This window comes from Streptomyces albus subsp. albus (genome assembly GCF_000719865.1).
In the GTDB taxonomy this organism is placed as follows: domain Bacteria; phylum Actinomycetota; class Actinomycetes; order Streptomycetales; family Streptomycetaceae; genus Streptomyces; species Streptomyces albus_E.
On record NZ_JOID01000029.1, the window covers coordinates 1 to 56,587 of the forward strand.

The window sequence follows — 56,587 nt, forward strand, 5'->3', positions numbered from 1 at the left end:
TCGCACGCCTTGCCCTTGTGGCATGACCTGATCAGCCGGTTTGCGTATTCCCCAACGGAGTCGTGAACGCCCGGGGTTCCTCGCAAGAACCGGCTGAACTCTCCTCTGCTGCGATGTCTTGGCGCCTCCAGCGCCCCTGCCGACCCTCTCCTTGGGATGCGGTGCGATCGGCGTGGCAGCGTTGAGGGTGCGCTGAGCTGCGACGTGGCGCTCTTCGCGGGTTGAGGGCATCCCGCGACGGGGCTGCGCTGCCTCGGGCAACCGTCGGATGCGGCGGCCCCTCCCCCCTGCTCGTTTCTCAACTTGTCTGATGGGCTCGGGAATTGCGGTGCGATCGTGGACTGGGCGCGGGTGGAGGCCGCGGCACCCGGCGACCGGGACGACCTCCTGAGCGACGCCGCCTTCGACGAGGACTGGGACAACGACCGCGTCGGGCACCGCTGGTCCCGGCCCGCGCGGCCGGGCTAGGACTGGTACGGCGGGTACGCCTTCCGAAGAGCGGCTCGTACAAACCCCGCTTCCGGTCCGGTCAGTGCTTGCTGGGAAGCCATGCGCGAGGCCGTCGAGGTGCGCGCCCCGGAGGCTCGATGTCCTTCGGGGCGCGCAGGGGTTCGGGTTCAGGCGTTGTAGCCGCCGTGGGCGTCCAGCACCGCGCCCGTGATGTACGACGCGGCGGGGCTCGCCAGGAAGGCGATCGCCGCGGCGATCTCGTCGGGGTGCCCCATGCGTTGCAGGGACAGCGAGCTGACCAGAACTTCGAGGGTCTCGGGGTCCGGCGGTTCCATCCCGCCCTCCATCAGGCCGGCCTCCACGACGTTGGCCGTGATGTTCCGGGGCCCGAGGTCCCGTGCGACGCCCATGGTGTACCTCTCGATCCCGGACTTGGTCGCCGAGTAGTCGGCAAGGCCGGGGGTGCCGACCCGGGAGCCCAGCCCGGAACTCACCGTGATGATGCGGCCGCCCGTGCGCAGCACTCGGGAGGCGGCCCGGATGACGGCGATCACGCCGAGGTAGTTGGTGGCGTGCATCCGGTCCAGGGCGGCGGTGTCGGCGTCCGGGTCGTCCACCGTGCCGGCCACGGAGATCGCCGCGTTGTTGACGAGGATGTCCAGGCCGCCGAAGTGTGCCACCACGTCGTCGATCAGCGCCGGCGCCCGGCTCGTGTCCGCCTGGTCGGACTGGAAGGCGACGGCCTTGACTCCCTTGCCGTGCACCTCGTCGACGACGGCTCGCGCCTGCTTCTCGGAGTTGACGTAGGTGAAGGCGACGTCGGCGCCCTGCTCGGCCAGCAGTCGTACGGTCGCGGCTCCCAGGCCGCGCGATCCCCCGGTGACCAGGGCGACCTTGCCCATGAGTGGCTTGCTCATTCTTCTCACCTCGTTGATTGACCTTCCCAGCAGTCGCAACTTTAATTGTTACGACAACCCGTTGCAACCGTCCTTGTTACGACTGCGCTGTCGTAACATGAAGCGTTGCGGCCGGGAGGAGGGGTTCATGAGTGCCAACAGCAGGTTGACCATTGCCGCCCACGCGCTCGCCTGGATCGGTCTCTACCAGCGCCAGGGCCATGAGGTCGCCACCTCCGAGCAGATCGCGACCAGCGCGAACACCAATCCCGTGGTGATCAGGCGACTGCTCGGCGAGCTGCGCAGGGCCGGGCTCGTGGAGTCCCGGCGGGGCGTGGGCGCGGGCTGGTCGCTGGCGCGCGAGTTGGAGTCGATGACCCTGCTCGACGTGTACGAGGCAGTGGAACCCGGCCCGCTGTTCGCGATGCACCGCACCCCCCCGGACCAGGAATGCGTGGTGGGTCACGGCATCCAGCCGGTGATGCAGGGCATCTACGAGGGCATCGAGGAGACCCTGAGGCACGAGTTGGCCCGCGTCACGCTCGAGAACGTACTCCGGGACGTCCTCGCGGCACCGCGCTAGCCTCCCCGTTGCGCCCTGACATCACCAAGATCCCCATCGATGCCGAAGGGCGTTACGGGGTCAGACCGACAGCCCTCGCGTCGCCCGCAGCTCAGGAGCATAAGAATGATCAAGGTGGAGACGCCGGAACGGATCACCTCGGGGGACGAACGCGGACGCTACGTGTTCGTCCGAGGCTCCCGGACGACCCTCCGAGCTATCTGGTCCTGACTGCTGCGGACGCGGATGTGAAAGTCGCCGGTGGTGACGAGTGGGTGGAGGATTTCGCCTCTCCGGAGGCCTTCTTCGAGGAGGGCCGTTGGGTGGTCGAGTGGCTGAGTTGAGCCGGGAGTACCGACGCCAAGCAGGCCGGGGAGGTGGGACCCGTGAAGGACTGGCACGACGACGAGTACTGCCTCTACGTCAATGGCCGTGAGTGCTCGGATCTCTGGAGTCTGCTCCCGGACTGGTCCGGCAGTGAGGACGAGCCGGAGTGGGCGAAACACATTCCGCGCTTCGCCCGTCTCATCGCCTGCTGGAACCGGCTCGGGTTCATCAAGGTGTTCCGGTCCGCGGAGTGGCCGGCGCACCGCGCCGGCGAGGAGGTCACCGGGCAGGCACTGGACAAGCTGCTCGCCGACCCCGGGAGCTGGGAGTACACCGAGGAGCCGACCCGCTGGATCTGCGTGGCCTCCGGCGACCGGGACATCCGGGAGCTGGAGGAAGGAATGTGCGAGCAGGAGCGGTGAGCACAGCACGTGACGCGTTGGGACCCGGCCGACCTCGCCCTCTGCCGGCCGGGGCCACGTGCGTCCGGGAACCTCAGCCGCCGGCCACCCGGACTAGCTCTCGGGCCAGATGAGGCCCTGGTCGGTCCACACGACACCCTTGTTGCGGCAGAGGCAGAAGGGGTGGCCAATGGGGTCGGTGTAGACGCGGAAGCCGTAGCCGTCGGGGTCGACGCAGTCCCGCTGCAGGGTCGCGCCGAGGGCCAGGACGCGGCGCTGTTCGGCCTCGATGTCGTCGACTTCGAAGTCGAGGTGGAACTGCTTGGGGTGCTCGCTGTCGGGCCACTGCGGGGCGCGGTAGTCCTCCACCTGAATGAAGGCCAGTTCGATCTCGCCGAACCGGATACCGGCCCAGTTCTCGTTACTGCCCTCCTTGACCGGTAACCCCGTTACCTCGGAGTAGAAGGCTGCCAGCTTCATCGTGTCCGGGCAATCGATGATGAAGTCGGTTAGTCGTAGCATCCCGCGATCCTGCCACAAGATCAAATGAGCTGCAGCACCCAGCAGTCTTCGCAGCTCAGAAGCATGAGGAACACAGGCGAGTCGGCAGAGCAGCACGACGAGCACGGCCGACGGCTCATGGTCCGCAACGGCTACCACCAGCCCCGGAAGATCACCACCGCGGCCGGGGCAATCGAGGTGAAGGCCCGTTCGGCTACCTCACCCGGCCCGACCCACAAGTCGGGCAATACTCCATCTCTCCCTTAACCGGGTCAAGGGCGGCAGTGCCGCCGCCCGTACCCGATCGAAGCAGGGAGAGCGGGTCCCGGGGTCGGTCGACAACGCTCGCCTCGACCTGGCCGTACCCGTGGTCGGACCGCTGCCTGATCGACCTGGCGCCGGGCGGGAAGCAGTTCATGACCGTCGACCACGGGCAGGCGGATGTCGCCTTCCACCGCCATCCCACTGGCGACGTTCTCTTCACTCTTCCCGTTGAGGCCTTCGGGTACGACCCGGAGGACACCTTCGTGGAATGGATGGGCGGCTATCTGACCCCGGAGACGGCTGTGGTCGCCCTCGGCAGCGAGTCCGAGGACGGGGAGGAGTGGTTCCGTTTCCACCTGATCGACGTACGCACGGGCACGATCAGCGGGGACATGGCCGTTGAGGCGGCCCACGCTGACGAGATGGAGCCCCTGGGTGACGGCTCATGGCTCACCGACGGCCCCGTCCGCTGGTTCCGGACTCCGCTGCCGACTGCACCACCGCACGCGGCGAGCCGACTGCGCCACGGGATCAAGGACCGGACAACTGGGCCCGCTCAGGCGATACGGTCCCGTATCCACACCCCGGCCTCCTTCAACGCTCCGGGGTCGGCCCACGCCCCACCGGAACACGTCCCCGGCTCGAAGACCGCGCCGCTGCGAACGTCGTCGGAGTAGTTCCAGTTGGTCCAGCTGATGTTCTTCTCCGCCATCACATCGAGATAGCGCTGCGCCATCGCGAAATCGTCCGGACCGTCACCGCTGTAGTCCTGGGTGCCGAACTCCGTCACGAACACGGGAAGTTCATCGGCAGCCCGGGCCAGGGTCCGCAGGTACTCCTCCCCGTGCGAGGCGGCGTAGAAGTGGAAGGTGTACATGATGTTCCCCGCGTTCACCGGGTCCGCCAGGATCTCCGATTCCTCCGCCCCCTCCGAGACGCCCAGCGAGGACCAGGCGCGGGTGCCCACCAGTACGACGGCGTCGGGATCCCCAGCCCGCACCACGGGAATGACGTCCTGGGCATAACTCCTGATGGTTTGCCAGCTCACGCCGTTCGGTTCGTTGGCGATCTCGTAGAGCACGTTGTCCTGGTGGCCGTGGCGCTCGGTGATCTCGGTGAAGAAGCGGGTGGCCAACTCCTTGTTGACGTGGGGATCCCCCGGGTCCAGCATGTGCCAGTCCACGATCACGTACATCCCGCGTTCCGTCGCCTGGTCGATGACGCGGCTTGCCAGATCGGTGAAACGTTCCGGGTCCGTCTCGTATCCGTCCTCCTGGACGTAGGTGGAGACCCGCAGGACGTCCGCGCCCCAGTCGCGGGCCAGGACGTCCAGGGAAGCCCCGGTCAGACAGTGTTCGAACCACTGAGTACCGTGGGAACTCATCCCGCGCAGCTGAACCGGCTTCCCGTCCTGCCCGCACAGCGCGGTACCGCACACCTCCAGCCGCCCGTGCGCCTGGACCGGCGTGAGCGCGCCCGCGCCGGCCGAAGCCGTGCCGGGCACCGCCACCCCGGCACTCACCGCCAGCAGACCGGCGGCCCAGAAGCGGGCCAGGGACCGCCGGAAACACATAGACCCACGTAAGACCATCACTGTCCTCTCCGAGAACTCCATGTACGTCACGGGCCACACGGCACACGCCGGGCCGTCTTTTCGGCACGGGACCGACGCCGCACCGCGGCGCCGCCGGAGGCGACCGCCCCGGGCCGGGCCGTCCCCCGCGGCCACCGCACGGACGGGCAGACGGCCGCCCCGCCCGGGGAGCCCGGCCACCGCGCCGGCCTCCCCCGTATCCGCCGAGCCGGCGGAACCGGCCCTCCGGTGGGAGCGGGAGGGCCCGGCGCCCTCCCGCTCCCGCGCCGCGGGGGTCAGTCCGTGATCAGCGCCGCGAAGGGGTCCTCCGCCGGCCGCGCGAGCACACCGCCGAAGTTGCCCTCGACTTCCGCCTTCTCCGCCGCGTTCGGGTAGGGGTTCGTGCAGGCGGTCCCGGCGCTGGAGCCGGACATCAGGCTCGAACAGGGACCCGGCTTGCGGTCCGGCAGGCCCAGGATGTGGCCGAGTTCGTGCGAGGAGATCCGCACCGTGTCATAGCCCTGGTCGACGGCCTGCCGGCCCATGTAGACGGTCCCGTTGCCCAGGGACGTGGTCTGGGCACGGGGCCAGCCGTCGTCGGCCAGGATCCGGATGTTGGCGCGCTGACCGGTGGCGACCGGACGCAGTTCGACACCGTCGACGCTCTCGTTCCAGATCGCCGCACCCCGGTCGACCGCGGTCTTGAACTCGGCCGACGCGCTCGCGTCGTAGGTGACCACGCGGGCGGCCGCGGTGCTCTCCGCGGAGTCCGTGGAGGGGGCGGCGGAAGCCTGGCCGCCGGCCAGGGCGAAAGCCAGGGTGAGAGTGGCGGCGAAGCCGCGTGTGCGGGTGCGGACGTGCATGGGCGTCCTCCTTGTGGGGGGAATGACAAGCGTGTGCATGACACACCCTCGCTCCCTGCCCACCGGAGGCAGGGCCCAATCCGTCATTCGGCCCGCCCCGGCCCGGCCCCGGCGATCGGCCCGGCGAGCGGCTTCCCCCGGCACGCGCCCCGGGCACACACGCCCCCCGGCCGCAGGCCCGCGGGATCCGCGCGGCGGACGGCGGAAAGCGAACGGCCCCGGGAACGATTCGGCCGCACCGGACGCCCGTGCCTGCGGGGACGGCACGCCTCCCGCTCCGCCGCACCCGCGTCCCGCAGCGGCGAGGGGCCGGTGCTACCGCCGGTGGCCGGCCGGGCTGATGATCACGTCCAGGACCTCGCGGACCGCCGAGAAGGCGGCATAGTTGATGCTCGCGGCCAGGGCGTCGCCGTCGCCCCCTCCGCCCGCTTGCTCCCTGGCTCCGGCTTCCTGCTCCACCGCCCAGTCCCGGGCGACCCTGATCCGGCGGAGGAGTTCGTCTGCGTCCACGGCTTCACTCATGACCGGAACCTACCCAGCCCTCCGCCGCCGCAGCCGGACGATCCGGTTCCGAAGCGGCCGGGGACCCGCCCGGCGCGCCGTACGGCCACGCCCTCCGGTCCCGTGCGGAGCCCCGTCCGGCGTCCCCCGGAACCCCTTCCCCGGGTCCACCCGGAGGGGGCCGGCGCAGCCCGGTGCCTCGGAGGTTCCTCCCGCACAGGGGGGTGCTACCTTGTCCGATCAACCGGACCGGACGCACCGCGCCGCAGGCCGGCGGGCCTGCTCGGGCGGCGCGCGACACGGCGACGCCCGTCCCCGCGTCTCCCCCCCGTCTCCCTACGTCTCCTTCTCCCCCACACCCGAGCCCGTCTCCGGCACGGCGGCCGCTGCCGCGCCGGACGCGAGGGGAACCGTCGCTCGCGCGGTCCCCGTGAGAAAGGACAGTGGTATGGCAGTGACCTCTTCGGACGCTTCCCGGCCGGGCGCCTACGCGGCCGCCCACCGTCGGAGCATCGAGGACCCCGAGGGCTTCTGGCTGGACGCCGCCCGGGAGATCGACTGGACGGTACCGCCCTCGACGGCGCTCGACGGCTCCCGCGCGCCGCTGTACCGCTGGTTCCCGGACGGGGAGCTCAACACCTGCCACAACGCCGTGGACCGCCATGTGGAGGCCGGTCACGGGGACCGGCTCGCGATCATTCACGACAGCCCCGTCACCGGCGCCGTCACGAAGCTCACCTACCGGGAACTGCGCGACGAGGTGGCCCGGCTGGCCGGTCTGCTGTCCTCCTGGGGCGTGGCCAAGGGCGACCGCGTCGTCGTCTACATGCCGATGATCCCGCAGGCGGCGGTCGCGATGCTGGCCTGCGCCCGGATCGGCGCGGTCCACTCGGTGGTCTTCGGCGGTTTCGCCGCGCACGAGCTGGCGGTCCGGATCGACGACGCCCGGCCGAAGGTGGTCCTGACCGCCTCCTGCGGGATCGAGCCGTCCCGCACCGTCCCCTACAAGCCGCTCCTCGACTCCGCCCTCGACCAGGCCGCGCACCGCCCGGAGCGCTGCCTGGTCTTCCAGCGGCCGCAGTACACCGCCGAGCTCACCGAGGGGCGGGACGCGGACTGGGCCGAGGCCGTGGCCGGCGCCGAGCCCGTGGGCTGCACCCCGGTCGCCGCCACCGACCCGCTCTACATCCTCTACACCTCCGGGACCACGGGCCGCCCCAAGGGCGTGGTCCGGGACAACGGGGGGCACGCGGTGGCCCTGCGCTGGTCCATGCGGTACATCTTCGACACCCACCCGGGCGAGGTCTACTGGGCCGCCTCCGACGTCGGCTGGGTCGTCGGCCACTCGTACATCGTCTACGGCCCGCTGCTGGCCGGCTGCACCACCGTCCTCTACGAGGGCAAGCCCGTGGGCACCCCGGACGCCGGCGCCTTCTGGCGTGTCGTCGCCGACCACGGCGTGAAGACCCTCTTCACCGCGCCCACGGCGATCCGCGTGGTCAAGAAGGAGGACCCGCAGGGCAAGCTGTTCGCCCGGTACGACACCGGGTCGCTGCGCGTCCTCTTCCTCGCCGGCGAGCGGCTCGACCCGCAGACGTACCACTGGGCCGGCGACCTGCTCGGTGTGCCGGTCGTCGACAACTGGTGGCAGACGGAGACGGGCTGGCCGATCGTCGCCGACCCCATGGGTCTGGAACCGCACCCGACCAAGCCGGGCTCCCCCACCCTGCCGGTCCCCGGCTACGACGTCCGCATCCTCGGCGAGGACGGCCGGGAGGTGCCGGACGGCACCGACGGAGCCGTGGCCCTCAAGCTGCCGCTCCCGCCCGGCACCCTGCCCACGCTCTGGGGCGACGACCAGCGCTACATCGACTCCTACCTCTCCACCTACGAGGGCTACTACCTCTCGGGGGACGGCGGCCGCAAGGACGAGGACGGCTACGTCTACATCATGGGCCGGGTCGACGACGTGCTGAACGTCGCCGGGCACCGCCTCTCCAGCGGCGCGATGGAAGAGGTGCTCGCCGGGCACCCGGACGTCGCCGAGTGCGCCGTGATCGGGGTGCGGGACGAGCTCAAGGGCCAGGTGCCGCGCGGGCTGGTGGTGCTCAAGGCGGGCGTCGACCGGCCCGCCGGGGAGATCGCGGCGGAGCTCGTGGCCGCCGTGCGCGAGCAGATCGGGCCGGTCGCCGCGCTGCGCCGGATCGATGTCGTCGCGGCGCTGCCGAAGACCCGTTCGGGGAAGATCCTGCGCCGCACCATGCGGGACATCGCCGACGGCGGCGACCCCGCGCTGCCGTCCACCATCGAGGACCCGGCGGTGATCCAGACGCTGCGCCCCGTGCTGCGCGACGGTTCCTGAGCGGCCGGGGTCCGGGCCGCGTGGGGTCCCGTTCCGGCGGTGTGACGTCCTGCAGGCGGTGTGAGCCCGGCTCGGCCGGAGTCAGGTACCGTCCGCCCGCGGGTCCCGGGGGTTCTCCGGCTCCGCTCCCGCGGCTTCCGGCGCCGCCCCCCGCTCCGGCGGTTCGGGGGCGGCGCCGGCCGCGGGGGTCGTTCCGGGCTCGCTGCTGACGTACTCGGTGAGCCGGTGGACCTGCCGCTCCAGGGCTCGGATCCGGTCCATGACGTGCTCGGGGAGATGCGGCATCGGCCTGATTCCTCCGGATGACGGGTCGGCGTTCTCCTTGCGGTTCCCGTTCCCGTCTGCCCCCGTGGTCCGGGGGGACAGCGGGCGTCCCCACCATCGTGGAACCCCGCCCGCCCGGAGCGCAGCCGAACGCCGGTTCCGGCCGGGAACCACCGCGGCCCGGGGCGCGCCCGTCCGGGCGGTCCGCGTGCGGGCCGGCACGGACGGCGACCCCGGTCGCCGCCCGGTCACCGCTCCGCGGCCCCGTCCAGGCCGCAGCGGCGCTGGAAGACGACGGCGACCGCCATCAGCGCGGCGGGAAGGACGGTGAATCCCAGGAGCAGTGCCGTGAGCGCGGAGTCCGGCTGCGCCACGGTGTGCCCCTCCGTGGTGGCGACGAAGCCGCCGACGGCGAGGGCCGCGGAGTACACATACGGCCCGACGGCCGTCCCCGTCGCCTCGGTGGCCGTCCAGACGCCGGTGTACGCGCCGGCGCGGGCCGTGCCCCGCCTCTCCGCGGCGGCCACCGCGTCCGGCACCATCGAGAAGGCCAGCAGCTGCAGCCCGGCGAAGGCGGTGCCGAGGGCCACCACCACCACGACCGTGAAGGCCACCCCGGCCGTCCCGCCCAGCAGCAGTGCCAGCGAGCCGGCGATGAACATGCCCTGCGCCAGCAGCAGTCCGCGCTGCTTTCCGGTCCGCCGCGACAGCCACAGCCAGCCGGGGCCGGCGATCACGGCCGGGGCGAGGAATCCGCCCATGAAGACGGTGGTGAGGCCGCTGTCCCCGAAGACGTACCGGGTGTAGAAGGGGAGCGCGGCGAGGAAGAGGTGCGTGGTGGTGCCGGTGAAGAAGTACGAGAGCACGAGCGCCCGGAAGTCGCGGTCCCGCCCGGCGAGCCGCAGGTCCGCGAGGACGGAGTGACCGTGCGCGCCGGGCGGGCGGAAGCCGCAGCGGCCGGTGAGCCGCCGGACGCCGGCGAGGCCGATCACCCCGGACACGGCCATCCCGACCGCCAGCACCACCGCCATCCGCGAGTAGTCCCCGCGGGCCCCCGAGGCGACCAGGGCCGGTGCCGCCACCCCGGAGGCGAGCAGCCCCAGGGTCAGCAAGAGCATCCGGAACATGAAGACGCGGGTGCGCTCGTGATAGCCGATGCGCAGATCCGAGGGTGTCGTCAGATACGGCACCTGGAAGCAGGCGAAGAGCAGGTTGCCGGCGATGTACCAGCCGCCGACCCACAGCGCGGCCCCCGGCCCGGAGAGGCCCGCGGGCACGGTGAACATGGCGGCCAGGGCGAGCGCCAGCAGCAGTCCCCAGCGGAGCATGCCCCGCCGGTGCCCGGTCCGGCGGGCCTGCCGGTCGGAGAGCGTGCCCAGCAGCGGGTGGACCAGCGCGTCGACGATTTTCGGTACGAGGAGCGTCAGTCCGGCGAGGAACGGCGAGACGCCCAGCGTGTGGGTGAGGAAGTACAGCAGGAGCAGCCCGGGCACGGTGACCCACACGCCCATGCCGACCGAGCCGGTGGCGTACGTCATGAGGTCGCCGGCCCGCGGCCGCCGCGAAGGCCCTGCCTGCTCGGTCTGCCCGTTCTGCCCGGCCGCATCGGCCGTCCCGGCCGTCTCCCGCGTCAGCGGGTCCGGGGCGGCGGTCACGGCCGGTCCCCGTGGCGCCGGACGACCCCGGCGGCCGCCTCCGCGCCCTCGAAGGCCCCGGACCGGACGCGGCCGGCCAGGGTGCGGGCGACGATCCGGTCGGTCAGCCACGGCAGATGGCGGGCCAGGAAGATCTCCGCGGCCCCGCGCCGCGTGGTGGCCAGGTCGCGGCGGACCCGGCGGCCGAGTCCGGCCCGGAGCACCGTGTCCACCACCCCCTCCAGCGGCTCGTAGCTGCTCATCCCCTCCAGGGACAGCCCTGCCGCCGCGGTCGAGTCGTGGATGGGGCTGCGCACCGCCGAGGGGTAGACGCAGCTCACGCCGACATGAGTGCCGATCTCCAGACGGAGCGCGTCGGCGTAGGCCACCAGCGCGCGCTTGGACGCCCCGTACGCGGCCGCCAGGGGCAGCTGCAGCACGGCCATCCGCGAGGAGACCATGACGACCCGGCCCCGGGACGCCACGAGGGCGTCCACGCAGGCGGCGGTCACGCGCCAGGTGCCGAGCAGGTTGATGTCGAACTGGCGGCGGACCTCGGCCCCGGGCGGGAGTTCGGCGGGGGCGGGCCCGCCGGTCCCGGCGTTGTTGATCAGGAGGTCCAGGCCGCCGAGCCGGGCGAGCGCTTCGGCCACCGCGCCCGGCACGGCGGCGTCGTCGGTGATGTCGCAGGCCAGGACCTCGACCGGGTCGTCCGGGCCGGGGGCCAGGTCCAGGCCGACGACGTGCGCGCCGAGCTCAGTGAGCCGGGCGGAGAGCGCCCGGCCGAAGGTGCCGGAGGCGCCCGTGACGAGGACGCGCAGGCCGCGCGCGTCGCGGCGGCCGCCGCCGAGCAGGGCGGCGAGGGCGGCCCCGGGAGCGGTGCGGACGGCGGCGGGGCGGGCGGTACCGCCGGCGGTGCCGGTGCTGCCGGTACGGGGTGCGGTGCTCATACGGTGCTCTCCTCACGGGTGGCCGGGGCGGCCGGGCGGCCCGCGCCGCGCCGTGCGCGGGCGCGCCCGGCCCGCGTCTCCCGGGCCAGGCCGGCGATGTAGCGGTCGAAGTCGATCCGCATCCGCGGCCGCCGGTCGCTCCCCCAGCGCGCGGTGGCGTCCCGCAGGTCACGGTCGGTGGAGCGCCGCTGCTCCGCCGCCGGGGGCAGCGCGTAGGCGCCGGAGAGGCGGGCGGCCACCAGCTTGGCCTGCGCCTCGACGACGGGGAGCGCGGCGCCGGTGGACTGCATCAGCCCGACGAAGGCCAGACCGGGGTCGTCCAGATGGAACACCCTCTTGTAGAGGGGCAGTTGCTCGGGGTCCGCGCCCGTCCAGCGGGGGGAGAGGAAGGGGATGGTGACGCGGTAGCCGGTGGCCCAGACGATGACGTCCACCGGGTCGGAGCGGCCGTCGGTGAAGACGACCCGGTCCCCCTCGAAGCGGTCGATGCCGGGGCGCGCGGCCACCTCGCCGTGGGTGAGGCGGTGCAGGATGGTGTCGCTGATGGTGGGGTGGTTCTGGAAGAGGCCGCCGGCGGGGGCGGGGAGCCCGTAGCGCTGCGGAGGGCCCACGGCCAGCTTGAGCAGCGCCTCGGCGATCCGCTGGCGGGTCCGCCAGGGCAGGACGGCCAGGGCGCCGCCGGTCGCGTCGGCCGGGCGGCCGAACAGGTATTTGGGCACGATGTGCACCCCGCGGCGGGCCGAGAGCAGGACCGGGCCGCGGGCGGTGTACGAGGCGTCGACGGCGATGTCCATGGCGGAGTTGCCCATGCCGACGACGAGCACCCGGCGGTCCCGGAAGGCTTCGGCGGTGCGGTAGTCGTGCGCGTGGGTCTGCGTTCCGGAGAAGGTGCCGGGGTAGCCGGGGTCGGGGAGCCGCGGGTCCCAGTTGTGGCCGTTGGCGACCACGACGGTGTCGTAGCGGGCGGTGTCGCCGGCGTCGGTGGTGACACGCCAGGTGTGGGGGGCGCCGCGCTCCGCCCCGTCCCCGCGTTCGACGGCTTCTACGGCTTCAACCGCTTCGACGGAGGTGACCGTGGTGCCGTAGCGGATGTGCGGGGTGAGGCCGAAGGTCTCCGCGTAGTCGGCGAGGTATCCGGCCATGAGGTCGGCCGACGGGTAGTCGGGCCACTCCGCCGGCATCGGGAAGTCCGCGAACTGGGTGCGTCCCTTGCTGGTGTTGAGGTGGAGCGAGGCGTAGGCGGGCGAAAGTCCGCTGCTGTTGCCGCGGGCCCACAGCCCTCCGGGCCGGTCGCCCTTCTCATAGGTGACGGTGTCGATGCCGGCGTCGAGGAGGGCCTTGGTGGCGGCGAGACCTGCCGCTCCGGCGCCGATCACGGCGGCACGGCGGGGAGGGGGCATGCTGGCGGCTCCTGAGGACGGTACGGGGCGACGGGGCGGCGCCGGTCACCGCGCGCGGGCGGCGGAGGGCCGGCGGAAGCGGAGGGGGCGGGGCCGCGGGCCGCGGTTCGGCTTGTGGTGGGACCCAACCGTAGGCGCGCCCTCCGGGCCGGGACATGGCCTGCGTCACCCGATTCGGCCCCTGGATTGTTCCCGGTCACAAGGACGGGCAGGATGACGGGATGCACGCGCGCGACGACTGGCCCCCGGTGGTCGATCTCATCGAGCGGGTCGTCGGCGAGGACGACCTGCTGCCCTCCGTGGTGGCCACCGTCCGCACGATGGTGCAGGAGATCGCGGCCCTGCCCGCCGCCGACATCGCCGGGCACACCCGCGCGCTGCTGGCCGCGGCCACCCGGGCGCTGGCGGCCCGCCGGGGGCCGACGGAGGCGGAGCTGTCGTTCGTGGAGGAGCTGGCGGTGACGCGCGCCCGCCAGGGGGTGTCCATCGAGGCCGTCCTGGCGGCCGTGCACGTGGCCGAGCGGGCGATCTGGTCGCGGGCCCGGGAGCTGGCCGGCGGGGCCGGGGTGGCACCCGAACGGCTGCTGGACGCACGGGAGTTGTACGACGACTGGGCCGAGGCCGTACGGGTCCGGCTGATCACGGCCCACCGCGCCACCGGGGCCGACCGGGAGCCGCTGAGCGGTGAGCGCGACGCGGCGCTGCTGCGGCGGCTGTTCGCCGGCGGTTCGGCGGCCGCGCTGGCGGCCGCCGAGGCGGGGCTGCCGGGCGCCGGCGGGCTGTGGGTGCTGGTCGCCCGGCCGGAGGACGCCGCGGCCGCGCCCGCGCCGGACCGCGCGCCCCGCGACCCGGGCGCTCCGGCGCTGTCCGCGCTGGTGGACGGTCTGCTGGTCGCCGTGCACGCCCGGCGGCCCCCGCCGCGTACCGCCCGCGCCGTGGTCCGGGCGGGGGCGGTGGCCGGGCTCGCCGGGCCCGGCGACCCGGAGGGGCTGGCCCTCGTACGGCGTCTCGCGGTGGACGCTCTCACGGCCGCCGAGTCGGCGGGACGGTCCGGGGTGGTGCACGTCGCGGAGGTGGCGGCGCTGGCCGCGATGGTGGACCGGGCGGATCTGGCGGCGGTGCTGCTCGACCGCCACGGGGCGGCGCTGACCGGGCTGGGCGCGAACGCCGGGCCGGTCGCCCTCGCCGTCCGCGCCTGGCTGGAGGCCGACCGGGACGTGCCGGCGGCGGCCGAGCGGCTGTTCGTCCACCCCAATACGGTGCGCAACCGGATCCAGCGCTTCTCGGCCGTCACCGGGATCGACCCGGCCGGCACCTTCGGGGCCGTCGACGCCTGGTGGCTGTGCCGGGCCTGGCTCGCGGCAGGGTCCTGACCGGCACCGGGCGCCACCGGGGGCGGCGCGGCGGACGGTGGGCGGCGGCCCCGGTCTTCCCGTCCCGCCGGGATTTTCCGGCCGGCTCCGCGGTGCCGATGGGCGTCAAAAGGTGAGATAACCTTTTTCGCGGTTTGCCGTGCGCGGTGCGCGGAGTGGCCGTATCGACAGGGTTGTGTCCACCACAGTGGTCCTTCCCGGGATTCCCGCATCACCGGCAGGCTCTCGACCGGCGCCTGTCCGAACGCTGCGGACGGGCGAGTGAGAGGGAGCATGGCGGCTATGGCGGGTGACGGACCACGTCCGGGTGCGCGGGGCACGACCGCACGCGGTACGGGAGCGGTGGGGGAACCGGAGCTGCGGCGGTTGCTCGCCGGGCTGACCGCCGTGCGCGACGGCGATTTCGGCACCCGGCTGCCGGACGAGGCGGACGGCCTGCTCGGAGAGATCGCCACGGTCTTCAACGGCATGGTCGACCAGCTGTCCCTGTTCACCTCGGAGGTGACCCGGGTCGCCCGCGAGGTGGGCAGCGAGGGACGCCTCGGCGGGCAGGCGCAGGTGCCGGAAGCCGGCGGTGTGTGGCGGGATCTGACCGACTCCGTCAACTTCATGGCGGGCAACCTGACGGACCAGGTCCGCAGTGTCGCCCAGGTGACGACCGCCGTGGCCAAGGGTGACCTCTCCCAGAAGATCAACGTCGACGCCCGCGGCGAGATCCTGGAGCTCAAGAACACCATCAACACGATGGTCGACCAGCTGTCGTCCTTCGCCGACGAGGTGACCCGCGTCGCCCGCGAGGTCGGCACCGACGGCCGCCTCGGCGGCCAGGCCGACGTCAAGGGGGTCTCCGGCACCTGGCGGGACCTCACGGACTCCGTCAACTTCATGGCCGGCAACCTGACCGCGCAGGTGCGCTCCATCGCCCAGGTGGCCACCGCCGTGGCCAAGGGCGACCTCTCCCAGAAGATCAACGTCTCGGCGAAGGGGGAGATCCTGGAGCTGAAGAACACCATCAACACGATGGTGGACCAGCTCTCCGCGTTCGCCGACGAGGTGACCCGCGTCGCCCGCGAAGTGGGCACCGAGGGGCGGCTCGGCGGCCAGGCCGACGTCAAGGGGGTCTCCGGCACCTGGAAGGACCTCACCGAGTCCGTCAACGTGATGGGCGACAACCTCACCGCGCAGGTGCGCTCCATCGCCCAGGTCACGACGGCCGTCGCGCAGGGCGACCTGTCGCAGAAGATCCGGGTGGACGCGCGCGGCGAGATCCTGGAGCTCAAGGAGACCATCAACACGATGGTCGACCAGCTCTCCGCGTTCGCCGACGAGGTGACCCGCGTCGCCCGCGAGGTCGGCACCGAGGGCAACCTCGGCGGCCAGGCCACCGTCCGCGGGGTATCGGGCACCTGGAAGGACCTGACCGACAACGTCAATGTGATGGCGTCCAACCTGACCGGCCAGGTGCGGTCCATCGCGCAGGTGGCCACCGCCGTGGCCAGGGGCGATCTCTCCCAGAAGATCACGGTCGAGGCGAAGGGCGAGGTGGCCGCGCTCGCCGGGGTCATCAACACCATGGTCGACACGCTCTCCGCCTTCGCCGACGAGGTGACCCGCGTCGCCCGCGAAGTCGGCACGGAAGGACGCCTCGGCGGCCAGGCGCGGGTGCCGAACGTGGCCGGCACCTGGAAGGACCTCACCGACAACGTCAACTCGATGGCCAACAACCTCACCGGCCAGGTGCGCAACATCGCGTTGGTCACCACGGCCGTCGCCAATGGTGACCTGTCCAAGAAGATCGACGTCGACGCCCGCGGCGAGATCCTGGAGCTCAAGAACACCATCAACACCATGGTCGACCAGCTGTCGTCCTTCGCCGACGAGGTGACCCGCGTCGCCCGCGAGGTCGGCAGCGAGGGCCGGCTCGGCGGCCAGGCCGAGGTCGAGGGGGTCTCCGGCACCTGGAAGCGGCTGACGGAGAACGTCAACGAGCTCGCGGGCAATCTGACCCGGCAGGTGCGGGCCATCGCCGAGGTGGCCAGCGCGGTCGCCGAGGGCGACCTGACCCGGTCGATCACCGTCGACGCCTCGGGCGAGGTCTCCGAGCTCAAGGACAACATCAACTCCATGGTGGAGTCCCTGCGCGAGACCACCCGGGCCAACCAGGAACAGGACTGGCTCAAGACCAACCTCGCCCGGATATCCGGGCTGATGCAGGGCCACCGGGAGCTGGACGTCGTCGCCGACCTGGTGATGGACGAGCTGACGCCGCTGGTCGGCGCCCAGTACGGCACCTTCTATCTCGCGGAGGACGGGCCCGGCGGCACCGAGCTCTCCCTCATCGGCTCCTACGGCTACCCGGCGGACTCGGGGCGGCCCGCCCGCTTCGCCCTGGGCCGGTCCCTGATCGGCCAGGCCGCCCGCAGCCGGCGCACCATCACGGTCGGCGAGCTGCCCGACGGCTACGTCACCATCTCCTCCAGCCTGGGCTCCGCCCGGCCGAAGAGCCTGATGATCCTGCCCATCGTCGTCGAGGACCAGCTCCTCGGCGCCATCGAGCTGGCGTCCGTCACCGACTTCGCCCCGGTCCACCGGGCGTTCCTGGACCAGCTGATGGAGACCGTCGGGGTGAACGTCAGCTCCATCATCGCCAACGCGCGGACCGACGAGCTGCTCGGCGAGTCCCAGCGGCTGACCGGCGAACTGCAGGCCCGCTCGGAGCAACTCCAAGTACAGCAGGAGGAGTTGCAGCGTTCCAACGCGGAACTGGAGGAGAAGGCCGCGCTGCTGGTCTCGCAGAACCGCGACATCGAGACCAAGAACCTGGAGATCGAGCAGGCCCGCCAGGAGCTGGAGGACCGCGCCCAGCAGCTCTCCCTGGCCTCCACCTACAAGTCGGAGTTCCTGGCGAATATGAGCCACGAACTGCGCACGCCGCTCAACAGCCTGCTGATCCTGGCGCAGCTGCTGGCGCAGAACCCGACCCGGAATCTCACGCCCAAGCAGGTCGAGTACGCCGGCATCATCCACTCCGCCGGCTCCGACCTGCTGCAGCTGATCAACGACATCCTGGACCTCTCCAAGGTCGAGGCCGGGAAGATGGACATCGCCCCCGAGCGGCTGCCGCTGCGCCGGCTGCTCGACTACGTCGAGGCGACCTTCCGCCCCCTCACCTCGCAGAAGGGACTGGAGTTCAGTGTCGGAACGGCACCCGGGGTGCCGGTCGACCTGGTCACCGACGACTCGCGGCTCCGTCAGGTGCTGCGCAATCTGCTGTCGAACGCGGTGAAGTTCACCGAGCAGGGCCGCGTTGAGCTGTGGATCGAGCCGGCCCGGGAGGACGAACTGCCCGGGTCGGTCCACCGGGGCTCCCCCGCCGTCGCCTTCCGCGTCAGGGACACCGGGATCGGCATCCCCCCGGAACAGCTGGAGACGATCTTCGGCGCCTTCCAGCAGGCGGACGGGACCACCAGCCGCAAGTACGGCGGCACCGGGCTGGGCCTGTCCATCAGCCGGGAGATCGCCCATCTGCTGGGCGGCGGCGTCGTCGCGGAGAGCTCCCCGGGCTCCGGCAGTGTCTTCACGCTCTATCTGCCGGTGGCGCACCCGGAGTTCAGCGCCGGGCTCGCCGTCTCCGGCGCGCCCGCGCCCGCCGCGGTGCCGGAGCGCGCCCTGGAGGCGGCGGGCCCGGCCGGCGCTCCCGGTCCGGGCTCCCGGTCCGGGCCGGACGGCGTCCGCCGGCGCAAGCGGCTGCTGGTGATCGAGAAGCAGCCCCGCGGCCTGCTGTCCCTGGTCGCCGAGAGCGCCGTCGCCGGTCTCTCCGGCGACCACGGCCTGACCGGTTCGCACGGCCCCGTCGACGTGGTCACCGTCGTGGGGGCGCAGGAGGCGGCCGCCGCGCTGGCCACCCACCCGTGCCACTGCGTCGTTCTCGAACTGGACATGCCGGGCGGTGAGGCGCTGCGCATCCTGGAGGCGATGGACGGCGACTCGGCGCTGGGCGGCGTCCCGGTGCTGGCCCACAACAGCCGCCGTCTGGAGCCGGAGCAGGAGCGGTTCCTGGAGGAGCGCGCCGGCAGCCGGCCACTGGAGCTGCTGTCCAGCCTGGACGAGCTGCGCGAGCGCGTCACGCTGCACCTGTCCGCCGAGGAGCCGGGCGACGTGCTGCCGCTGGTGCGTCCCGGGGAGTCCGGTCCGCCGGCCGCCGCGGAGATCGACACCGCGCTGTCGGGCCGCACCGCCCTGGTGGTCGACGACGACGCGCGGAACGTCTACGCGCTGACCGGCATCCTGGAACTCCACGGCATGCGCGTGCTGCACGCGGAGAACGGCCGCAGGGGCATCGAGATGCTGACCTCGCACCCGGCCGTCGACGTCGTGCTGATGGACGTCATGATGCCGGAGATGGACGGTTACGCCGCCACCGCCGCCATCCGCGCGCTGCCGGCCTACGCCGGGCTGCCGGTCATCGCGGTGACGGCCAAGGCGATGCAGGGCGACCGGGAGAAGAGCCTCGCCTCGGGCGCCAGCGACTACGTCACCAAGCCGGTGGACGCCCATGAACTGATCGCCTGTGTCAGACGGTGGCTGCGGGTGTGAGGCCGCACATTCCCCACCCCGCAGCGCCCGGCCCCGCCGGCCCGGGCGACCACGAATCCACTCCAGGAGCGGCGAGTCCCGTGCACCACTCCCAGCGGTCCGGGGAGCCGGACCGGCCGAGCGCCCCGCCGTCCCCGTCCTCCCCCGCGGCGGAGCCGGGCGCCGTGGCCGAGCCCGGTCCCTCCGGGCCGCCGTCTCCCCCGGTCCCGTACGGCGCCGGCGGGCCCGGCGCGGTGGCCGACGCCGGTGTCAGCCGGCTCGCGGCCACGGTGGAACGGCTCCGCCGCGAGGTGCGCGAGGCGCACGCGGCGGCCGACGGCCGGGCCCTGGTCGAGCTGGCCAAGGGCATCTTCGTGGAGCGGCTGCGGTGCAGCCCCGCCCAGGCGGCGCGGGAACTCGACCGTCTCGCCGAGCAGGCGGGGGTGGGCCGGCTGGAGCTCGCGGCGGAGGTCATCAACCAGGCCGCCCGCGACCGGGTGGCCGAGGCGGCGGCCCGGTTCGTCTCCGAGGCGCGCGAGCCCGGACGGGGCCCGACACCGGCCGTCTCCCTGCGCAGCGCGGAGAGCGGCGCGCTGGCCGCGAGCGACACCCAGGCGGTGGCGCAGTCGATCCTGCAGCACGCGCTGGCTCCGCTCGACGCCACGGGTGTGGCCATCTGGTCGGCGGGCCCGGACGCCTCCTTGACGCTGGCCGGCGCGGCCGGGTTCACCGCGGAGGAGGCCCGGCGCTGGCGCTACGTCCCGCCCGGCGTGGCCACCCCGGCCCGGCGGGCGCTCACCGAACTGCGCGCCGTCTGGTTCGACCGGCTGGCGGAGTCGGGGCTGCCGTCCATCGGGCGCCACGACACGCCCGACGGCGGCCGCGTGGCCGTGCCCGCGGGCACCGGCGGGCGGATCCAGGCGGTGCTGGAGATCTGCTGGCCCAAGCCGCTGCCGGGGCCGCAGCCGCCGCAGGTGAGGCGGCAGATCGAGGCCCTGGCGGAGCTGTGCGCGCACACCCTGGAGACACACCAGGCGCAGTCGGCGCACTCGGCTCACGCCGCGACGGGGGCGCCCCCCGCTCCCGCCGGGGCACCCGACCGCCACGGGGCGGAGCTCGTGGACCTGGCGGACGGGCTGCGGGACGCCGCGCTGGTGCTCCGCCCGCATCTGGACCCGGAGGGCCTGCTCACCGACTTCCGCGTCCACCACGTCAACCCCGTGTTCGTCGACATCGGCGGGCGTCCGCGCAGCGCGGTCCTCGGCGCTCTGGTGCTGGAGGCCTATCCGCTGGCCGCCGAGGGCGGCGGCCTGTTCGAGAAGCTGGAGCACGTCTACGCCACGGGAGAGCCGTTCCGCACCGACCACATGCGGCTGACCACGGTGGTCGACGACGTGCCCATCAGCTCGGCCGCGAGTGTCAGCATCAGCCGGCACGGGGAGAACCTGCTGCTCATCTGGCGGGTGCAGGACGAGGCTGCCCGGCTGGCGAGCCTCCTCCAGCACGCCCAGCGCCTGGGCCGGCTCGGCGGGTTCGAGGAGCACGCGGGAGCGGAGGGCATCAGCTGGAACAGCCAGATGTACGCGCTGTTCGGGCTCCCGCCCATGTCGGGTCCCGTCCCGCTGGAGCGGCTTCCCGAGTACGCGCACCCGGACGACGCCCTCGCCATCGGCCGCTTCCTGCGCACCGTCTACCACCACCGCCGCCCCACGTCCACCGCCTTCAGGATGCAGCGGCCGGACGGGGTCACCCGGCACATCCGGGTGGTCGCCGAACCCGTTATCGACCACCGCGGGCACCTGGTCTCCGTCCGCGGCGCCTTCCAGGACATCTCCGCGCAGCACTGGACGGAGGTGGCGCTGGCCGCCACCCGCGACCGGCTCGCGCACACCGAGCAGGAGTCGGCCGAACGCAGCCGTCTCGCCCTGCAGTTGCAGCACGCGATCATGCCGCCGACCCGCGGCCCGCTGGACACGGAGGGGCTGCGGGTGGTCGTCCGCTACCGGCCCGCGGAGACCGACAGCCTGGTGGGCGGCGACTGGTACGACGTGGCCGTGCTGCCCTCGCAGCAGATCCTGCTCTGCGTCGGGGACGTCGCGGGGCACGGCATCTCGGCGGCGACCAGCATGGTCGTCCTGCGCAACGCGCTGCGCGGCCTCGCCGTGACGGGCGCCGGCCCCGGGCAGCTGCTGAGCTGGCTCAACAGCGTGACGTACCACCTCACCAGCCAGGTCACCGCCACCGCGATCTGCGCCCTGTACGACCCGCGGGACCGCTCGCTGCGCTGGGCGCGGGCCGGGCATCTGCCGCCCGTCCTGGTCCGTTCCACCGAGGCGGGCCCGCTGCCGCTCCCCCAGGGCATCCTGCTGGGCGCCGTCGCCGAGGCCCGGTACGAGGAGCACCGGACGGAGCTGGAGCCGGACGACCGGCTGCTGATGTACACCGACGGGCTGATCGAGCGGCGCGACCGTTCGACGGAGAACTCCCTGGACCAGCTCATCAGCACGGCGGGTTCCCCGGCCGGTGACCTGGAGACGTATCTGGACCGGCTGCTGACCCACAGCCACTCGGACACGGACGACGACACCTGCGTGATCGGCATCCAGCTGAGCTGAGACGGGCACGGCGCCGGCCGCGGGTCCCGTCAGGCCGGGTCGGGGACGGCGCCGCCGGGCTCGCTCCGCGCGGCCCGGGCCGGGGCGCGGCCCGGGGCGGCCGGGGGCACGGCGCGTTCCAGCCACCGCAGGAGGAGGGCGAGGGTGCCGGCGATGGCGGGCCAGTAGACGTACCGGTAGTCCGACACCGGCACGATGGGGAAATAGCCGAGGATGTAGGCGGCCGAGCTGACGCCCAGCGCGCGGACGGGCAGCGCGAGCGGTCCCCGGCCGGGCCGGGCGGCCAGGACCAGCGCCACGGTGAGCCAGAACCAGCCCGCGAAGAGCAGCGGGAGATCCCGCACCGCGCCGCCCACATAGGTCTCGAGGGTGGCCGCGAGCCGGGTGTTGGCGGGTCTCAGGCCGAGGTCGTTGTCGCTGATCCCGGCGTGGTACTGGTACGTCGGCTCGAACAGCAGCTTGGCGAAGACCTGGGTGCGGTAGGCGAGATAGCCCGGCAGGTGACGGGGCATCTCCTCCGTCCACAACGCCCGGATCCCGGCGGCGTCCGGAGCGAGCCCGCGCGGGGAGCGCCGGTAGCAGGCCCAGTAGGCGTCCGAGAGGGCGCCCGCCCTGCGGCAGTCCTCCGCCGAGGTCACCAGGCGCTCGCGGAGATCGGGGGGTACGGGCGCGGAGCGGAGCTCGTCCGTGCTCAGCACGTGCAGCAGGTCGTCGAGGAAGACCTGGGAGACCTGGCTCGTCTCCACGGGCCGGGCCGCCAGCGAGATGACGGCGGTGGGCACGGCGAGGCCGGCGGCGAGCGCGGCGGCGGAGACCAGCCAGACCCGGCGTCCGGGGCGCGGCCACAGGGCGAGGACGAGCAGCACGAAGACGGGGACGGCGGCGAGGACCGCGTTCTTGCGGACCAGCACGGCGTAGCTCAGGAAGAGCACGCCGGCCCCGAGCAGTGCCCAGCGGGCGCCGGGCAGCCACGGGGTGCCGGGCCGGGCTTTGCGCAGGCAGAGGCCGGTGAGGGCGGCGGCGCAGGCGGCGAGGAGCGCGTAGGCCATGTGGACGTCCTTCCACACCACTCCGGCGAAGGTCAGGACGTGCGGGGCGGCGCCGGCGGCGAGGACGGCCAGGGAGCCCGGCCGGCTGCCCGTCAGCTCCCGGACGCAGCAGGCGATCACCCAGAGGGAGCCCCACAGGACGACCGCCTGGAGGACGGCCAGGGAGGCGAAGGTGCCGGTGACGGCGATCAGCGCGCGCCACAGCAGGCTCAGGACCGGCGGATGCCAGTCCGTCAGGGGGGTCCGGCCGGTGGCCTGCTGGTACTGGGACAGGCTGTCGGGGCTCATGAACCCGGGTGCGAAGACGAGTGCGGTGGCCGTGCAGCCGGCGGCGGCGAGGAGGCCGAGGCTCCAGATCCAGCGGCGTTCGCGGAGGATCAGCCGGATTTGTCCCATACGCCGGGATGCTAGCAGCGGGCGGGAGCCGGTCGGCCCGCGTGGGGGGACGGGCCGTCAGGAGGCGGTGAAGACGTAGCTGCGGTAGGCGAAGAAGCGGAACAGGGTGGCGACACCCCAGCCGCAGACGCGGGCGGTGTTGTCACTGAGGACGGAGTCGAGGCCGAGCAGTTCCCGGGAGAGGAGGACGGTCCCGGCGGTGATCACGATGCCGATGACGTTCACCACGGTGAAGAGCAGCAGCTCGTGGGCCATGTTGTCGCGGCGCCGGCTCCGGTAGGTCCAGTAGCGGTTCCCGGCCCAGCTGAAGAGCGTCGCGGCGCCGGTCGCGAGCACGGACGCCTGGACGGGGAGGTCCCGCATCGGGCCGCCGCCCCCGCCGGGGAGCCCGAAGACGAGGAGGGTGTAGCCGCCGTGGTCGAGCACGAAGGCCAGGGCGCCGACGGCCCCGAATTTGGCGGCCTCCCGCCAGACGCCCCGGATGACGTCGCGCAGGCGCACCGTCAGCGAGGTGAGGGCCGAGACAACCGACATGAACCGGAAGATATCGGGCGCGGTGTGCCTTCCGGGGCGGCGCCTCCCCGTGTCGCACCATGGTCCGGGATCCGTCCAGCCGAGGAGAAGCCGTGAGCCCGAGCCCGACCATCGCCTGCGTCGTGCCGTGTCACAACGAGGAGGCCGCCGTCGGCAAGGTGGTCCGCGATCTGCGGGCGGCGCTCCCCGAGGCCGAGATCTACGTCTACGACAACAACTCCACCGACCGCACGGCGGAGGTCGCCCGGGAGGCGGGGGCGGTCATCCGGGAGGAGCCCCGCAAGGGGAAGGGCAATGTGATCCGCCGCGCCTTCGCAGACGTCGACGCCGACGCGCTGCTCATCATCGACGGTGACGACACCTATGACGCCTCGCGGGCCCGCGAGATGGTCGACCTCCTCTTCCGGGGCCCCTACGACCAGGTGCTCGGAGCCCGGCGCGAGACCACCGGCGGCGCCTACCGCGCGGGGCACACCCTCGGCAACCGGCTGCTCACCGGCGCGGTGCGGGTCCTCTTCGGCAATGACGTGACCGACATGCTGAGCGGCTACCGGGTGCTCTCCCGACGCTTCGTCAAGTCCTTCCCCGCCCTCTCCCGGGAGTTCGAGATCGAGACGGAGATGACGGTCCACGCGCTCAATCTGCGGCTCCCCACCACCGAGGTCTCCGTCGACTACCGGGGCCGGCCCGCCGGGAGCGAGAGCAAGCTGCGGACCTACCGGGACGGCCGGCGCATCCTCGGCGTCATCCTCAACCTCGCGCGCCGGGAGCGGCCCTCGCTCGTGCACTCCCTGGTGGCCGGCCTGCTCGCGATGGCCGCGGTCGTCCTGGGGGTGCCGGTGATCGTGGAGTTCCTGCGGACGGGGACCGTGCCGCGCTTCCCCACGGCGATCCTCGCCGCCGCCCTCGTGATCATCGCGACGCTCGTCCTGCTGGTGGGGTACATCCTCGCCTCGGTGATGCACCTGCGGCAGGAGCACTCCCGGCTCGTCCACCTCGCCTATCCGGCACCGGGCCTCCCGCCGCGCGCGGCCCCGGCCGGCGAGGGCCCCGGCCCGACGGCCGAAAGCCCCGGCCAGGGCACCACGGAGACCGGCGGCGGGGTCCCCGGCGGTCCGCCACCCGCGGAGAACGGGCCGGCCCCTTCCGGGACGACCTGAGGCCCGCCGCCGGCCCGCCCGGAGGGCTCAGCGGCGTCGCGCTGAACAAAGAGCGGTGATTCCGCGTTCATTGACATGACCGGCGGGTCCCGACAGACTCCTTCCGGCGAGTGAACCTTTGTTCGTATGGCGAACGCAGGCTGTCCCGGACCCGGTTCGCGGTTGCCCTTGGCCGGGCGCGGACCGGGCCCGCCGTGGACGCGGACCGGCCTTCGCACGCCCACCGCTCTCCCCCTCCAGCACGAAGGACATCCCCCGATGACCCTCCACCGTGACCTGCTGATCGGCGGCAAGGACGTGCCGGCCGCCTCGGGCCGGACGACCCAGGACGTCAACCCGTACACGGGCGAGGTGTACGCCACCGTCGCCGCCGCCGGGACCGGGGACGTCACCCGGGCCGTGGACGCGGCGGACGCGGCGTTCGAGGAGTGGGCGGCCGTCAGCCCCTTCGCCCGGCGCAAGATCCTGCTGGACGCCGCCGATCTGCTGGAGTCCCGGAGCGACCAGGCCGCCGCCCACATGGCCGGGGAGGCCGGCGGCACCCGGCCGTGGGCCGGCTTCAACGTGGCGCTGGCCGCGCAGATGTTCCGGGAGGCCGCCTCGGCCGTCACCGCTCCGCGCGGCGAGGTGCTGACCGCCCAGGAACCGGGCGCGCTGGGGCTGGCCGTGCGCGAACCGGTCGGCGTGGTCGCGGCCTTCTCGCCCTGGAACGCCCCCGTGATCCTGGGCGTGCGCGCCGTCGCCGCCCCGCTCGCCGCGGGCAACACCGTGGTGCTCAAGCCCAGTGAGGACGCGCCGGTCTCCTGCGGCCTGTTCATCGCCGACGTCCTGCGGGACGCCGGGCTGCCCGACGGCGTCCTCAACGTCGTCACCAACGACCCCGCCGACGCGGCCGGGGTGGCCGAGGCGCTCATCGCCGACCCGCGGGTCCGCTCGGTCAACTTCACCGGCTCCACCGGGGTCGGCCGCATCATCGGCGTCCACGCCGCCACCCATCTCAAGCCCGCCGTCCTGGAGCTGGGCGGCAAGAACGCCATCATCGTGCTGGAGGACGCCGACCTCGGCTACGCGGTGGACGCGGCCGCGTTCGGCGTCTTCATGAACTCCGGCCAGATCTGCATGTCCGGCGACCGGATCCTCGTCCACGCCTCGCTGGCCGAGGAGTTCACCGCCCGGTTCACCGCCAAGGTCGCCGCGCTGCCCAGCGGCAGCCCGGAGGACCCGCACACCGTCATCGGACCGCTCGTCACCGCCGCCGCGGCGCGGCGCGTGGCGGCCCTGGTGGCGGACGCCGTGGCGAAGGGCGCCACCGTGCTCACGGGCGGCGGCGAGCCCGAGGGCGCGGTGTACCCGGCGACGGTCCTCACCGGCGTGCCGAAGGAGGCGGAGCTGTACTACGGCGAAGCCTTCGGCCCGGTCTGCGTGATCGAGACCTTCGCCGACGACGACGAGGCCGTCGCGCTCGCCAACGACACGGACAACGGCCTCACTTGCGGCATCATCACGGAGAACGGCACCCACGGGCTGACGGTCGCCCGCCGGGTCCGCACGGGCATCGTCCACATCGGTGACCAGTCCGTCGCCGACGAACCGCAGGCCCCGTTCGGCGGCTTCAAGGCCTCCGGCTACGGACGCTTCGGCGGCCGCTGGGGCATCGAGGCGTTCACCAACACCCGCTGGGTCACCCTCGCCACCCAGCACGCCCACTTCCCGTTCTAGGGCGGGCCCGGCGGCGTCCGGTGCGTGCGATCGCGAGGCGGAGGGGCGTCCCGATACCGGGGGTATCGGGACGCCCCGACAACCGGCGAACGTGCGTGCCGAACTCCCCGTCGAAGGCGGGACTTGCGCAGCACGCCCCTGGGCCCGGCAGGCGGCGCCCGCCCGTCACGGAGCGGCGTCTTCCGCTGTGGTGAGGGGTGCCGGGCGGCGGGTCGGGGCAGCGCCGCCGGACGGGGACCGGTGCGGGCGTTGGCCGCGGACCCCGGCCCCGCGGGCACGGTGAGCAGGCCGCACCGAGGGCTTCCCCCGCCGGGTGGGGCTCCGTGGCGCGCGCCGTCAGCGGCCGGCCGGGCCGGGTGCCGGGCCGGCGGAGGGGCCGGCGCGCCGCAGCGTGGCGACGCACAGGCCCGGGGAGTCGAAGGGCCGCAGGCTTTCGACGGCGAGCGGGGCCCGCAGTGTCTCCAGCGCCCCCTGCATCAGCCCGAGGTGGATGCCGCAGACGATGTCCTGGCGGCGCCGGGCGACCTCGAGGAACGGGCAGTTGTGGAGCCGGATCCTGGTCTCCCCGTCCTCCTCGGCCGCCTCCGTGACGAAACCCAGGCTCTGCAGGTTCTCCACCAGCCGCCGCTGCCCCTCCCCGGCGCCGACCGACTCGGTGGGGGCCGGGGCCTCGGTCAGATAGCCGCCCCAGGCGCGGCCGGCCTCGGTGGCGGCGGCCGCCGGGTCGTCGGCGGAGGAGGCGACGGCCCCGACCAGGATGTCGGCCAGGAGGCGGAAGCTGCGGGAGCCGTCCTCGCCGGCCTCGGCCGCCGAGTAGACGATCTTCGGCCGGCCGGGCTCGGTGCGCGGGGCGGTGCCGCGCACGGCCAGCTCCTCGGTGACCAGGGCGTCCAGGTGGAATCGGGCGGTGTTGAGGTGCACGCCCAGCCGGCCGGCCACCTCGGCCGCGCCGAGCGGCTCTCCGGAGGCCCGCAGGCACCGGAGTACGGCGTCCCGGCGGCCCCGGCGAGCGGGGGCCGGGGTGCGGGTTCCGGTTCCGGGATCGGTGAACTGTTCTCGCGGCATACGACGATGTTACAAGTGGTGCACGTAGAAACAAGCCCTGCCGTTTCTACCGTTTCCGGGCCCCGCCGCGAGGGGCCGCGGTGCGCACCGGAGCGGGCGGGAGCACCGGCCGGGGCGGACGGCCGGTGCTCCCGCGCGTCACCCCGGCGTCAATCCGGCGGGGAGACCGGCGCGTGCCGCAGCTTCCGTGCCAGTGACACCCCCAGCAGCACGTGCGGGAGCGACACGGCGGCGAGGAGCGCGGCCTCGGACGGCCGGTGGTGGCGGACCAGCTCCGCGGCCGCCAGGACCACGGCCACCACGGAGACGAACAGGGTCACCACCCGGTGGAAGCGGCCCACCTCCGAGTGCGGCCAGTCGTCCGGGGCCGCCGGCTCGGGCGCGTCCGGAACCGCTCGCCGGTAGCCGGCGAACACCCGGGAGGCCCAGGCGCTCGTCGTCTGGCGTCCGTAGACCTCCAGCCCCGCGGCGACCGCCAGAAGGACCAGGAGGTATCCGGCGGCGAGCAGCACCTCCCCGCTCATGGGGCCACCGGTCCCGGTGCGGGCCGGCCTCCGGTGTCACCGGCCGCGTCCGGCGGTCCCTCGGCGGCTCCCTCCGCGCGCTCCACCGCCTCGGTTGCGGGGGCGCCCGCCTGCACGGGCACCCGCGCCGGGTCCGGCCGCTCCGCCGCGCCCGCCGCTTCCGGGGTGTCCGCCGGGTCCGGCACGACCTCGGTGAACAGCAGCGCGGTCTCGGGTGCGTCCGGGTGCCGGGTGCGGCCGGCCCGGTGCCGTACACCGAGCCAGGTCATCCAGAGCACCGGCAGGACGCCGCCGACCATGAACACCACGTCGCCCGGGAGCCGCAGCCACTCCAGGAACACATTGGTACCGCCCTGCAGGTAGCCGAGGCTGCGCGCGTCGGCGTAGCCGCTCTCCACGACCTCGTAGAGCTGGAGGGCGCCGGCGGGCAGCAGGGTGGCGAAGGACATCCAGGCGAGGCCGAGGTTGAGGGACCAGAACGCCATCCGCGGCCAGCGGTCCGACCAGTGCTTCTCCGGGATGAGGTAGCGCAGCGCGAAGACGGCGAAGCCGACGGCCAGCATGCCGTAGACGCCCATCATGGCGGCGTGCGCGTGGTTGGCCGTCAGGCCGGTGCCCATCTCGTAGTAGGAGACGATCGGCAGGTTGATCAGGAAGCCGAAGACCCCGGCGCCGAGGAAGTTCCAGAAGCCCACGGCGGCCAGGAACATGACGGCCCAGCGGTGCGGGAACGGCGCACCGGACTTGCTCCGCCGCTGCGCCCCGAGCTTCAGGAAGCTCCAGGCCTCGACGGTGAGGAAGAGCAGCGGGACGACCTCCAGGGCGGAGAACGTCGCGCCGAGCGCGAGGTGTTCGGCCGGCTCACCCGAGAAGTACAGGTGGTGCATGGTGCCGATGACACCGCCCGCGCCGTAGAGCACGATGTCCAGGAAGATGACGGCGAGCGCGACCCGCTCGCGCACCACGCCGAGGAGGACGAAGAGGTACGCCACCGTGGCGGTGGTGAAGAGCTCCATGAAGTCCTCGACCCACAGGTGCACCACGATGAAGCGCCAGAAGTCGGCGACGACGAAGTCGCTGCGCGGGGTGGCCAGCAGGCCGACGGCGTAGAAGGCGGGCAGGGCGAGCGCGGCCAGCAGGAACAGCCACGGCATGTTCGCGACGCTCTCCCGCTTCAGCCGGCGGTGCAGTCCGCGGTAGAGGATGACGACCCAGATGGCCAGGCCCACCACCAGCAGGGTCTGCCAGAAGCGTCCCAGGTCCAGGTACTCCCAGCCCTGGTTGCCGAAGAGGCTCCAGAGGTCGTCGAACCAGCCCCGCTGGCCGGCGAGTTCGCCCAGCATGCTGCCGACGACCACCACGACCAGGGCACCGAGCAGGATCCGCGTGAGCAGCGCCTGCCGGCGGGGCTCCCAGCCCTTGGCGATCAGCGGGATGATGAAGATGCCGATGGCCAGGAAGGAGGTGACGACCCAGAAGATGGAGAGCTGGACGTGCCAGGTGCGGGTCAGGTTGTACGGCAGCCACTGGTCGAGCGGGACACCGAAGAAGCTCTCCAGGTCGGCCCGGTAGTGCTGGGCGGCGGAGCCCAGCAGCGTCTGGACCAGGAACAGCCCGGCCATGACGAAGAAGAACCAGGCGGTGGCCCGCTGGGACGGGGTGAGCCGGACCTGGTCGGGAGCGTGGAAGCGCAGCTCACGCTGGTCACGGCCGTGCCAGCCGAGGAAGTTCCAGCGGCCGAAGGCGGCGAACAGGGCGCCCGCGCCGACCAGCAGGAAGATCAGCGACAGGACGCTCCAGGTGACCGTGTGGCCGGTGGGCTCGTTGTCGACGAGCGGCTCGGCGGGCCAGTTGTTGGTGTACGAGTAGTCCTCGCCGGGGCGGTCCGCGGCGGCGGTCCACGCCGACCAGCCGAAGTAGGCGGTGACGTCGTGGATGTCGGCGGGGTCGGTGATCGCGTTGGGCCGCAGGCCCTGCTTGCCCTCGGGCCGGCCGAGCAGGTCGGCGTAGTGCTCGGTGAGCTTGTCGAAGGCGGCGGCCTGTTCGCCGGTCCAGACGAGGGTGCCCGTCTTCTCGTCGTAGCGGTTGGTCCGGAAGTCCCGGACGGTCCGCTCGGCCGCGTCCGGCGTGCCGGCCCCGCCGTGGGCCTTCCGCACCAGGGTGGCGCTGCGGTGCAGGTAGTCGGCCGTGAAGTCCGGGCCGAGGTAGGCACCGTGGCCGTAGATCGAGCCGTACTGCATCAGGCCGTTGCTCAAGAACACCTCCTGGCCCCGGCGGACGTCCTCACCGGTGAAGACCGTCTCGCCGGCGGAGGTGACGGTGCGGTCGGGGATCGGGGGCCCGGCCTGGTAGGTGCGGACAGCCAGGAATCCCAGGACGAAGAACCCGCCCAGGGTCACCAGGATGGCCGCCTGCACCCAGCCGCGGGCGATCATGCGCCGCCGCTTCCCGGCCGGCTGTCCCGTGCCTCCGCCGTCCGCGGGGTCCGCGGCGGGGGGTGGGCCCGCCGCTTCTGCTGTCGCCATGAGTCCTCCTCGGGTGATCCCGGGCGCGGCGCGCGCCGTGCTTCGAGAGGATCATAAACCCAAGGAGTTTTGTATTTAACACGGATACCGGGTTCTACGGTTGGGGCAGGTTCGCGGGCCGTGCCGCCTCAGGCGTGCGGCCGGATATTGGCGTTGAGGCGGAAGAGGTTGCCCGGGTCGTACCGGGCCTTGATCTCCGCGAGGCGTTCGTAGTTCCTGCCGTAGCCCTCGCGCAGCTGCTGCTCGCCCTCCTCCAGGAAACCGGGGAAGTTGAGATAGGTGCCGCCGCCGGAGTACGAGCGCAGGTCCGCGGCGGTCTCCCGCACCCAGGCCATGTTGGCGGCCGAGTCGGCCTCGTCCGTCCAGTTCCCCTCGATGCCGAACAGGTACGGCGAGTTCCGGTTCGCGAACGCGGTCTCCCGCTCCCCCACCCGGGCCATCGCGCCGCCCTGGAACCAGATGTCGATGGTCGAGGCCGCCGACGGCGCCGCGGCGGCGTGCGCGGTCAGGCGGTCGATGAGTTCGTCCCCGAGCCCGTCCGCGTTCACGGATTTCCAGTAGTAGCGCCCGCCGTCCGGATAGTCCGCGTCCAGGACGGTCTGCGCCCCGGTGTAGGGCAGCACGCCGCTGAGGTCGGCGATCGGCTCGGCGACGTCCCGGAACGGCAGCAGGGCCCGCTCCCCCTCCGCCGGGTCGCCGGGGAAGAGTGCCAGCACCGCGACGAAGGGCTGCCCGTACGCCCCGGGCGGGAACTCCGGGGCCTCCGGGATCCGGCCGAGGACCCCGATCGGGGCCGCCGGGACGGGGCTCTCCCGCAGGCACCGCTCGCAGTCCCGCAGCACCTCGCGGGCCCGGTCCGCGGGGAAGTAGACGTTGCAGAAGTAGACCTCCGGCCCCACCGGGTACAGCCGGTACTCGAAGGAGGTGACGACGCCGAAGTTGCCCCCGCCGCCCCGGATCGCCCAGAAGAGGTCCGCGTTCTCCTCCTCCCGCGCGGTCAGGACGCGCCCGTCGGCGGTGACGACCCGCGCCGACAGCAGGTTGTCGCAGCTCAGCCCGTGGGCACGGCGCAGCCAGCCCATGCCTCCGGACAGGGTGAGTCCGGCGATGCCGGTGGCGGACACCACCCCCAGCGGGGCGGCCAGCCCGTGCCGCTGGGTCGCGCGGTCGACGTCGCCCAGGGTGCAGCCGCCCCCGGCCAGCGCCGTGCGCGCCTCCGGATCGACCGTGACCTCCCGCATCTCCGACAGGTCGATCACCAGCCCGCCGTCGCAGAGGGCCTGTCCGGCCACGCCGTGGCCGCCGCCGCGGACGGCGAGCGGCAGCCCGTGGTCCCGGGCGAAGTCCACGGCGGCGGCCACGTCCTCCTCGCCCCGGCAGCGGGCCACGAGGGCCGGACGCTTGTCGATCATGCCGTTCCACAGGGTCCGCGCCGGCTCGTAGCCGGGGTCGCCGGGACGGAGCAGCCTGCCCCGCAGCCGGGCGGCGAGCTCCTCCCCGCCGGCCCCCGCCACGGCGGCGTCCGCCGGGGAACGGCCCACCGCCGCCGGTCCGCTCCCGCCCCGGTCGCGCTGCTTCCCGCTCATGCCGGAACCTCCTCGGCTCCCAGCATCCGGCGCCGGGGGCCGGGCCGCATCCGGGCTTCCCCGCGGCGGCGCGCCGCCCGCTCAGTCGGTCGGCTTGCGCCCCACCCCGCCGCAGGTCAGCAGGCCCGCGATGTCCAGCGGTGCGCTCACCGGCCCGTCGGGCCGCCAGTACGGCAGATAGACCAGTCCGGGCTCGACCAGGTCCAGTCCGTCGAAGAAGCCGGCGATCTCCGTCACGCTGCGGAGCCTGCCGGTGCCGAGGGCCTTCATCAGGACCTCCTGCAGGCCCCGGGCGGCGGCGGTGGAGGAGGAGGTGAAGTGCGTCAGCGACAGGTAACTGCCGGGCGCGATCGCCTTCTTGTAGGCCTCGACGATGCCCTGCGGATCGTAGGCGTCGACGACGTGGTGGATCACCGCGTGGAGCAGCAGGCCGACGGGGCGGTCCAGGTCGAGGGCTGCGGTGACCTCGGGGTGGGTGAGCACCTTGTCCGGTTCCCGGACGTCGGCGTCGACCACGATGGTCCGGTGGTCGTCGGCGAGCAGCGCCCGGCCGTGGGCGTGCACGATCGGGTCGTTGTCGACGTAGACGACCTTCGCCCCGGGGATCACCGACCGCGCCACCTCATGGGTGTTCGGCGCCGTGGGCAGGCCGGATCCCAGGTCGAGGAACTGGTCGACGCCCATCTCGGCCAGATGGCGCACCACGCGCCCGTGCATGGCCCGGTTGAGCCGGGCTCCCGCGCCGCCGTCGGGGAACGCCTCGTTCAGTTCCTCCGCCACGGCGCGGTCCACCGGGTAGTTGTCCTTGCCGCCCAGGATCGCGTCGTAGACCCGGGCGATGCTGGGCCGGGTGGTGTCGATCTCCGGCGGCACGTGCTCCGGAGTCCGGTGTGTCCAGCTCATGTCGTCCGACATGCGGTGCCCTTTCAGTCACGGCGCCGGTCGACGGCGCGTCGGGTGTGCCCCCGGAAACGGGGCCGGTCAGGAGGACAGCAGCTGCGTCTTGCCGGCTGCCCAGCCCCGGGTGAAGGCCTCGATCTCGGGGAGGGTGAAGAGCAGCGCGGGGCCGTCGGGGTCCTCGGACTGGCGGACGGCGATCCGGCCGTCGCCCAGCTCCAGCGCCTCGACGCAGCTTCCGCCGTTGTCGCCGCTCCAGGGTTTCCGCCAGCCGTCTTCCCCGAGCTCCCGGGCTGCGCTGTACACGCGGTCCATGGTTCAGATCTCCTTGCGAATGGCGTCGAGCGCCGCCGTGGTGCGCCGCACCGGCAGGGCCTGGGCGCCCATCCGGTCCATGACCTCTCCGAAGGCGGAGACGTCGTCGTACTCGTCGAGGTACACCGCGCCGATGAGGTTCTCGAGGTAGACGATGTCCTGCAGTTCCGGCTGCGGGAAGCGGAAGATGTGGAAGGGCCCGTACATCGCCGGGTGCAGGCCCAGGGCGAACGGCATGAGCTGGAGCGCGATGTTGGGGGCGGAGGAGACCTCGACGAGGTGCTCGATCTGGGCCCGCATCACCTCGGGCGGGGCGATGGGGCGCCGCAGCACCGTCTCGTCCATGATCACCCAGAGGCGGGGCGCGTCCGGGCGTTCCAGCAGCTTCTGCCGCTCCATGCGGAAGGCGACGCGGCGCTCGGCCTCCTCCTCGGCCCCCTTGCCGAGGCCCGCGCGGAGCACCGTCCGCGCGTAGTCCTCGGTCTGCAGCAGGCCCGGGATGAAGTTCGGCTCGTAGGCGCGGATGACGCCGGCCTCCTCCTCCAGCGCCACATAGGTCTTGAACCACGGGGGCAGCGCGTCTCGGTAGCGGTGCCACCAGCCGGGCTTGTTGGCGGCCTCGACCAGGGCGAGGAAGTCGTCGGTCTCCTGCTGCCCGCTCACGCCGTACTCGGCGAGCAGGCTCCGGACGTACGGGATCTTCAGCCCGACCTCGCCCTTCTCCATCCGACGGATCGTCAGTTCGCTGACGCCGAGCACCTTCGCGGCATCCCCGTACGACTTCCCGGCGGCCGCCCGCAGATCCTTCAGCCGCTTGCCGAGAATGACCAGCCGGACGGTCGGCGTGCTGATCGACCGGAGTCTGGCCATCCGTCATCCCCCTTGTTCTGTACGCGGGTTACCGCAGCCGCCAGGCGACGGCCGCGCGTGCCGCGCCGCGCCGGATACATCAATCTGAAATTATCAGAATGAGCCTTGCGCGACGAGAGTCTCGGCCAGAATGAGGGTCCGCGACGCGTGAACGGCGGTTCGCCGAGCCTCCGTTCACGGTCCTTCCCTGCCGGCGGCGACCCGATCGGAGCACCCGGTGACACCCACGGTCCACGACATCGAGGCGACCCTCCCCGTGCTCAGCCTGTTCGCGGGAGGCACCCCGGTCCACCACTGCCCGGAGGTCGACCAGCGCCTGGGGCGGCGGCTGTTCGTCAAGCTGGAGAGCCGCCAGCCGGGCGGTTCCTTCAAGGTGCGCGGCCTGATCCGGCTGCTGGCCGGCCTGCCGCCGGACCGGCTGGACCGGGGGGTGATCGGCCGCGGCCGCGCCAACTTCGTCCGCGCCCTGGGTTGGGCCGGCCGGCGCTACGGCGTCCCGGTCACGGCCGTGGTGCCCGACGACGCCCCCGCCTCGCTGGTGCGCGATCTGCTGGCGTGCGGCGCGCGTCCCCTCTTCCATCCGGCCCGCTCGCCGCGGACGGGCGAGGCGCTGCTGGCCGAACGGGCCGCGCGGCACGACCTCACGGTGATCCGGCCCGGCGGCCGGCACGCCATCATCGGGGCCGGCACGGTCGCCTGGGAGATGCTGCGCCAGGTCCCCGATCTGGCCACGCTGATCCTGCCGCTCGGCAGCGGCTCCCTGGCCGCCGGCTCGGCGCTGGTCGCCCGCGGCCGACGGCGCGGCGTGAAGGTCGTCGGGGTCGCGCCGGCCCGCTCCCTCACCGTGAGCAGCGCCCCGCAGCACCGGATCGCCGCGGGCACCGCCGGATCGCGGCAGGCGCGGGCGCTGGACAGCGCCGACCCGGACCCGATGGCCGGCGAGCTCGCGGCGCGGCTCCTCGACGAGCGCGTCACCGTGGCCGACGAGGACATCCGGCGGGCCGTCGCCGTCTACGCCCGGGAGTACGGGCAGACGGCCGAGCCCAGCGGGGCGCTGGCCCTGGCGGCCGTGCTGTCGGGCCGGTTCCGGCCGGCCCCCGGCCCGGTGGGGGTGGTGCTCTCCGGCGGCAACGTCATGGCGGACGCCGGCGTGCGGCCGGCCCTGACCGCCGCCGGGGAGGCCGCTCAGGCCCAGGCCGCGGAGTAGTCGACGGCGCGGGCCCAGCCCGGGTGGTCGATCAGCGGGTTGCGGTTGCCCTGGATCTCGGCGACGGCGGCGTTGCGGTGCAGCTCGTATTCGCCGACCGGGTCCGCCTCGTGCCAGGCCAGCAGCAGTTCCAGCCGACCGGGGGTGAGTTCGCGGGCGGCGTCGCCGATGTACCCGGGATAGCGGAGCAGGAAGTACAGGGTGGCCCGGGCGGCCGGACCCTTCCCCGCCGACGGCTCGAAGCCCTCGGCCTGCTCGCGCCGGCCGCAGTCGTGGCGCAGGGCCTCGCCGAAGTCCGGGAAGTCGGTGTACGGGAAGTTGCCCCGGAAGCTGTTGCACCCGGTCTCGCAGGCGAACAGATGGTGCAGATCGCCGCGCATGGGCTCGCGCCGCTCGAACCAGGACTGCGGGACGACGTGTTCGCAGTTGTACGGGAGCGCCGCCTCGAGCGCGGCGGACTCGGCCGCCAGCGCGCCGGGGCCCGGGGCGCTCTCGCGCAGCAGGAACTCCCGCCAGCGCGCGGCCCGTACGGCCTCGGTGGCGGCGTCGGCGCGGATGAACTCCACGGGGTCGAAGCTCTTCCCGGAGTAGAGGCTGCGCAGCCGCCGGTCGGGGTGCAGATCCACCCAGGGGTAGACCAGCCGCATCGGCTGGTAGGCGGGGCGGCGCAGATGGCTGCTCTCCAGCAACTCGGCTAGCAGAGAGCGCAGTTCGGCGGGTGAGGCGCCGGCCATGGACTCGCGCACGGCGGCGTAGTACGTCTCCCGCGCGATCTCGTCGGCGGCGCGGTCGTAGTACGGGCGGGAGGAGCCGGCCTCCAGGTCGACCAGCGCCGCGCCGAGCCCGGTGGCGGCCGGCGCGCGCCCGCCGGCGGGGGCCGTGGAGGGGTGCTCGGGGCCGGGGGCGGACGGCGTGGCCGCCGGCGTGCGGGCCGCGGCCGCCGCCGTTCCCGTTCCCACCCCCGCCGCCGTTCCTGTTCCCGTCCCGGTTCCCGTCTCCGTCTCCGTCTCCGTCTCCGGGCCGACGGTCAGGTCGATCCGCAGCGGAAGGGTCCAGCCGGCGAGGGCGCCCCGGGCGCCGGGCGCCGCGGCGCCCGGGCTGCCGGCTCCGTCCCCCGCCGGCCCCGTCTCCGGCCGCGCCGGCCCGGAGGCGGAGGGGAGCGGGTACGGAGCGGCGGCCGGGACGGAGGAAACGGCCGGCGGCCGTGCGCCGGCGGCCTCCAGGAGCTCGGCCCGGAGCGCATCGGGGGCGCCGGTCAGCGGGAGGTCCCGCAGCGCCCGCACCACGCGGCTGACGCGGACGCCCTCGTTGGCCTTCCAGGCCAGGTTCTGCTCCCCCGTCTCCGGCGTCCAGCGGGTGCCGTCCAGGGCGAGGTAGTGGCCGTCGCCGTCGGTGAGCGGGACGGCGGAGTGGTGCAGCGCCACCACCTCCCACTGGTCGTTGAAGACGGGTGAGCCCGAGGACCCGGGCGCGGTGTCGGTCTCGTAGTGGACGAACGTCTCCAGCAGGTCCATGACCTTGTTCTCCCGCAGTGCGAGCTGCTTCGGCTCCCCGTTCGGGTGCTGGACGATGTTGACCATCTCGCCGAGAATCGCCTTGCCCTGCGCCTCGTCCAGCGGCAACATCCCGAACGACGCCAGGGGCTCGCCGCCGGCGGACCGGCCGGCGACGGCGACCACCGTGAAGTCCAGGTCCCGGTCCGTCGCGAAGAACCGCGCGGGTTCCAGGCGGAAGGCCACGGGGTCCGGCGCGGTCCCGTCCGCGCCCGTCTGGAAGTTGAACTCGACCACGCCCCGCCCGGCCTCCTCCTGGTCGCGCAGGACGTGATTGTTGGTGAGCAGCAGGGACGGCGACACCAGGAAGCCGGTGCCGTAGTGGGCGTCGCGCCCCCGGACGACCACCCGGCCGACCGACCGGGACGCCAGCCAGCCCGACTCCAGGAAGCCGATGTCGATGAGGTCGTTGCGCCCCATCAGCCGTTCCAGGCCCAGCAGTCCGGAGCCGAAGTGCTCGGGGGCCACCGCTCCGTCGAGGGTTCCTCCGGTCGAGGCCAGCGGCGGCGTCCGCGCCACGGCGGTCGCCAGCGACCAGTCGGCGCCCAGCCGTTCCAGACGCCGGGTGACCCGCGCCGGCTCGTCGGCGTGGAGCACACCGCGGCTGTCGAGTCTCCGGGCCGTCTCCGTCCGTTCCTCCGCGCGCCGCGCGTAGCGGGACTCCGCGGCGCGGAGCTGGGACACGTATGCGGCGGTGACCACGGCCGCCTCCTCACCGCCCCTGGGGGCGAATGCCGGATGGTGTCGTTCCTCCCCTTCTCCCGAGTGTCCGGCCCCGGAGGTGCCCCCGCCTCCCGGCCCGGTGCCCGCGCCTCCCTTCATCCCGGATCCCTTTTCCTCCGCCCCGCCCGGCCCTGCTCCCTCGCCTGCCGCCGGTACGGAGGGACGCACGGCCGCCCTCACCCGTATGGAGTAACAAAGGCGGCGGGGGACACGGCCGGTGGCGGCTTACGGCGGCGGACGGGCCGCGCGGCCGCGCTCCCGCTCTCCGGGGCGCCGCACCACGGGCCGGTCCGGGCCCCCGGCGCGGGCCTCCGGGCCCCGTTTGCGCCGGGCCTCCGGCGGCGTGACGGTGGGAGGAGCACCGGCCGGGCCGGTGGGGGCACCCGTGCCGCGCGACGGCGCGTCGGTGGTGAGGGCACGACGACGGCGTCGGCGGGGGCCGGTGCGCACCGACCATCCCTGCCGGGGGGCATGAACCGGAGCAGCCATGAACCACCATGAGACAGCGGGCGGCCGCGGGCACCGCGGCCGCCCGGAGCTGGCCGACGCGGGCATCGCCAAGGCCGCCGGGGAGTACACCGACCGTTTCCTCGTCCTGCTGGCCCCCGGGGCCGAGGAGGAGGGCATGGCGGCCCTGCGGTCCCGGGCCGGCACCGAACCGGCGGAACGGATACGCCCCGGCGTGACGGAGAGCACCGCGGAGGTGCTGGACCAGGCCGGGTCGGTCGTGTTCGAGGACCTCGGGGTCGGGGTCGTCCAGGCGGCGCCCGACCAGCGGCAGGCCGTGATGGCGACCGCCCGGGACGACGCGTCCGTCCTCGCCGTGGAGCGTGAGCGGGTGCTCTGGGCCTCCCAGTTGACGGAGTCCCGGACCGAGACCGCGACGGCCGACTATCTGCGCGGCTACCACGACGGGGTCGAGGAGCTCGTCCAGCACGCGCTGGCCCGCATCGACACCGCGGCCCTCCGGGAGGCCGGGACCGCCGCTTTCGACGAGTCCCGGATGACCTGGGGACTGCAGGCGACCGGCGTCGCGCAGTCCGCCTTCACGGGCCAGGGGGTGCGCGTCGCCGTCCTGGACACCGGCGTGGACACCGGCCATGCCGATCTGGCCGCGCGCCTGGAGGGGACGGCCTCCTTCGTCCCCGGCCAGTCCGTGCAGGACGGCCACGGCCACGGCACGCACTGCGTGGGGACGTCCTGCGGGCCGCGGACACCCGCCGCGGCGCCCCGCTACGGCGTGGCCTGCGAGGCGCAGATCTACGCCGGCAAGGTGCTGGGCGACGCGGGCGGCGGAACCGACACCCAGATCCTGGCGGGCATGAACTGGGCCTTCGGGCAGGGCTGCCGGGTCATCTCGATGTCGCTCGGCTCCCCGGTCGGCCCGGGCGAGCGCCCCTCGCGGGTGTACGAGCAGATCGCCCGGCGGCTGATGCGGGCCGGGACCCTGGTCGTCGCCGCGGCGGGCAACGAGAGCGGGCGCCCGGAGTTCACCGAGCCCGTCGGGCACCCGGCGAACTGCCCCTCGATCCTCGCCGTCGCCGCGCTCGACAGCGCGTTCGCGGTCGCGTCCTTCTCCAACGCCGGGCTCAATCCCGACGGCGGCCAGATCGACATCGCCGCCCCCGGCGTGGACGTGCTGTCCTCCTGGCCGCAGGCCCCGGGCCACCGGCGGCTGCGGGGCACCAGCATGGCCACCCCCCATGTGGCCGGTGCGGTCGCGCTGTTCGCCGAGGCCGCTCCGGGCGCGTCGGCCGCCGAGCTGAAGTCGTTCCTGCTCGCCGGGGCCCGTCGGCTGCCGCTGCCGGCCGTCGACGTGGGCGCGGGACTGCTGCAGGTGCCGTGAGCGCGCCGCGGCCCGTACCCGTCGTCGTGGCGGTCGACCCGGGGCGCTTTCCCGAGGTGGTCCGGGCCCTCCGGGAGGCGGGTCTGGAGGTGGCCTCCGAGCTGCCGGATCTCGGATCGCTCACGGGGACGGTCCGTGACGACCGGCTGCCGGGGCTGGAGTCGATCGACGGGGTCGAGGCGGTCGAACGCGAGCGCGGCTACCGGATCCCGCCTCCGGACTCCCCCGTCCAGTAGCGGTCACGGCGGTCCCCGGCCGCCCGCCCGGCGCGATGCCACCGGGCGGGCGGCCGGACGGCCCCGGAGAGCGGTATTTTTCATGGACCGTTCCGCACCCCGCCCCCGGGACCTTCGGCCCCCCGTTCCGCCCACTCCGGGTGCATACCCTCAGGGGTATCAACCCACAGGGGACCCGCAGGGGAACGGAGCATCAGGTGAAGGTCGTCATCGTCGGAGGAGTCGCGGGCGGGATGTCCGCCGCCACCAGGCTGCGCCGTCTCGACGAGAGAGCGGAGATCGTCGTCCTGGAACGCGGCGCGCACGTGTCCTACGCCAACTGCGGTCTCCCGTACCACATCGGCGGAGTGATCCCGGACCGCGCCGATCTGCTGCTCCGTACGCCCGAGGACCTGGGGGCACGGTTCGCCCTGGACGTCCGCGTGGAGCACGAGGTCCTCTCGGTCGACCGGTCGGCCCGGACCGTGCGGGTGCGCGATCTCCGCGACGGCCGCGAATACACCGAGCCCTATGACCGCCTCGTCCTCAGCCCCGGCGCCACCCCCGTCGTACCGCCGGTTCCGGGTGCCGAACGGGGCCTGACACTGCGTGACGTGCAGGACTCCGACCGGGTGCTGCGCCGGGTGGAGGACGGCGCCCGGAGCGCGGTGGTGGTCGGCGGCGGCTTCATCGGCGTGGAGGTGGCCGAGAACCTGCGGCACCGGGGCCTCGCGGTCGCGCTGGTGGAGGCGGCGGATCAGGTGCTCGCCCCGCTGGACCCCGAGATGGCCCGGCCGCTCGCCACCGAACTCACCGCCGGGGGTATCGAGTTGCGGCTGGACACCCGGGTGGCCAAGGTCCTGCCGGACGCGGTGGAGCTGAGCACCGGTGAGACGCTCCCGGGAGACCTGGTGGTGTTCGCCGCCGGAGTGCGCCCGGAGACCGCGCTGGCGCGGGCCGCGGGCCTGGAGCTGGGCCCCTTCGGCGGCATCGCCGTGGACGAGGCGCAGCGCACGAGTGATCCGGACGTCTTCGCGGTCGGGGACGCGGCGGAGAAGCGGGACGCGTTCAGCGGTGAACCGGCCCTGGTCCCGCTGGCCAACCTGGCCAACCGGCACGGCCGTCTGGTGGCCGACGCCATCGCCGGCCGCCCGGTGCGCGCCCGGCCCTCCGTCGGCACGGCCGTCGTCAAGGTCCTCGGCCTGACCGCGGCCACGACCGGCTGGAACGAGAAGCGGCTGCGGGCCGCCGGACGCCCCTACCGCGCGCTGCACCTGCACGCCGCCTCGCACGCCGGCTATTACCCGGGCGCCCGGCCCCTGGCGCTGAAGCTCCTGGTGGAGCCCGGCGGCGAACGGATTCTCGGAGCCCAGGCGGTCGGGCCGGAAGGTGCCGACAAGCGCGTCGACGTCCTGGCGACGGCCATCGCCGGCGGTCTGACGGCACCGGAACTGGCCGATCTGGAGCTCGCCTACGCGCCGCCCTTCGGATCGGCGAAGGACCCCGTCAACATGCTGGGTTACGTGGCGGGGAACCTCGCCGACGGGGTCAGCCCCACCGTGCAGTGGCACGAGGTGGAGAGCCGGCTCGCGGCGGGCGCGCTGCCGCTGGACGTCCGGACTCCCGCGGAGTACGCGCGGGGGACCATCCCCGGCGCCCGGAACATCCCCCTCGACGACCTCCGGAACCGGCTCGGCGAGCTCCCCCGCGACCGGGAGATCCTCGTCTTCTGCGAGGGCGGACTGCGCGGCCACGCGGCGCTGCGGATCCTCGTCCAGGAGGGGTTCCGGACGGTCAACCTGGACGGGGGCCGGCGCACCTGGGAGGCCGGCCGTCCCGCCCGCTGAGAACGGCGCGGGACGGCGCGGGACGGCGCGGGACGGCGCGGGACGGCGCCGGGCCGGGCGGGAGCCGCTCCGGCCGGCGGAGACAGGGAAGCCGGCCGCCGGCCGTGCCGTGCACACCCGCCCCGCGCCGCCCCGTCCGCCGGCCTCGCCTCCCCCGCCGCGCCACGGCTCTCCGTGTGAAGATCCTCACCGCCTCCTCCGCGTGTCGCAGGTGCCCGGCCCGGCCGCGCCGGGGGCGGCCGGCCTTCGTTCCCCTGCTGTCCCCTGGGGGACAAGGCGGACACGGGGCCGCGCCCTCCCGGAGCGGGGCGGCCGCCGTCGGCGAGGGAAACGCCGCCCGGAACGCCGCGGAAGGGCGGCGGAGATTGCCACTGGGGCATCTGTACGGAATGGTTGCGGAAGGGGAGGAAGACCGGTCGTTCTTACGGAGAGGCGGTGGGGCTCGCTCTGCGAGGCCTTTCGGTGTGGAGAGTTCCATCTGTTCCCAGAGCCCGGCCGGTGCCGGCGCGAACGCCGGTGCCGGTACCGGCGGCGTCGGCGGCACCTGGCTCGGCGCTCCGCAGCCCGTTCTGGTGGTGAGCCCGGCCGGCACCGTGCGGGAGGCCAACCGGAGCGCGGCGGCGCTCCTCCCCTCCGCCGTGCCGGGGGCGTCCCTGCCGGAGGCCGCCCCGGCCTGGCTGGCGCTGGCCCACCAGCGGCTGGCCGCCGCCGCGGAGACCGCTCCCCCCGGGGGTTCCCCGGACCGGCAGGACGAGGCCGTGCGCGGGGAAGCCGGTGACCGGTTCCTGGAGGCGCGCCCCTCCTTCCGGGAGGACGGCGCGGTGGTGTGGTGGCTCACCGACCGGACCGACCGCCGCCGCGCCGAGCTGGCCGAGGAGGAGGTACGCCTCGAACGCCGGCGCACGGAGTTCCTGGCGGAAGCGTCCAACCAGCTGCTGGCCTCGCTCAACCCGCGCCGCTGCATGGAGGTGACCGCGCAGCTCGCCGCCCGGCATCTGGCCGACGCCGCGGTCGTCGTCGCCCCCGCCCTCGACGGGCGGCTGCCGATGACCTACTGCGGCCCCGACGGGCGCGTCACCCGCCACGACGTCCTCGCCGACGCCCGGATGGTGCCCGGGCTCAGCGAGGCCCTCCAGGGCTTCCCGCCGGTGCCCTCCCGCTGGATCGACCCGGCGGCCGCCCCGGACTGGGTGGTGCCGCCCGGCTTCACCGGGACCGTCGGCTCGATGGCCGTCACGCCCCTCCCCGGTCACGGTGTCCCGGCGGGCGCGCTCATCCTGGTGCGGCGCTCGGACCGGACGTCGTTCAGCGAGAGCGAGGAGACCCTCGCCCGGATCTTCGCGGCCCGGGCCGGTGCCGCGATGTCGGCGGCGCGGCTGTACGCGGAGCAGTCGGCGATCAGCCGGGTCCTGATGCGGGAGCTGCTGCCGCCCCCGCTCCGGCCGCTGCGCGGAGTCGAGTTCGCCGGCGGCTACCGGCCCTCCGACGACAGCGAGCGCATCGGCGGCGACTTCTACAACGTCCACCCGGGGACCGGCGGCGACGAGGAGTGCCTGGCCGTCCTCGGCGACGTCTGCGGCAAGGGCCTGGAGGCCGCGGCGCTCACCGGGAAGATCCGCAACACGGTGCACGCGCTGCTCCCCCTGGCCACCGACCATGTGCGGCTGCTGAACCTGCTCAACGGGGCACTGCTCGGCTCCCGCAGCACCCGGTTCGCGACCCTCGTCCTGGCCTCGGCCGTACGGAGCGGGGACGGGGTGCGGCTCCGGCTGACGAGCGCCGGGCATCCGGCGCCGCTGATCGTCCGCGCCGGCGGCCGGGTGGAGGAGGCGGCGACCCGCGGCTGTCTGGTGGGCGTGCTGCCCGAGATCAGGGCGAACACGGCCGTCACCGAACTGGCGCCCGGAGAAACGTGCCTGCTGTACACCGACGGCATCACCGAGGCCAGGGGCGGCCCGTTCGGTGACGAGATGTTCGGTGAGCAGCGCCTCCAGGACGCGCTGGCCGAATGCGCCGGGATGCCGGCGGAGGCCGTCGTGGAGCGTGTCCAGATGCTCGCCGCCGAGTGGGTCGGCTCCGGCCGCCACGACGACATGGCCGTCGTGGCGATCGGCGCCCCGCTCCGCCGGCGTCCCGGCCCGGCGGGCACCCCCGCGCGCCGCGCCGTCCCCGGTATCCCCCCACAGGAGCAACACCCCGGATGACGAGCACCCCCCACTCCCCCGCCGCGCCTCCCGCCACCCAGGCCGCCCCGCCCCCGGGCCCGGCCGGTGTGCCGGTCACCGAGCTCCTGTGGCAGGCCGTGTCGGCGGGTGACGAGTACGCGGCGACGGAAACCCTGCTCGCGGCCCTCGACGCCGGAGCAGACCCGGAGAGCCTCCTCCTGGAGTGCGTCGCCCCCGTCCAGGCCCGGGTGGGCCGCGAGTGGGCCGCCAACCGCATGACCGTCGCCCAGGAGCACGCGGCCACCGCCATCAACGACCGCGCCGTCGCCGCCATCGCCCACCACCCGGCGAGCCGCGGAAAGCCGGGCCGGGGCCGGATCACGGTGGCGTGCGTGCACGGGGAGTGGCACGCCCTGCCCGCCCGGCTGCTCGCCGAGGTGCTGCGGCTGCGCGGCTGGCGGGTGGACTTCCTCGGGGCCCAGGTGCCCACCCCGCACCTCATCGCGCATCTGCACCTCACCGGGCCCGACGCGGTGGCCCTCTCCAGCTCCATCCCCACCCGCCTGCCGACGGCGCACGCCACCATCACCGCCTGCCAGGCCGCCGGCATCCCGGTCCTGGCCGGAGGCGCGGCCTTCGGCCCCGACGGCCGGTACGCCCGCCTGCTGGGCGCGGACGCCTGGGCGGCGGACGCCCGGTCCGCCGCCGCCCGGCTCGACGAGGGGCCGCTCACGCGGGACCCGGCGGCCCCGGTGCGGCAGCCCGTCGACCGGCTTCCGCATCTGGCCGACCAGGAGTACACCCTCGTCTCCCGGGACGCGCCCCGGCTGGTGCGGGACACCCTCGCCGGGCTGGAGTCCCGCATCCCGGCAATGCGGGACTACACCGACGCGCAGCGCCGGCACACCGCCGAGGACATCGCCCATGTCGTCGACTTCCTCGCCACCGCCCTCTACACCGGCGACCCGGAGCTCTTCAGCGGCTTCCTCACCTGGACCGGCGGCATCCTCACCGCACGCGGCGTCCCCGCCGGCACCCTGCGCCCCGCCCTGGACGTACTGACCGGGCTGCTCGGCGACTTCCCCCGCGCCCTCACCACCCTGGCCGAGGCCCGCCGGGCCCTCGACGCGGAGTTCCACCCGGCCCCCGGCACCGCGGCGGCCGCCCCCGAGGGCGCCCCGTCCTGAGCCCCCGGCCCGGCCAACACCGCGGAACGACGGGGCCGTTCGCTCCGGCCGGCCGCCCGGACGAACGAAACGAACGAAACGAACGGACGAACGGGACGGGACGGGGGCACCCGTTCGGTCACCGGGGCGCCCGTCAGCCGTAGCCGATGTCGATGTAGTCGATGTCCGTGAACTCCACCCGCAGGTCCTGGGCGCGGCGGCCGCGGTCCTTGAAGTAGATCTCCTGGAGCCCTTCGGCGACGATGCCGCGGAGTTCGGCCTCGCCGGCCCCGGCCTCCCGGGCCTCCAGCAGCCGGGTGGCGTACGCGGGCGGCAGACGCTGGGTGAGGCGGCGGACCCGGCCGTCGTCGGTGGAGCCGGGGGCGGCGGTGAAGCCGAAGCGGGCCCGGGTCTCGACCGTGATGCCGGTGTCGGTGGCGCGGCGGCGGGCCCGCTCCCGGACGCGGGGCTGCCAGCGGCGGCGCACCTCGGCCTCCAGCCGGTCCGCGATGGGACGGGGCGGGTGCTTCCGGGTGCCCTGCAGATAGCGCTCGACCGAGCGCATGCTGACCCCGAGCAGCCCGGCCACCGCCCGGGTGGTCTTGACCTGGCCCAGCAGATAACGGACCCGCGCCTGCGTGGACTTGGGCGGCTGCCGGGTGAAGGACTCCTCGTCGGCCCGGAGCAGGCTGTCGCCGATCTCCCCCACGCCGCTCACTCCTCTCCGTCGCCGGCGCCGCCGGTCCTGATGTGGCGGGCCGGGTTGTGCCCGGCGTCGAGCAGTTCCGCCGCCCACAGCAGGGGGCGCGTGCCCTCGTGCTTGACCATGCCCGGGTTGACCCCGAGCCGGAAGCCGCCGGGCAGCGGCGCGCCCTCCGGCGTGCGCGGCAGCACGTCCAGCGGTGACGGGCCGTCGGCGAGGTACACGGCGCAGTCGGAGAGGACCGCGACCGGGTACAGGCCGGCGCCCTCGGCCAGCTTGCGCATCTTGCGGTGCATGTTGACCCGGGCCGAGGCGATCACGGCGGCGCGGATGTCCGGACGCCAGGTGGGGCGTTCCAGCGCGGGCCACCGCTCCCCGGGCCGGTGACCCCGGCCCTGGGGGCGCTCGCGGAGCTTCCCGATGCCGCCCTTGACGGTGGCCTTCACGGCGGACAGCACCGCGGCCTGGCCGGGATCGGCCTCTTGGTGCCGCTCCATCGCGGCCAGGAAGTCCGCCTCCGGCATGCCCGGGGTCACGCCGAGGCGTTCCATGGTGGCCAGGTAGGCATCGCGGAGCCGCTGGTACCAGGGGTCCAGGTAGGGGCCGTGCTCCGGCCGGATCCAGGCCTCGGACGGCCGGACGTCGTGGCCCAGTTCCGCCGCGTAGGCGAGGGTGGGCGTGGCGTACCAGGCCGGCCCGTCGGGGCGGTCACCGTGCGGGGTGAAGGGATTGGGCAGGCGCGGGTCGATCTCAATCCCGGACAGGTCCGCGTACCAGCAGCCGGGCAGCTTCTTGTCGAAGCGCGGCTCCCGTACGTGGACCGGGGCGCCCAGCCCCACCGGCAGCCGGTTGGCGGCGGCGGCGAAGGCCATGTTGACGTCCAGCCCGACCGCGTACACCCGGCCGCACTCGGCATCGGTGAGCAGCTGGGGATCGCGGATCCAGTCGCAGGCCTCCTCGTCCAGCACCTGGCCCTCGGGCCGGCCCGCAGCGACGGGGTGTTCCTCGGGGGCCTCCGGCGGGGCCGGGTCCACGGCGGACGTGAGCGAACCGGGGACGGGGCCGGGCACCCACCGCTCCCCGCGCTCCTCGCGCACCGGGCGGGTCGGCGGCCGCAGGGCCGTCATCAGCTCCAGGCCGTTGACGGCGCAGGAGCCGCGCGGAGTGAGAACCCGGGCGGCGTAGTCGCCGAGCACCTGGGCCAGTCGGGGCGCGGGCAGGGACGCGGCGCCGGGCCAGGAGCGGGGGTCGAGCGCGCCGAAGGGCAGCACGGCGAGCTGCACGCACTGGCGCCGGCCGCCGGCCGCGGGCCGGTAGATCCGCGGCCAGGGCCCGAAACCACGGCGGGTGAGCCGCCACCCGGCGCCGGTGACGGTGCGGACGACGGGGTGGTCCGCCGGCAGCCGCAAGGTGCGCCGGTCCTCCAGTTCGGGCGGCAGCCCGAGGCGGGCCGCCGCGGCGTCGGTCAGCACGACCAGCGGATCGGCGTCCCGGCCGGCCGGATGCAGCCGCTCAGCGCCGAGCCGGGCCTCGCGAAGGGCCCACTCGACCAGCTCCGGCACCGTCCTCGCCGGGCACTCCAGGACCAGGCCGCCGACTCCGTACGCGGTGCCGTCCCCGTCCAGCACCACGAGCGGGCCGTCCGCGAACGGCCGGTCGGCGGCGGGGAGTCGGGGCTGCGCGCGGGAGCCTGCGGCTGTGGTGGCGGACGGGCCGCCGGAGGCACGGGACCCGGCCGGCCGAGCGGCCTCCCGGGGACGGGCGGACGGCACGGGCCCGGCCGGAGCGACGGCGTGACGGTGAGACGGGGCCTCCCCGGTACCGCCCGAATCGGCGGGCCCCGTGGGCACGGCGGACCCGGCGGGTGCGGAAGGCACGGGCGACGCGCCGGGCCCGGCCGGTGCGGACGTCCCGGCGGACGCGGGCCGTGCGGAGGACCCGGCGTGCGCCGGTGACGCGGGGGGCGCGACGGGCCCGACCGGGCCGGAAGCATCGGTGGGCGCGCCCGGTGCGGCAGCCGCGGCAGGCCCGGCCGCTGCGGGAGACGCGGCAGGCCCGGGGGACGCGGCGGACGCAGGCGCCGCGGGGGAGGTGGAAGCCTCGGGGGACGCGGCAGGCCCGGCCGGACCGGGAGTCCCGGCGGATGCGGGCGGCACGGCACCCCCGGCGGCAGGCGCAGCGGGCCCGGCCGGGGCCGGGTGGAGCGCGGCGAGCCTGTCCAGCAGGCGGACGTACGCCTGGCGCTGCGGCGGCCGGGGTTCGGTGCGCCCCGCCTCCCAGTTGACGACCGTGGCCCGGCGCACTCCCAGCGCTTCCGCGACCTGCTCGCGGGTCAGACCGTGCGCCTTCCGCAGCCGCTCGCGCTCGGCGGGCGGCGGGAGCGTGCCCCGGCGCTCGACCAGGGCGTCGACCGCCTCGAACAACTCGGACACCGGAAACCACCCCCAGCCGCAGACTTTATACACCGGATGCGACACCCGGCGTCCCCGCCCACCGCCAGGGCAACCGCGGGTCCGCGCGCTAGGTTGACGGGATGGAACAGCGCATCAGCCTGATCACTCTGGGCGTGGCCGACGTGGCCCGCGCCCGGGCGTTCTACGAGCGCCTCGGCTGGCGGGGCCAGGAGGTCGAGGGAACGGTCTTCTTCCAGGCGGGCGGGCTCGGTCTGGTCCTCTGGGGGCGCGAGAAGCTCGCGCGGGACTCCGGTGTCGAGGACACCCGGGCGGACGGGTTCGGCGGGATCGCCCTCGCCCACAATCTGCGGTCCCCCGAGGAGGTCGACGAACTCCTCGCGGCGGCCGGGAAAGCGGGCGCCACCGTCACCCGGCCCGCGGCCCCCACGTTCTACGGCGGTTACGCGGGCGCCTTCACGGACCCCGACGGCCATGTCTGGGAGATCGCCCACAATCCGGGCTTCCCCCTCGCCGAGGACGGCTCGATCACCATCCCGGACTTCGGCGACGCCCAGCCGTCCTGACCCGGACGCGCCGGGATCCCCGCCGGGGCGGGGAACCCCCTCCGGGACCCGGTAGGGGGTGCCCGGGACCGTGTCGGCACGCGCGTCTGCCGGCCGCCGCCTCCGCGGGCCCGTCCCGGGCCGGACCGGATCTGACCCCGGAGCCGAGCCGGCATCCGGTTGCCCTGAGCGGCCCGGACCGGCCGTGTCCGCCCGCTCCGCGCACCGGGCACCTCGCCGCCACGGGCCCGGTCCGGACGGGAACGAGCCCGCGCCGGCGGGGACGGACGGGCCCGGGGCCGCTCACGTCACCCGGGCGGGCCCCGTCAGGCCGACGTGCCCGGCGTCTCCGGCCGGTCGATGATCCGCACCCAGCCGCCGTCCGGCTCGCGGCGCACGACCTGCACCCTGCCGCCCTTGCCGTCCGCCGAGCGGGTCGAGGTGAGGGCGAGGTCGCCGTGGCGGACCGTGGGCAGCGGTTCCTCCCGGGGGAACGGCAGCGGTACGTGTTCCAGCATCCGCTCGCACACCGCGCGGATCGCCTCCCGGCCGACGGTCGTGGCCCCCGGCGGGTAGGCGAGCACCGCGTCGGGGGCGTAGAGCTCGGCCAGCCCTTCGGCGTCCCGGGCGTTGGCCCGCTCCACGAACAGCCGGGTCACGTCCTCGGGGGTGACGGCGCGTTCCCGCGCGCCGGTGCCGCTCCCGTTCCCCGTCCCCGTCTCGGTCATGGGTTCCTCCCCGGTCTCTTCCCGATCTCTCGCTCGCCACCACCCTGGTGGAGCCCGCACCAGAAGTCCAAGAGCTGGTAGGTCTGGTCACTAGAATCAGCAGTTATGGAACTGCGCCAGCTCGCCTACTTCGTGGCCGTGGCCGAGGAACGGAACTTCACCCGGGCCGCCGAGCGGCTCCACGTGGCACAGCCCGGGGTGAGCGCGCAGATCCGCCGCCTCGAACGGGAGCTCGGGCAGGAACTGTTCGACCGCTCCGGGCGCTCGGTGCGGCTCACCGAGGCCGGCGCCGCGGTCCTCCCCCACGCGCGGACCGCGCTCGCGGCGGCGGCCGGCACCCGGATCGCCGTCGAGGAACTCACCGGTCTGCTGCGGGGCAGGGTGGCCATCGGCAGCGTCACCGCGCACAAGGTGGATCTCCCCGGTCTCCTCGCGGACTTCCACCGGGATCATCCGGCCGTGGAGATCACGCTCTCCGAGGAGACCACGGACGAACTGGTCGACGGCCTCCGCACGGGGCGTCTCGACGCGGCGGTCATCAGCGTGGGCGACACGGTGCCGGACGGTCTCGAGTCCCTGGTGGTGGACGACCAGCCGATCGTCGCCGCGGTCGCCCGCGACCACGAACTCGCGGCCCACCCCGGCGTCCCGCTCGACTCGCTGCGCGGGCGCGCGCTGATCAGCCTCCCCTCCGGCACGGGCCTGCGCGCCCGGCTGGACGAGGCCTGCGCGGGCGCGGGCTTCACCCCCCGGATCGCGTTCGAGGCCGGCGACCCCGGGGTGCTCGCCGAACTCGCGGCCCGCGGCCTCGGGGTGGCGATCCTGCCCGCCGTGGTCGCCGCGGCGCGGCCGGAGCGGCTGGCGGCCCTCCCGATCACGCGGCCCGGCCTGCGCGGGCGGCTGGTCTTCGCGTGGCGCGCCGGCGGCCCGGCCGGTCCGGCGGGCCGGGCCCTGGTGGGCCGTGCCCGCGAGGCCCTGCGGGCCGGCGGCCCGTGAGAACCGGGAGGTCTGCGAGGTCCGGGAGGTCCGGCGCCCGGCACCGCCGGCACGGACACCCGGCCGCCGGGCCGGCGGAAGGCCCCGTGAAGGTCAGCGGCCGGACCGGGATTCCGCTCCGCGCAGCCGCTCGTTGATGCGCCGGGCCTCTTCGAGCTGGTCCTCCAGGATGATGATCCGGCAGGCCGCCTCGATCGGGGTTCCCTGGTCGACGAGTTCGCGGGCACGGGCGGCGATCCGCAGCTGGTAGCGGGAGTAGCGGCGGTGGCCGCCGGCGGAGCGGAGGGGGGTGATCAGCCGCGCGTCCCCCACGGCCCGGAGGAAGGCGGGGGTGGTGCCGATGATCTCCGCCGCGCGGCCCATGGTGTAGGCCGGGTAGTCGTCGTCTTCGAGGGGATCGGTCGTCGTGTTGGGATGGTCTTCCGCTGCCACCTGCACCTCTGTCTCTTGACCCTGTCCTGTGAACACGCGTCGAGGGGCTCCGGTGCCGTGCGGCACCGGAGCCCCGAGGGATACAACACCATCTACCGGCTCACTGCGCCGGTCTCACTCGTTCCGTACGCCGGCCGGGAGGCCGGGATACGGGGATCTTTGAATGCGTGACCGAGGACCACCTTGCCTTTCCTGGCCTTGCCTTACCCGGGGGGACGAGGGGGGTGTCGCCCGGGCGATCCCGATGGTGATGCGCTCCTCTCTTCCGGTGATCAACGTGGTGGTACTGACTGCTGCGACGGCTCCTTGAGCCGCCCGGCCCGGCCGCCGGCGCCGAGGCCCCTTTCCCACTGCCGGCCCCGATCACCGCACCGCCGTGCCGTCCTGCTCACGCGGTCGTCGCTGCCGCGTTCCGTTGACTCCGGCTTTCGTTACACAAGAAACGTTAGCTCCAGTGCCCTCGAATGTCTACCACGGCCACAGGAGATTTCCCGGACCGGCGGCGCCTCGGGTCACGGCGCCAGGGGTTGTCCCGTAATCCGCGGTGGAGCAGCGCGCGGCGTCGGATGCGGTGCATCGCAAGGCGGAGGGGTGTTCGCATACCGGGTGTATGCGGATGTTCCGACAACGCGGCGTGGGGGCACCCCCGGCCGGAGGCTGGGAGTGCCGTACCCGGCGTCGCGCGCCCACCGGGGATTATCGGGACAACCCTTAGCTTGATCTTTAACCTGTGCGGCGAGGACGTGGAGTCGTTGATTTCGTCGTGCGTCGCTTTGAGGGGCCGGGTTTGCGAACGATGTGCACGTCATAGCGTGCGGTGGGCTGGTTGTTCCTGCGGCCGGGTGGCCGTCCCGGGCCAGGCCGGGAGGATTTCGGTGCTTCGGCCGGGCAGGCGGCCTTCGGCCGCAGGTGCCGAAAGTCGCGACGGACGCGGGCGGGGGTGAGCCTGTCGGGCGGGGTCGGCTTTTCCCACGGTCGCCGGAGGTCTGCCGCCAGCGGGCGGGCGAGTCGGAGCTGGGTGAAGGCGACGATGATCAGCCAGGTCCAGCGGTCGGCGGCTTCGGGGGTGCGGATCTTCGGGCAGGTCCAGCCCAGGGTCTGTTTGAACAGGCGGAAGGTGTGCTCGATGTCGAAGCGCCGCAGAAACGCCTGCCATAGACGGTCGACGTCGACTGTGGTGGCGTCGGTGCCCGACCACCACAGCCAGACCGGCTTGGGTGTCGCGCCGCTGGGCAGATGCTCGACCTGCAAGTGGATCACGGTGCCCTCGATGACCGGCAGGGCGCCGAGCTGGGAAGTCCAGGCAGAGCGGTGGGTCAGTCTCGGGTGGAGCCGGTCCCATGCCCGGGCGGTGGCGGTGCCGTAGAGACGGGTTGTGGTCACCGTCTGCTCATCGGGTGCGCCCCAGGTGTTCGGGTCACCGAAGACGAACTCCCCTCCGTGGCGGGGCGGCCGGCCCCGAGCGCCGGGCTCGCGAGGCGGGACCGCGCGGCGTAGGACCCGGTCCGAGCGCATCCGGCCCAATACCTGCACCGGCAGATCTCTGAGCAGGAAGGCCAGGCGGGGCACGTCGTATCCGGCGTCCACCACGATCAGGATCTCCGGGTCGCCGTCCCTCCACTGCCCGGCTGAGATCAGCCGCTCGACCAGTTCACGCATCTGGCCGGCCGTGACGGTGGCAGCGTCGTCGCCCGGGGCCAGACGCAGTGCGTCCAGCGGCGCGGTCCACGAACTGCGTCCCGTCTCCAGCGCGCAGATCACCGAGTAGGGCCAGCCGGGCACGGGAATGTGCTGGTCCTTGCCCCGGCCGTAGGTGTGGCACAGGATCCGCTGCGGCGAGGTGTGCGCGTTGGGCCGCAGCCAGCAGGTCAGATCGGCGGCCAGCACCAGCCGGCCGTCCGCCGCCCGTGGCAGCGGAACCGTTGCCAGGGCCCGTCGCAGCCGGGCCACGTCGACCCGGCCTGCGGACAGGGCGTCGTAGAGCCCGCCGTGCCCGCGCCGGTGTTCGCCCACCAGCGACAGTTCCACCAGCGACCGGACCGGGCCGTCCGCACACAGCACGGCATCGGCCAACTCGAACAGCGCATCCGCTCGCCGGGTCAGACAGGAGTAGAACTCACCCCGGAAGCATGACAGTTCCGCAAACGGATCCTGCCGGACGACGTGCTGCAGCAGACTCATCCCCACGGCCTTCGCGCTGAGCTTGTGTGTTCCTTGGTCGGATCACATGCTCAGCCGAAGGCCGCCTTCACATACGGCAGTTACCAGCCCGAGTGATCAAGTACGAGGAGTCGTTCGACCTCCAAGGTTGAAGATCAAGTTAGGCGTGACCGCCAGGGACACCGGCGTGCGCGAGGGCGCCCGGGGTGAGGCGGCCGACGATCGCCGGGGCCTCCCGGACGAGCGTGTCGTCGGTGAGCGCTTCCACCATGAACAGGGCGAAGTCCACACGGCGTGTCAGATTGCCGGACAGCACCGGGTCACCGACGTGCCGGCTCCACACGGGCAGGCCCTGGCTCTCCCCCTCCTCCAGAGAGCTGCCGCGCACCACGGTCCACCGGGTGTCGCTGGCGAACACCCGGCGGCACGCCTCCACTTGATCGTCGATCTCGACGTAGCGGAGGAGCCTGCCCAGGCGGGCGGCGATCCACAGGGCCGCCGCGAAGCCCCGCGGGTACCGGTCCTTGCCGTCACGCGTGATGTGCCAGCCGCAGGAGAAGACCAGGCGCGCGCCCGGCCACGCGTGATCGAGGACCGCCTGTGCCGTGCCCGACGCGTACTGCCGCACACCCCAGGGCACCAGCACCGTCAGCACTCCGTCGCACCCGGCGACCGCCCGCCGGATCACCGCCGGGTCGTTCGTGGGCCCGGGGACGACGGTCATCCGGCCTTCGAACGCGGCCAGCTTCGGCACGCTGCGCTCGCGGCAGACGCCGACCACCTCGTAGCCCCGCTCCAGCGCGTGCCGGACCATGTACCGCCCGAGCTTCCCCGAAGCCCCGACGATGCAGACCTTCTTCACCCCATCCGCGCCCATGGCGCACCCCTTCCCCGGAGGTCAACCTTACGATGTAAGGCACGCTATCCTTACGCCGTAAGGCAGTCAAGGGAAGCGGAGGAGGGGGCATGCCCCAAGGAGGCAGGGGCCGGCGCGGGACGCTCAGCCGCGGGCTGGTGATCCGCACGGCGATGGCGGTGGCGGACGAGAAGGGCTCGGCCGCGCTCACCATGCGGGCCGTCGCCGGGTCCCTGGGCGTCGAGGCGATGTCGCTCTACCACCACGTGGCCGGCCGAGAGGACCTCCTTGACGGCATGGTGGACGCGGTGTTCGAGGAGATCGACCTGCCGCCGCGCGGCACGGACTGGAAGAGCGCCATGCGCCGGCGCGCGGTCTCCGCCCGCGCCGCGCTCCGGCGCCATCCGTGGGCCGTCCCCCTGATGGACTCCCGCACCCGGCCCGGCCCCGCGACCCTGCGCCACCATGACACCGTCATCGGGTTGCTCCGCGCCGGAGGGTTCTCCGTCCCGATGGCCGCGCACGCCGTCTCGCTGATCGACAGCTACCTGTACGGCTTCGTGCTGCAGGAGCTGAGCCTGCCGTTCAGCGACTCGGCGGAGCTGGACGAGGTGGCGGGCGCCATCCTGCGCGAGATGCCCGCCGACGCCTATCCCCATCTCACCGAGCTCGCCACGGAGCACGCCCTCAAGCCCGGTTACTCCTACGCCGACGAGTTCGACTTCGGCCTCACCCTCATTCTCGACGCCCTGCACCCGGACGAGGGCTCCGGCGCCCAAGGTTAGAGCCCGTCCGGCCGTTCCCACCGGGGCCGCGGCGCCCGGCACCGCACTCCCGCGGTCTCCGGCCGGAGGCGCCCCAGGCCGCGTCGCCGGCCCGCCCGCGTACGCCCGGCACTCGGGCGGCCCACCGCGGTGCGCGGCGCGGCCCCTTCACGCCGCGGTCCGATCCGGCGCGAAGGGGCGGACGGGCCCTATCCGCCGTCCCGGTCCGGCGCGGCACCGCGCAGGAAGAGGGCGACGACCTGCCGCACGGTCTCCCCCACCGGGGCCTCCTCGGGGCGCTGTTCCGGTGGCATGGCGACATCGCCGGGCATCGGCTCGGCGACCCCGGCGAGTTCGAGGAAGGCCGTGGCGAGGAATCCGGGATCGGCCTTCCGCAGCTCGCCCGCGGCCACGGCGTCCGCCATGAGCGCGGTCATGGGGGCGATGAGCCGCTCCACGTAGCGCCGGGAGATCTCCGTGCGGGTGGCGTCGTCCAGGTGGCGGGTGGCGTCGTAGACCCGCAGGCCGAGCGTGGAGTTATAGGTGCCCAGCGCGTAGGTGGCCACGACCGACTCCAGCCGTTCGCGCAGGGTCTCCCCCGCCGTCATCGCCGTTCGCAGCACCTCGCCCGCCTCGTCGATGTACCGGTGGGCGACCTCGGTGAAGATCTCGGCCTTTCCGCCCGGGAAGTGGTGGTACAGGCTGGCCTTCTTCACGCCGACCGTCTTGGCGATCTCCTCCAGGGAGACCCCGAGGTATCCCCGCTCCAGCAGCAGGACGGCGAACTCCTCCCGGGCACGGAGGCGTGTGTCGGGTTTGCGGGGCATGGGCTCAGACTCCTGTACGGGTGCGGCGGACGAGCGCGGTGCGGACCGCGAGGGCGCCCAGCAGAAGCAGAGCGGCCACGACCATGGTGCCCGGCCACAGGCTCTGCTCCCTCCATCCCGGGGAGAGCAGGGCGCGCATCGCCTCCAGGGGCGGTGTGAGCGGGTTGAGGCCGGCGGCGACGGCCATCCAGCCGTCCAGGCTCGCGCGGGGGACGAAGGTGGCCGTGAAGAAGGACAGCGGGAAGAAGACCAGGGTCACAGAGCTCACCGCGGAGGCGCTGCCGGTCCACAGGCCGGCGGCCGCGGCCAGCAGCAGGAAGCCGAGTCCCACCAGGACGGTGGCGGCGACGACGGCGGCCGCCGCGGCGAGCCCTCCGGCGGGGCGGAGCCCGAGGAGCCCTCCGAGCGCGGTGAGCGCGGCGGCCTGGGCGGCGAGGACGGCCGTCCCGGCGAGGACGGGCGCCGCGACGAGGGCCGAACGGCCCGCCGGGGTCAGCCACAGCCGCGCGTGGTACCCGGATTCGATGTCCCGGACCAGTAGTTGACCGGCGATCGCTCCCCCGGTGAAGGCCGTGGTCAGCAGGCAGAGCGGCAGAACGACCTCCACATAGCTCCGGCCGGCGCCGGCCGCGCCCGCCACCGGGGAGAGCTGGGCCTCGTAGACCACGAGGAAGAAGGCGCTCATGAGGAGCGGGGAGAGGATCAGGGAGGGGGTGCGGGCGCAGGTGCGCAGGGAGCGCGCGGTGAGCGCGAGGAGGGCGGCCGGGGCGCCGCCCGGCCTGCCGGTGGTCTCGGTGGCCTCGGGGGTGGTGATGCCGGCCGGGCCGGCGGTGGAAGGGGTGGTGTCCGCGCTCATGCCGCTGCCCCGCTCTCGTGTCCGTCGTGCCGGTTTCCGTCGGGGCTGTCGTCGTGGTTGCCGGCCCCGTGCCCGTGCTCCGGCACGGCGGCCAGGCGGAGGTAAACGTCCTCCAGGCTGGGTTCGTCGACCCGGATGGCGTCGGCGCGCAGCCCTTCGGCGGCGAGTGCCAGGAGCATGTCGCTGTCCGCGCCGGCCCGGGAGAGTTTCGCCCGTACGGTGCCTGCGGCGAGCAGGCCGGCGGTTTCCCCGCGTCCGGTGAGCAGACGCAGGGCGCGGGCCGCGGCGCCCTCGTCGCCGAACCGCAGGGTCAGCGCCCGCTCCCCCACGCTCTCCTTGAGCGCCCGGGGCGAGGCGGAGGCGATGAGCCGCCCCTCGCGCAGGATGCCGACGCGGTGGCAGAGTTCGTCGGCCTCTTCCAGATACTGCGTGGTCA

General features: G+C 73.9%; 46 protein-coding genes and 1 pseudogene (1 of these 47 cut by a window edge). 19 read left to right on the top strand and 28 right to left on the bottom strand.

The window, feature by feature from the left end:
• The first annotated feature begins 336 nt into the window (after positions 1–336).
• Complete coding sequence (locus tag IF83_RS35365; RefSeq protein WP_279617229.1) at positions 337–468, top strand: hypothetical protein; 132 nt, start codon at positions 337–339, stop codon at positions 466–468.
• Positions 469–617: 149 nt separating this feature from the next.
• On the opposite strand, the gene IF83_RS0124715 is transcribed toward IF83_RS35365, so the two are convergent.
• On the bottom strand, positions 618–1,367 hold the full coding sequence (locus IF83_RS0124715) for an SDR family NAD(P)-dependent oxidoreductase (RefSeq protein WP_030547749.1): 750 nt from the start codon (positions 1,365–1,367) through the stop codon (positions 618–620).
• 127 nt (positions 1,368–1,494) lie between these two features.
• Between IF83_RS0124715 and IF83_RS0124720 the strand changes: the two genes are divergently transcribed.
• A complete protein-coding gene (locus IF83_RS0124720; protein ID WP_030547751.1) occupies positions 1,495–1,929 on the top strand; it encodes an Rrf2 family transcriptional regulator in 435 nt (144 codons plus the stop codon).
• Between the two features lie 365 nt (positions 1,930–2,294).
• Positions 2,295–2,657 (top strand): hypothetical protein, encoded by a 363-nt coding sequence (locus IF83_RS0124735; RefSeq protein WP_030547753.1) that lies wholly within the window; start codon positions 2,295–2,297, stop codon positions 2,655–2,657.
• A gap of 93 nt (positions 2,658–2,750) precedes the next feature.
• Here IF83_RS0124735 and IF83_RS0124740 read toward each other — a convergent pair whose 3' ends face one another.
• Complete coding sequence (locus tag IF83_RS0124740; protein ID WP_030547755.1) at positions 2,751–3,158, bottom strand: VOC family protein; 408 nt, start codon at positions 3,156–3,158, stop codon at positions 2,751–2,753.
• Between the two features lie 341 nt (positions 3,159–3,499).
• Between IF83_RS0124740 and IF83_RS32550 the strand changes: the two are divergent.
• A pseudogene (locus tag IF83_RS32550) lies at positions 3,500–3,907 on the top strand (hypothetical protein); the annotation flags it as partial.
• A gap of 50 nt (positions 3,908–3,957) precedes the next feature.
• On the opposite strand, the gene IF83_RS0124750 reads toward IF83_RS32550, so the two are convergent.
• From IF83_RS0124750 to IF83_RS0124760, 3 genes are all read right to left on the bottom strand, one after another.
• Positions 3,958–4,974, bottom strand: a complete 1,017-nt coding sequence (locus IF83_RS0124750; RefSeq protein ID WP_037681219.1) for a glycoside hydrolase family 5 protein — start codon at positions 4,972–4,974, stop codon at positions 3,958–3,960.
• Positions 4,975–5,270: 296 nt separating this feature from the next.
• The gene (locus tag IF83_RS0124755) at positions 5,271–5,837 is read right to left on the bottom strand and encodes a snapalysin family zinc-dependent metalloprotease (RefSeq protein WP_030547760.1); all 567 of its coding nucleotides are present in this window, start codon (positions 5,835–5,837) and stop codon (positions 5,271–5,273) included.
• A 315-nt stretch (positions 5,838–6,152) separates the two neighbouring features.
• A complete protein-coding gene (locus IF83_RS0124760; protein WP_158711104.1) occupies positions 6,153–6,359 on the bottom strand; it encodes a hypothetical protein in 207 nt (68 codons plus the stop codon).
• Between the two features lie 427 nt (positions 6,360–6,786).
• Between IF83_RS0124760 and IF83_RS0124765 the strand changes: the two genes are divergently transcribed.
• On the top strand, positions 6,787–8,700 hold the full coding sequence (locus IF83_RS0124765; protein ID WP_051723328.1) for a propionyl-CoA synthetase: 1,914 nt from the start codon (positions 6,787–6,789) through the stop codon (positions 8,698–8,700).
• 81 nt (positions 8,701–8,781) lie between these two features.
• On the opposite strand, the gene IF83_RS30645 is transcribed toward IF83_RS0124765, so the two are convergent.
• The 4 genes from IF83_RS30645 to IF83_RS0124785 all read right to left on the bottom strand — a co-directional run bounded on the left by IF83_RS30645 (position 8,782) and on the right by IF83_RS0124785 (position 12,948).
• Positions 8,782–8,985, bottom strand: coding sequence for a hypothetical protein (locus IF83_RS30645; protein WP_037681221.1), 204 nt, complete (start codon positions 8,983–8,985; stop codon positions 8,782–8,784).
• Between the two features lie 227 nt (positions 8,986–9,212).
• Positions 9,213–10,619, bottom strand: coding sequence for an MFS transporter (locus IF83_RS0124775; protein ID WP_244177196.1), 1,407 nt, complete (start codon positions 10,617–10,619; stop codon positions 9,213–9,215).
• Complete coding sequence (locus IF83_RS0124780; protein WP_078843834.1) at positions 10,616–11,548, bottom strand: SDR family NAD(P)-dependent oxidoreductase; 933 nt, start codon at positions 11,546–11,548, stop codon at positions 10,616–10,618. Before IF83_RS0124780 ends, IF83_RS0124775 begins: the two co-directional genes overlap by 4 nt.
• On the bottom strand, positions 11,545–12,948 hold the full coding sequence (locus IF83_RS0124785; RefSeq protein WP_030547770.1) for a flavin-containing monooxygenase: 1,404 nt from the start codon (positions 12,946–12,948) through the stop codon (positions 11,545–11,547). The genes IF83_RS0124780 and IF83_RS0124785 overlap by 4 nt, the downstream gene beginning before the upstream one ends.
• 221 nt (positions 12,949–13,169) lie before the next feature.
• On the opposite strand from IF83_RS0124785, the gene IF83_RS0124790 reads away from it, so the two are divergent.
• The 3 genes from IF83_RS0124790 (at position 13,170) to IF83_RS0124800 (ending at position 21,511) form a co-directional block, all read left to right on the top strand.
• Positions 13,170–14,321, top strand: coding sequence for a helix-turn-helix domain-containing protein (locus IF83_RS0124790; RefSeq protein ID WP_030547772.1), 1,152 nt, complete (start codon positions 13,170–13,172; stop codon positions 14,319–14,321).
• A gap of 282 nt (positions 14,322–14,603) precedes the next feature.
• Entirely contained in the window at positions 14,604–18,917 is a 4,314-nt protein-coding gene (locus tag IF83_RS0124795; RefSeq protein ID WP_107046865.1) for a HAMP domain-containing protein, read from the top strand.
• Positions 18,918–18,997: 80 nt separating this feature from the next.
• Positions 18,998–21,511, top strand: a complete 2,514-nt coding sequence (locus IF83_RS0124800) for a SpoIIE family protein phosphatase (RefSeq protein WP_037681223.1) — start codon at positions 18,998–19,000, stop codon at positions 21,509–21,511.
• 29 nt (positions 21,512–21,540) lie between these two features.
• Here the strand turns inward: IF83_RS0124800 and IF83_RS0124805 are convergent, their stop codons facing one another.
• Positions 21,541–22,956: a hypothetical protein gene (locus IF83_RS0124805; RefSeq protein ID WP_051723330.1), complete on the bottom strand. Its 1,416-nt coding sequence runs from the start codon at positions 22,954–22,956 to the stop codon at positions 21,541–21,543.
• Between the two features lie 57 nt (positions 22,957–23,013).
• Complete coding sequence (locus tag IF83_RS0124810) at positions 23,014–23,490, bottom strand: GtrA family protein (RefSeq protein ID WP_030547780.1); 477 nt, start codon at positions 23,488–23,490, stop codon at positions 23,014–23,016.
• A gap of 92 nt (positions 23,491–23,582) precedes the next feature.
• On the opposite strand from IF83_RS0124810, the gene IF83_RS0124815 reads away from it, so the two are divergent.
• Both IF83_RS0124815 and IF83_RS0124820 read left to right on the top strand, forming a co-directional pair.
• Entirely contained in the window at positions 23,583–24,650 is a 1,068-nt protein-coding gene (locus IF83_RS0124815) for a glycosyltransferase family 2 protein (protein WP_078843835.1), read from the top strand.
• 258 nt (positions 24,651–24,908) lie between these two features.
• Positions 24,909–26,369: an aldehyde dehydrogenase family protein gene (locus IF83_RS0124820; protein ID WP_030547784.1), complete on the top strand. Its 1,461-nt coding sequence runs from the start codon at positions 24,909–24,911 to the stop codon at positions 26,367–26,369.
• Positions 26,370–26,705: 336 nt separating this feature from the next.
• Here IF83_RS0124820 and IF83_RS0124825 read toward each other — a convergent pair whose 3' ends face one another.
• From IF83_RS0124825 to IF83_RS0124855, 7 genes are all read right to left on the bottom strand, one after another.
• Complete coding sequence (locus IF83_RS0124825; protein ID WP_051723332.1) at positions 26,706–27,434, bottom strand: helix-turn-helix transcriptional regulator; 729 nt, start codon at positions 27,432–27,434, stop codon at positions 26,706–26,708.
• Positions 27,435–27,583: 149 nt separating this feature from the next.
• On the bottom strand, positions 27,584–27,958 hold the full coding sequence (locus tag IF83_RS31375; RefSeq protein ID WP_030547788.1) for a hypothetical protein: 375 nt from the start codon (positions 27,956–27,958) through the stop codon (positions 27,584–27,586).
• Positions 27,955–30,483: a nitric-oxide reductase large subunit gene (locus IF83_RS0124835; RefSeq protein ID WP_078843836.1), complete on the bottom strand. Its 2,529-nt coding sequence runs from the start codon at positions 30,481–30,483 to the stop codon at positions 27,955–27,957. Before IF83_RS0124835 ends, IF83_RS31375 begins: the two co-directional genes overlap by 4 nt.
• Before the next feature lie 128 nt (positions 30,484–30,611).
• On the bottom strand, positions 30,612–32,069 hold the full coding sequence (locus tag IF83_RS0124840; RefSeq protein ID WP_078843837.1) for an FAD-binding oxidoreductase: 1,458 nt from the start codon (positions 32,067–32,069) through the stop codon (positions 30,612–30,614).
• 81 nt (positions 32,070–32,150) lie between these two features.
• Positions 32,151–32,984, bottom strand: coding sequence for an SAM-dependent methyltransferase (locus IF83_RS0124845; protein WP_030547795.1), 834 nt, complete (start codon positions 32,982–32,984; stop codon positions 32,151–32,153).
• A gap of 66 nt (positions 32,985–33,050) precedes the next feature.
• Positions 33,051–33,281, bottom strand: a complete 231-nt coding sequence (locus IF83_RS33365) for a DUF397 domain-containing protein (protein WP_030547797.1) — start codon at positions 33,279–33,281, stop codon at positions 33,051–33,053.
• A 3-nt stretch (positions 33,282–33,284) separates the two neighbouring features.
• Entirely contained in the window at positions 33,285–34,151 is an 867-nt protein-coding gene (locus IF83_RS0124855; protein WP_030547799.1) for a helix-turn-helix domain-containing protein, read from the bottom strand.
• 217 nt (positions 34,152–34,368) lie between these two features.
• Between IF83_RS0124855 and IF83_RS0124860 the strand changes: the two genes are divergently transcribed.
• Positions 34,369–35,358, top strand: a complete 990-nt coding sequence (locus tag IF83_RS0124860) for a threonine ammonia-lyase (protein ID WP_051723333.1) — start codon at positions 34,369–34,371, stop codon at positions 35,356–35,358.
• Here the strand turns inward: IF83_RS0124860 and IF83_RS0124865 are convergent.
• Positions 35,337–37,613 carry an endonuclease gene (locus IF83_RS0124865; protein WP_037681226.1) on the bottom strand — a complete coding sequence of 759 codons (2,277 nt, stop codon included), beginning with the start codon at positions 37,611–37,613 and terminating at the stop codon, positions 35,337–35,339. The genes IF83_RS0124860 and IF83_RS0124865 overlap by 22 nt on opposite strands.
• A gap of 508 nt (positions 37,614–38,121) precedes the next feature.
• Here IF83_RS0124865 and IF83_RS0124870 point away from each other — a divergent pair.
• The 5 genes from IF83_RS0124870 to IF83_RS0124890 all read left to right on the top strand — a co-directional run bounded on the left by IF83_RS0124870 (position 38,122) and on the right by IF83_RS0124890 (position 44,894).
• Positions 38,122–39,480 (top strand): S8 family serine peptidase, encoded by a 1,359-nt coding sequence (locus tag IF83_RS0124870; protein WP_078843840.1) that lies wholly within the window; start codon positions 38,122–38,124, stop codon positions 39,478–39,480.
• Positions 39,477–39,716: a hypothetical protein gene (locus tag IF83_RS0124875; RefSeq protein WP_030547806.1), complete on the top strand. Its 240-nt coding sequence runs from the start codon at positions 39,477–39,479 to the stop codon at positions 39,714–39,716. The genes IF83_RS0124870 and IF83_RS0124875 overlap by 4 nt, the downstream gene beginning before the upstream one ends.
• A gap of 197 nt (positions 39,717–39,913) precedes the next feature.
• Positions 39,914–41,542 (top strand): FAD-dependent oxidoreductase, encoded by a 1,629-nt coding sequence (locus IF83_RS0124880; RefSeq protein ID WP_030547808.1) that lies wholly within the window; start codon positions 39,914–39,916, stop codon positions 41,540–41,542.
• A 464-nt stretch (positions 41,543–42,006) separates the two neighbouring features.
• Positions 42,007–43,746, top strand: a complete 1,740-nt coding sequence (locus IF83_RS0124885) for a SpoIIE family protein phosphatase (RefSeq protein ID WP_394297373.1) — start codon at positions 42,007–42,009, stop codon at positions 43,744–43,746.
• Positions 43,743–44,894, top strand: coding sequence for a cobalamin B12-binding domain-containing protein (locus tag IF83_RS0124890; protein WP_078843842.1), 1,152 nt, complete (start codon positions 43,743–43,745; stop codon positions 44,892–44,894). The genes IF83_RS0124885 and IF83_RS0124890 overlap by 4 nt, the downstream gene beginning before the upstream one ends.
• Before the next feature lie 133 nt (positions 44,895–45,027).
• Here IF83_RS0124890 and tpg read toward each other — a convergent pair whose 3' ends face one another.
• Entirely contained in the window at positions 45,028–45,582 is a 555-nt protein-coding gene (gene tpg, locus IF83_RS0124895; protein WP_030547815.1) for a telomere-protecting terminal protein Tpg, read from the bottom strand.
• 5 nt (positions 45,583–45,587) lie between these two features.
• Positions 45,588–48,008, bottom strand: coding sequence for a telomere-associated protein Tap (gene tap, locus IF83_RS30655; protein ID WP_030547817.1), 2,421 nt, complete (start codon positions 48,006–48,008; stop codon positions 45,588–45,590).
• 101 nt (positions 48,009–48,109) lie between these two features.
• Here tap and IF83_RS0124905 point away from each other — a divergent pair, with 101 nt between their 5' ends.
• A complete protein-coding gene (locus IF83_RS0124905) occupies positions 48,110–48,553 on the top strand; it encodes a VOC family protein (RefSeq protein ID WP_030547818.1) in 444 nt (147 codons plus the stop codon).
• 305 nt (positions 48,554–48,858) lie between these two features.
• Here the strand turns inward: IF83_RS0124905 and IF83_RS0124910 are convergent, their stop codons facing one another.
• On the bottom strand, positions 48,859–49,260 hold the full coding sequence (locus tag IF83_RS0124910; protein ID WP_037681229.1) for a YybH family protein: 402 nt from the start codon (positions 49,258–49,260) through the stop codon (positions 48,859–48,861).
• A 105-nt stretch (positions 49,261–49,365) separates the two neighbouring features.
• On the opposite strand from IF83_RS0124910, the gene IF83_RS0124915 reads away from it, so the two are divergent.
• Positions 49,366–50,256, top strand: a complete 891-nt coding sequence (locus IF83_RS0124915) for a LysR family transcriptional regulator (protein ID WP_030547823.1) — start codon at positions 49,366–49,368, stop codon at positions 50,254–50,256.
• A 93-nt stretch (positions 50,257–50,349) separates the two neighbouring features.
• Here IF83_RS0124915 and IF83_RS0124920 read toward each other — a convergent pair whose 3' ends face one another.
• From IF83_RS0124920 to IF83_RS0124930, 3 genes are all read right to left on the bottom strand, one after another.
• Positions 50,350–50,619: a MerR family transcriptional regulator gene (locus IF83_RS0124920; protein ID WP_078843847.1), complete on the bottom strand. Its 270-nt coding sequence runs from the start codon at positions 50,617–50,619 to the stop codon at positions 50,350–50,352.
• Positions 50,620–51,411: 792 nt separating this feature from the next.
• The gene (locus tag IF83_RS0124925) at positions 51,412–52,869 is read right to left on the bottom strand and encodes an NF041680 family putative transposase (RefSeq protein ID WP_030547827.1); all 1,458 of its coding nucleotides are present in this window, start codon (positions 52,867–52,869) and stop codon (positions 51,412–51,414) included.
• A gap of 139 nt (positions 52,870–53,008) precedes the next feature.
• Positions 53,009–53,725 carry an NAD(P)-dependent oxidoreductase gene (locus IF83_RS0124930; RefSeq protein ID WP_030547829.1) on the bottom strand — a complete coding sequence of 239 codons (717 nt, stop codon included), beginning with the start codon at positions 53,723–53,725 and terminating at the stop codon, positions 53,009–53,011.
• Positions 53,726–53,814: 89 nt separating this feature from the next.
• Here IF83_RS0124930 and IF83_RS0124935 point away from each other — a divergent pair, with 89 nt between their 5' ends.
• Positions 53,815–54,489: a TetR/AcrR family transcriptional regulator gene (locus tag IF83_RS0124935; protein ID WP_030547831.1), complete on the top strand. Its 675-nt coding sequence runs from the start codon at positions 53,815–53,817 to the stop codon at positions 54,487–54,489.
• Positions 54,490–54,677: 188 nt separating this feature from the next.
• Here IF83_RS0124935 and IF83_RS0124940 read toward each other — a convergent pair whose 3' ends face one another.
• The 3 genes in view from IF83_RS0124940 to IF83_RS0124950 are tightly spaced (at most 4 nt apart) and all read right to left on the bottom strand, a layout consistent with a single transcriptional unit that may run on beyond the window.
• A complete protein-coding gene (locus IF83_RS0124940) occupies positions 54,678–55,295 on the bottom strand; it encodes a TetR/AcrR family transcriptional regulator (RefSeq protein ID WP_030547833.1) in 618 nt (205 codons plus the stop codon).
• Between the two features lie 4 nt (positions 55,296–55,299).
• On the bottom strand, positions 55,300–56,151 hold the full coding sequence (locus IF83_RS0124945) for an ABC transporter permease (protein ID WP_030547835.1): 852 nt from the start codon (positions 56,149–56,151) through the stop codon (positions 55,300–55,302).
• Positions 56,148–56,587, bottom strand: the end of a protein-coding gene (locus tag IF83_RS0124950) for an ABC transporter ATP-binding protein (RefSeq protein ID WP_078843843.1). Its footprint extends 586 nt past the window's final position; only the last 440 of its 1,026 coding nucleotides appear in the window; the start codon falls outside the window, past its right edge — the gene reads right to left on this strand; the stop codon is at positions 56,148–56,150. Before IF83_RS0124950 ends, IF83_RS0124945 begins: the two co-directional genes overlap by 4 nt.

What these genes read in the sequence shown, in the direction of transcription:
- IF83_RS0124715 (WP_030547749.1), bottom strand. Translation starts at nt 1,367, where the DNA reads ATGAGCAAGCCACTCATGGGCAAGGTCGCCCTGGTCACCGGGGGATCG.
- IF83_RS0124720 (WP_030547751.1), top strand. Translation starts at nt 1,495, where the DNA reads ATGAGTGCCAACAGCAGGTTGACCATTGCCGCCCACGCGCTCGCCTGG.
- IF83_RS0124740 (WP_030547755.1), bottom strand. Translation starts at nt 3,158, where the DNA reads ATGCTACGACTAACCGACTTCATCATCGATTGCCCGGACACGATGAAG.
- IF83_RS0124750 (WP_037681219.1), bottom strand. Translation starts at nt 4,974, where the DNA reads ATGTGTTTCCGGCGGTCCCTGGCCCGCTTCTGGGCCGCCGGTCTGCTG.
- IF83_RS0124755 (WP_030547760.1), bottom strand. Translation starts at nt 5,837, where the DNA reads ATGCACGTCCGCACCCGCACACGCGGCTTCGCCGCCACTCTCACCCTG.
- IF83_RS0124760 (WP_158711104.1), bottom strand. Translation starts at nt 6,359, where the DNA reads ATGAGTGAAGCCGTGGACGCAGACGAACTCCTCCGCCGGATCAGGGTC.
- IF83_RS0124765 (WP_051723328.1), top strand. Translation starts at nt 6,787, where the DNA reads ATGGCAGTGACCTCTTCGGACGCTTCCCGGCCGGGCGCCTACGCGGCC.
- IF83_RS30645 (WP_037681221.1), bottom strand. Translation starts at nt 8,985, where the DNA reads ATGCCGCATCTCCCCGAGCACGTCATGGACCGGATCCGAGCCCTGGAG.
- IF83_RS0124780 (WP_078843834.1), bottom strand. Translation starts at nt 11,548, where the DNA reads ATGAGCACCGCACCCCGTACCGGCAGCACCGGCACCGCCGGCGGTACC.
- IF83_RS0124785 (WP_030547770.1), bottom strand. Translation starts at nt 12,948, where the DNA reads ATGCCCCCTCCCCGCCGTGCCGCCGTGATCGGCGCCGGAGCGGCAGGT.
- IF83_RS0124790 (WP_030547772.1), top strand. Translation starts at nt 13,170, where the DNA reads ATGCACGCGCGCGACGACTGGCCCCCGGTGGTCGATCTCATCGAGCGG.
- IF83_RS0124795 (WP_107046865.1), top strand. Translation starts at nt 14,604, where the DNA reads ATGGCGGGTGACGGACCACGTCCGGGTGCGCGGGGCACGACCGCACGC.
- IF83_RS0124805 (WP_051723330.1), bottom strand. Translation starts at nt 22,956, where the DNA reads ATGGGACAAATCCGGCTGATCCTCCGCGAACGCCGCTGGATCTGGAGC.
- IF83_RS0124810 (WP_030547780.1), bottom strand. Translation starts at nt 23,490, where the DNA reads ATGTCGGTTGTCTCGGCCCTCACCTCGCTGACGGTGCGCCTGCGCGAC.
- IF83_RS0124820 (WP_030547784.1), top strand. Translation starts at nt 24,909, where the DNA reads ATGACCCTCCACCGTGACCTGCTGATCGGCGGCAAGGACGTGCCGGCC.
- IF83_RS0124825 (WP_051723332.1), bottom strand. Translation starts at nt 27,434, where the DNA reads ATGCCGCGAGAACAGTTCACCGATCCCGGAACCGGAACCCGCACCCCG.
- IF83_RS31375 (WP_030547788.1), bottom strand. Translation starts at nt 27,958, where the DNA reads ATGAGCGGGGAGGTGCTGCTCGCCGCCGGATACCTCCTGGTCCTTCTG.
- IF83_RS0124835 (WP_078843836.1), bottom strand. Translation starts at nt 30,483, where the DNA reads ATGGCGACAGCAGAAGCGGCGGGCCCACCCCCCGCCGCGGACCCCGCG.
- IF83_RS0124840 (WP_078843837.1), bottom strand. Translation starts at nt 32,069, where the DNA reads ATGAGCGGGAAGCAGCGCGACCGGGGCGGGAGCGGACCGGCGGCGGTG.
- IF83_RS0124845 (WP_030547795.1), bottom strand. Translation starts at nt 32,984, where the DNA reads ATGTCGGACGACATGAGCTGGACACACCGGACTCCGGAGCACGTGCCG.
- IF83_RS33365 (WP_030547797.1), bottom strand. Translation starts at nt 33,281, where the DNA reads ATGGACCGCGTGTACAGCGCAGCCCGGGAGCTCGGGGAAGACGGCTGG.
- IF83_RS0124855 (WP_030547799.1), bottom strand. Translation starts at nt 34,151, where the DNA reads ATGGCCAGACTCCGGTCGATCAGCACGCCGACCGTCCGGCTGGTCATT.
- IF83_RS0124870 (WP_078843840.1), top strand. Translation starts at nt 38,122, where the DNA reads ATGAACCACCATGAGACAGCGGGCGGCCGCGGGCACCGCGGCCGCCCG.
- IF83_RS0124890 (WP_078843842.1), top strand. Translation starts at nt 43,743, where the DNA reads ATGACGAGCACCCCCCACTCCCCCGCCGCGCCTCCCGCCACCCAGGCC.
- IF83_RS0124905 (WP_030547818.1), top strand. Translation starts at nt 48,110, where the DNA reads ATGGAACAGCGCATCAGCCTGATCACTCTGGGCGTGGCCGACGTGGCC.
- IF83_RS0124910 (WP_037681229.1), bottom strand. Translation starts at nt 49,260, where the DNA reads ATGACCGAGACGGGGACGGGGAACGGGAGCGGCACCGGCGCGCGGGAA.
- IF83_RS0124915 (WP_030547823.1), top strand. Translation starts at nt 49,366, where the DNA reads ATGGAACTGCGCCAGCTCGCCTACTTCGTGGCCGTGGCCGAGGAACGG.
- IF83_RS0124920 (WP_078843847.1), bottom strand. Translation starts at nt 50,619, where the DNA reads ATGGGCCGCGCGGCGGAGATCATCGGCACCACCCCCGCCTTCCTCCGG.
- IF83_RS0124925 (WP_030547827.1), bottom strand. Translation starts at nt 52,869, where the DNA reads ATGAGTCTGCTGCAGCACGTCGTCCGGCAGGATCCGTTTGCGGAACTG.
- IF83_RS0124930 (WP_030547829.1), bottom strand. Translation starts at nt 53,725, where the DNA reads ATGGGCGCGGATGGGGTGAAGAAGGTCTGCATCGTCGGGGCTTCGGGG.
- IF83_RS0124935 (WP_030547831.1), top strand. Translation starts at nt 53,815, where the DNA reads ATGCCCCAAGGAGGCAGGGGCCGGCGCGGGACGCTCAGCCGCGGGCTG.
- IF83_RS0124940 (WP_030547833.1), bottom strand. Translation starts at nt 55,295, where the DNA reads ATGCCCCGCAAACCCGACACACGCCTCCGTGCCCGGGAGGAGTTCGCC.
- IF83_RS0124945 (WP_030547835.1), bottom strand. Translation starts at nt 56,151, where the DNA reads ATGAGCGCGGACACCACCCCTTCCACCGCCGGCCCGGCCGGCATCACC.